Genomic DNA, 47,728 nt, shown 5'->3' on the forward strand with positions numbered 1-47,728 from the left:
TAGACGTCCTCAGCCCGAACGACGTCCGCAGGCTTCCGCCCGGTCGCGCCGTGGTGATCGTGGGGGAGGCGATGCCGACCATCGTCCGCCCTGAGGTCGTCTACAAGCGCAAGGACTTCAAGGCTTGGGCGAGGTCGGGAGAAGCGATCAGGCTTCCCCACACGTCCGCGCGTCCGCTGGTTGCCCCGAACCCGGGCTTGCTCATCACCGGCGGTCCTCGGGCCGACGAGCTCGCCGCCCGGCGTCGGTCCGAGGTACGTCCCGACCCGGTGACGCAGCCTCTACCGGTTCAGCGACCCCACCAGGCCACTGGGACCGGCCCGTTCCCGGCTGCGACGCCGACGCCTCCCGCGACTCCGGCCGACACCCCGGCGCGACCGCGCCGCCCGTGGGACCGCTCTCCCAAGGACGAGACGTCCTCGTGAGACCCGATCGGGGCCCGGGCGCGCGGTGCGCCCGGGCCCCTCGTACGTGCACCAGCAGCGCCGAAAAGGAGATCACCCCATGACCACCACCACCGGCAAGGGGCAGGCCCCACGCGACGACCTGGTGACTATGCTCGCGGTCGACGTCGGCGCGCTCGGTGCGCGGGTGGACGGCATGTCAGCCAAGGTCGGCGAGATCGAACGCCACGTCGGCGAGCTCGCAGCGATAGCCGCCGCGGTGAGCGAGCTTCGCGAACGGACAACGGCCATCGCCGAGACACTCACCCGGATGAACAAACGCAACACCGGGGGCGAGCCGCAAAAGACGTGGTCATGGACGGGGATGAGCCCCGAAGAACGGGCCGACCGACTCGACGAACTGCAGTCCTGGGTAGCCGAGGTACTGATCCCGCAGTACGGCGACTACCTTCGGGACCAGACTCTGAAACCGTGCTGGCCCCACCACCCGGCGGCCGTGAACGAGCTGAGCTGGCTCTACGTCGAGTGGTTCAACGCCTACCTTGCCGAAGAACGGCGTACCCGGGATGCAGCGGACTGGCACGATCGGTGGCTGCCCGGCGTGATCACCCGGTTCAAGACCGTCTTTCGAGGCTGCCCCCACGACCCCAACGAGTAGCACGGACAACGCGAAGGGCCTGAACCCAAGCAGGAGTCCGGGCCTTTCGCGTATCCGAGGCGCTACCAGTTGCCGTCCGCCGGCGGGAGACCTCGCTCGTCGACCGGGGCGACCGTGGTCCTTCCCAACAGCCATTGGATCGTCTGGTGCACGCCGTCGCCGTACCCTTGGGAGTGGCGGCGGCCTGGCCCAAGCTGGTGCCGCACGTCCTCCACGGGCGCGAGCTCGCGGCTGAGGTCATCTCCGGTCGGCAGGCCCGGTTGAGCGGGCGGGCGGTCGCTGACGGGCGCGCCCGGGCGGCGGCCGAGAACCCACTCACAGCAGGCAATCACGCCTTCGCACCAGCTCGTTTGCCACTCGATCGAGGCCACACGAGGGCCACGCCGAGCACGGTCGAGAACGGCCGTGACGTTGGCAGAGGTCCGAACGATACGACCGCGGCCGCCAACAAGGTGCCCGAGTCCTTCTCGATGAACGCCAGGTACGGGGATCGCGTCGTCGACTCCTAGCAGCCACTCAAGCGCTGCGGACACGCCCCAAGCTGTTCGCTGCGCGACCCCGTACTTACCTGGCTCCTCGGATGCTTTGATCTCTGCTTGGACCTCCTCACGAGTAGGTAGACCGACCGCGCGGCGTCGGGTGATCGGGGCTTCGGAACGCTTGCCGAGAACCCACAGAAACGCCTGGGAGTTCCCTGTGGGCGCGTACTCCGGGTGCTGCGCTTCCCACTCCCGGACTGCGCCGAAAACCGCTGAGACGTGCTCAGGTGGCCGCACGACAGCGGCGCCTTTGAGGTCGGTCATGGTCACCAAGGTAGGTCCGTCTCCGCCGGGGGTCATCGCTCCAGTACGTGATCGTGGTCGATCGAGCGGGCCCGCTCGTCTTCACGGCGGCGCTGGGGCTCCTGCCGCACGGCTTCGAGCCCTTCGATCTCGCGTAGTGGGATATCGCGCTCTTCACGCTCGGCCCGGTCGCGCTCCTGCTCGCGCTTCCGCTCTTCCTCCCGCTCAGCCGCGCGTTGAGCGGCCTTCGCCGCCTCAGCAGCGGCCGTGAGGTCTTCTGCGACCTGACGACCGTTGAGCTCGCCGATACCGAGATCAAGTTGGGTCTGCTCGCCACGGTCGGCCTGCTCGCGCTCCGCCTCGCCACGGTCGGCCTGCTCGCGCTCCGCCTCGCCACGGTCGGCCTGCTCGCGCTCCGCCTCTCGGATGTCTTCGAGTTCAAGCGCCAGTTGTCCGCGCACCTGCTCGACTCGCTCGACTTCCTCGGGCTCGATCTCCGCGCGGGCGGGCTCGTCGTGGAGAGCGGGCAGTTCGGCCTCGGGATGGCGGCGGCGAAGCTCCTGGTCAGCCTGTAGGGCGTCTTCCCGGGCCCGCTCCGTGGAGGAGTACCAACGGTCGCGGGCCTCGTCGATCGCCTCCAGGTCCGTACGACGGGCGTCGAGCGCCTCCGCCAGGGACTCACGGGCGCGGGCCTTGACCTCCAGTGCCTCGCGCTGGGCCTGGTCGCTTTCGACCTCGGCCCGTTGACGCGTCAGGATGGCCTCGGCGCGGGCGCGCTCGGCTGCGATGGTCGTATCCCGCAGGTCGTCGCCCACGTACGGGGGAGCCCAACGGGCGGCGCGGGCGTACTCCTCTCGCTGGACCCAAAGCTCGCCGTCGGTACGGCTTGCGGCCTCGCGCTCGGTCTCCGGGCGGCCGAGAGCGTCGAACGCGCTCCACCAGGCGGCGCGGGCCTCGGGCGTGTCCGGTGCGTGCCCGATCGCGGTGGACTCGTCGAGCCGGTCGTACTGCTCTCGGAATGCCTCCACCCGGCCCGCGCGGCGGGTCCAGTCCTCGCGGGCCACCGGGTCGACGGGCACCGGCCCGAGGTGCTCGATTGCCCACTCGGGTGCACGCTCGGCCACCCGCTCGCCGATTTCGGCCATGCGGGCGTCCATCGCGGCCGCGAGTTGCTCGGCGAAGCCGACATGCTCGGCTGCGCCTCGAGTTGGCGTCCGCTCGGCGAACGTGTCGGTCGACAGCGGAGCCGGTGCGTCGGTGCCGAGAAGCTTCTTGATCCGGTGGTGCAGGACCTTCGCGACGCTCTCGGCGGGGCTGCCCGGGTCGTCGATCTCGCGAGCGCCTACGGCCTGGCGGATGAGCTGGCCGACGTCGTGGCCGGCGAGCTCGGCGGATCGAACAAGACGATGGAAGGTGCCGCGCGGGCCGCGCTCGCTGTCGTCGGCATAGCGGGCGTACTGCTCGGCACTCAGCGCCTCGGCCACCGTCGCGTCACAGTCGCGGGCGCTGAGGTCGCGGGTCACGTCAGTCCACATGACCCCGAGGTGCGCAAGGTGCGTAGACCTGAGGTGCTCGTCCCGGATGGTCTCGATCGCGGTCAGCTCGGCCTCGTCCGCGACGATGGCCTCGGCCAGAACGGCGAACCGGTCACGCTGGGGCTGCTTCGCCTCCGCCGCTTCCTCAGCCGCCTTGGCCCGGGCCTCGGCGACTTCAGCGCGGGCCTGTTCCGGAGTGGGCACGGGCGCCGCCTCGCGGGCTGCTGCTCGCGCCGCTTCGGCGAGCTCGGCCGCCGCCACGGCTCCCGCCTGCAGGTCGGCTGCGGTCACGTCGGTGACGGCGTAGGCGTAGTTCCCTTCCACGCCTCGGGTCATCATGACGTAGAGCATGCTGCGGCCCACGCCGGGCGTGACCAGGCTGTGGCAGGTGTCGACCGTACGCCCTTGAGAAGCGTGCACCGTAGATGCGTAAGCAAGCTCTGCGTGGTCCTGAAGATAAGCCGCGTTCACCTCATACGGTGCGGACCACCGCTGTTGACCCGTGGCTGAGTCGCGACCGAGGTCCCGCCGGACGATGACACCGTCGGGGGTCAGAGCATCAACTACCAGAACGTCGCGGTTGGTGATCTTCCGGTCGTCGGCGTCTGTGATCCCCTTCTCGTTCCTCCTGGCCATGATCCGGTCTCCGACGCCCGCCACGGCGTCGTCAGAGAGGGGCAAGCCGTCAGCGGAGACCTTGCCAAGGGCGACCAGCTCAGCGCGGGCCCGCGCGGCGAGCTCGCGGGCCTGCTCCACAGTCGGCGCCAGCAGCAAAGAAGACTTGCCCTCCAGGTGGTCAGCGAGCCAGCGGCGGTACGCCTCTTCGGTCATCGCCTCGGCGTTGCCGTCCATCAAGCGGCCGTGCTTGTCGTACTCGGCAAGGCTGCTGACCTCGCCTCGCCGCATGGCGAGCGACGCCTTGCGCTCCCACTCGGCCGCCATCCGCTGAACCTTGGTGAGCTGGAAATATCCGTGCTCGCGGGCCATCATCGCCAGCGCTCCGGAGTCGCCCACTGCCGCGAGCTGCTCGGGGTCGCCAGTGAGCAGGAGCTTGGCGCCGGCGGCCGCCGTCATGCGCTGGATCTCGGCGAGCTGGCCGGAAGTGACCATGCTCGCCTCGTCGACCACCACCAGATCACCGGCGTTCAGACGGGTCCGTCCGGCCCGGGCCTCAGTGAGGAACGCCGCAACGTTCGCCGTGGTGTCGCACCCCTCTCCCTTGAGGACCTCGGCGGCGGCCTGAGCCACGGCAACGCCGATGACCTGGCCGCCGACCTTCTCGCGCCACGTTGCTGACAGCTCGCCCATGGCGCGGGACTTGCCCGCGCCGGCGGGGCCGACAAGGACGTCGACCCGGCGGCCCGAGGTCAGCACGCCGTACACTGCGGCGGCCTGGTCGTCCCGGAGACCGCCTGTCCACTGCGGGGCGGCGGCCGACGTGGGCTGTGCCGTACCGGCCTGCCCCTGCGTCGAACCCGGCGCGCTCTGCTCGCCCGCCTTGGCCGCGTCGGCGCCGGGCGTGGCCGAACCCGCGCGGCCACGCGCCGAACTCGCCCCGGACAGCAACCCCTCCAGGGTCACACTGTCGCCGCCCAACGCCGCGGCCGCCGCGCCGGGTTCCAACCTTGGCGCGTCTGTCTTCGCCCCCGCGCCGATCAGTTCCTCCTCGGCGGCGAGCTGCGTCCGGGTGGTGTACAGCCCGCGCTCGTGCGGCTCCCAGACGCTCCGCCCGTCCGCACGCTGGTACTCAGCGGGAGCCCGAACCAGATCCGGGGCGTTGACCTGGTGAATCCCGTACCCAGCTCCGGGAGCCAGGGCCTCGGCCGTCAGGTCCTCCAGCACGTCGCGCACCATGCGCGCGGGCAGACCACCGAGGGTGTCGGGAAGGTGCCGGTTGATCGCCGCCGTGAGCTGGTAGCGGGTCCACGTCGCCCCGGTGGCCTGCACTTCCGCCACGGCGGCCTGCAGTACCCGGCGGAACTCGTGCTCGGCGAGCTCGGCGACGCTGCGGGCCTGGGAAAGGTCGATACGCCCCTGTACAGCCTCGGGGATGTCGGCGAGAGCGCCCAGCTCAGCGGCCCGGCTCTGCGCCTCCCACCCGGCAAGGCTCACCTCGCGCGGTGCGGCCTCCTTGTTCTTCCGCATCCGGGTCTTGCTGTCGAGCGTGGCGTACTGGGCCATGTTGAACAGGGCCCGGCGGCTGGGAGCGTGGCCGTGCTTGGCCTCGTACTCGGCGGCTAGCGCTGCGACCTGGGCCGTTACCGTCGCCCGTCGCGAGCTGTACAGGTCGCGCTGCTCCTGTGAGATGCCAACGATCTCGCGGGCCTTGCCGTCCGGGCGGGTCGCGAACTTCACCCCGAAGTCGCGCGTGAGCTGCTCTTCCATCACGCGTTCGGCGATCGCGGCCGCCGCCGGGCGCGCCTTGCGCATGCCCCGGCTGTCGATCGTCCGCCACTCACCGTCCGGGCATTCCACCCGGTTAAGGATCGCGTTGTGGATGTGCAGCTGAGGATCACCGTTGCGCGAGGTGTGCTGGTCGAACGAGGCGATGACCCATTCCTTGGCCTCGACGAACTGCCCGGTGCTGTGGTCGGCGAGCTTGCGGCCGGTCACCGGATCACGCGGGATCGCCCCGTGGTACCCCGTACGGCTGTAACCCGCCTCTTCCTGCAAGTACTCCATCGCGGCCGCGCTACCAGCGCGAACAGCAGCCCAGACCTGCTCGGCGTAGCCCTCCATCCGCTCGGCCGTCGCCACGTCGCCGGCGGCCCGCGCCTTCATCGCGGCGGCCTGGAACCCGGCGTGCATCAGGCTCACGCTCTTCGCCGGACTGAACGTCGCGTCATGGAACAAGACCGCGCTGCGGGTGTCCTTGCTGGCCTCCAGGGTCAAAGCCTTGATCCGCTCCGGGGTGGCGTTCGGCTCGTTCTCCAGCTTCGCCGCCAGCACTTCCTCAGCGCTCTTGTAGCGGCGCGGAGCCTTCCCGAGCGTGCTCGCCCCGGACGGGTCCCGCGGGTCCTCCAGATGGGCGTAGATCGCCTTCATCACGTCCGGGTCGACGTTGCCCGTCAGCCCAAGCTTGGCGCACCCGTTCCCGGTCCACCGGCCCGGCGGCTCGCCGTGCTCACCACCCGCCGCCGACAGGTAGTAGTTCTCCGCCCCGGCCGCCGTGGCGGTCAGATAGCCCGGGTCGTACCCGGTCGACATGCTGAGCATCGGCGGCCTCCCTTCCGGCGATCTTGGAGCGAAGCGATCAAGATCAAGCAACCATCACATTGTAATGCCTCGGTGTGAAGATCTGTAGATGGTGGGGCAGAGAGGCGTGAAGGCGAGTTGGTGCGGAGCTGGGGTGGCAGAAAGAGGGGGAGCGAGGAGAGGAAGGCGGAGGGGCTGAAACGGGCAAGGGCTTCGGCGGAGACAGGCTCCGAAGATCGGGAAACCTGGGACCGCGCCGGGGCGCGGTGGAGATCGAAAACCGCCCGAGGCGCCCGGCGGTTTCCACGCCCGGGCCCTGGCTCGCGCCCCTCCGCAACGGGCCACGGCCGCGCCGGGGCACGCCCGCGTCTCTGCCCCCTCCATCTCTCCAACGTCATCGGTGATGACCTCCTGAGATGCCCGGACAGTGTCGCCGCCGCCGCGTACCGTCGAAACTCCAGGCCCCCCGACCTCCTGCGGAGTCGCGACATGAGCACGCCCCCGCACGACCTCCAGCCCCCGGCCTCCGCCCCCGCATCGCTCGGCGACCCACCGGCCCGTGCCGGGGCCTCCGCCCACGCCCAGTACCGGGCGGAGCTGGCCAAAGGCCGCCGCTCCAGGCTGCTGCTGCGCGTCCTCAAGGCGGCCCTACCCGGCCTGCTGGTCGGCTACCTGCTCGGCTGGAAGCTCGGCCTGGCCCTCGCGCTCATCGTCGCCCTCGTCGACCTGGGGCGCTTCTGGCGCTGGTCGAGCGTCTCCGCCTGGCGCAAGGGCGCCGCCGGCGAGCGCGCTACCGCCCGGCTTCTCGCTCCGCTGCAGGCCGAGGGCCACATCTGCCTGCACGATCGCGCCATCCCCGGCAGCTCCGCGAACATCGACCATCTCCTGGTCGGCCCTACCGGCGTCTGGATCATCGACAGCAAGAAGTGGCACCGCCGCACGCAGCTCCACGGGCGGGGCAAACAGCTTTGGATCGGGCGGCGGCCGGCCGATCGCCTGCTACGCGGCCTCGCCTACGAACGCTCCGCCGTCGCCCGGGTCGTCGACCGGGCCACCGGCAACATGGTCGGCGTCTGGCCTCTGGTCGCCGTGCACGGGGCCAAGGTTCCCGGGATCGGCCGCCCCCTCGTTCTCGACGGGATCACTCTCCTGAAGGCCGGTCAGCTCCGCCGATACATCCGCCAGACGAGCGAGTCACTCTCGCCCGACCAGGTGGCCGATCTGGCGCGCACCCTCGACCGCGCGTTCCCGCCCTACACCGAGTAGCCCGCCCGCCCGCGCCACCGCGGCGCACGCCTCGGCCAACCCGGCGCGACTCCGGCGCGGGCGGGCGCCACTCCCGCCGAACCTGCGGCCCGCCCCTCGCCAACCTGGCCCAGACGCACAAGAGCCCGGAGCCTCCCCGGCCCCGGGCTCTTCCACGCTCGCCCCACTACTTCAGGCGGTACAGCCTCCACTGGCCCCTACGGCTCGCGCTCCGTGTGTGCTGCGGGGGACTGCTGGGGGCCGGCGAGCTCGCGATCGAGCAGAGCGGCGCGGAGCTGCAAGAGCTCGCCCATCCGCTCGTCGACTGCGGCCACGGTGGCGAGTGGTCCGGTGTAGTGCTCGGGGTCCCATCCGGTCACTATGACCGATGCCTCGCCGGGGTCGGACCCGAGTACATACCCGGCCGCCTCCAGCGCGCGGCGCATCATCCAGGCGCCCGGTTGGCGGCCTATCAGGTGGCCTGCGACGACGACGCCGCCCCTGGTGAAAAGGGCTCTGTCGACCGTCCCGAGGCGCTCGGCGAGCGCGGCCGTACAGATCGCCTCGACCTCCTCGACGGCCTCGGCCGTCAGAGGAACTTGCCGTCTGTGCCGGTCAGCTTCAACGCGGGCCCACGCCTCGCGCTCGCGTCGTCTGCGGCTGGTGAACACTTGCGATACCTCCCCAGTTCGCGGGTGATGGAAAGGCGGGTGTCCGTCCCGCCCGGTGGTTACTGCATGGGACCGCCGGGGCCGGTGGTGATCCACCCGGGCGGCCGGTGCTTGCCGTACCGGTCGGCTCACCTGCGCTGCTCGTCGACCAGCTCGCCGTGTTCCCAGGTCCACTCGGTCACCCCACCGCCGCCCGGGTCGACCACCGCGACCTGCACGCGGTAGCACGGGCGAAGCGAGGGCGGCATCCCCGGATGGCTGCCGCGCGAATCGCGCTCGGCCCGGGCCTGGACCTGCGGCCAATAGCCGGGGGTGGTCTCGCCGTAGATGGTGAGCGGGTTCTCCACGATCCAGGTCATCCGGTAGGGGCGGTACAGGTGCCCCTCCGCCTCCCAGCGCAACATCTGCTCAGCCTCGGCAATGGCCGTTTCCTGCGCCTGGCGCCGGTGGCTCCGCAGCCACAGAGCATGCCTGACCAGCACGGCCAGCAGGAACGCGAGCGCGATCCCGGGCAGCGCCCACAACCAGGTGTCCATGATCCTTCCTCTCTTCGCGGGTGGTTTCGGGCGGGTGTCCGGCCCGCCCTGCTCTCACTGCTTGGAACGTGCGGGCTTGGCGAGCTCGGCCCGGGCGGCGTCAAGCTCGCTCTGCAGCCGCTCGATTCGGGCGGCCAGCGCCGCGCGCTCGCTGCGCTCCTGGTCGACCTGCTGCTCGGCGCGCACGGCCCGGCCCGTGATCGCCTCGACCTGCGAGGCGTGCGCCTCGGCGATCTCCTGGCGGCGGGTGTCGGCCTCGGCGCGCACCCGCTCCAACTCGGCGCGGGCGTCGTCGGCTGCCTGCTCGGCCCGCGTCACGCGCTGGCGGGCGTCGGCCACCTGCTCGGCCGCTTCGGCGCGCACCCGTTCCAGTTCGGCGCGGGCCTCGTCCCGGTCCCGCTCGGCCTGCGCCACCTCGGCCGCGCTCGTCGTCCGAACGCGCTCGACCTCGGCCGCCGCCTCGTCCTGTGCGGCCTGCACCTGGGCGGCCGCCCGCTGCTCAGCGGCGGCCACGGCCTCCTCCCGGTCCTCACGAGCGGCCCGCACCTCAGCGGCGGCGGCCTCCTGGACGGTCCGCGTCTCGGCCTCCAGCTCCACCCGGAGCCGGGCGAGCTCGTCGACCGCCTGTTCGGCCCGGGCCTCGGCTTCGGCCACCTGCCGCAAAGCCTCCTCCGCCGCCGCGTCGGCCTGCGCGCGCTCGGCCTGTGCCTGCCGTACCGACCCGGCCGCCACGTTCGCAGCCTGCTCGGCTTTGACCGCCCGGGCCTCGGCGGCCGCCACCGCCTCGGCCGCGCTGGCGTGCGCGGCGGTCACCTCGGCCTCGGCTGCGTCCGGGTCGCCGGCGGTGCGCAGCTCGGCCAACGCGCGCTCCATGGTGCTGCTCACCTGCTGGGCCAGCGTCTCCAGAGTGCGCGCGAGCTCGGCGCCGCGGGCCTGGCTCATGCTCACCGGCCGGTCGAAGTCCTCGGCCACCGGCTCGGCCGACTCGCCCCGCGCGGCCCGCTCCAAGCGCTTGCGCTCGCGGAACGCGGTCAGCGCGGTGTGCGTCGGGTCGTCGCAGTACTCCGGCGGTCGGCCCGGGCCGGTGCTGGGCTCGCGCTCGCGCTCGCACCCGGGGTAGCGGCACAGCGTCCGCTCGACGTCCTGGTCGGGGATCTCGGTCGTCATTCGTCCCTGCCCTGCCTCTCCGGTGTCCCTTACCAGCCCTCGCGCTGCAGTTGGTCGCTCGTACGGGCCAGTTCTTCGTCATCCAGTTGCGCCTGCTCCGCCGCCCGTTCAGCTCTCATGGCCGAGATCTCGCGCTCTGCCCGAGCATCCACCTCGGCCGCCTCCCGGCTCCCGCTTCTGTCGAAAATCCGCCTGAGCATGTCCTCTCCCCTCCATGGTGATCGCTTTCACTCCCGATTCTATTACATTCATATCGTTGCTGCAATGAATTAAATGAATGAAATGAAACGAATTTAACTCGCTCGGTGATCTTGGCGTTCGGTCTGGATCAGGCTGCGGCCGCTCGGCGCGCGGCGGCGGTGAGCTGGAGGTGAACGCGCGCGGCGCGGTGGTCGGCGCGGCCGCGGTGGTCGCGTGGGTAGCGGGCCCGGTTGGCGTAGGAGGGTGCGCCCGGCAGGATGAGGCGGCCTTGCCCGGGCACGGTTCGGCCGCGTGCGGTGCGCTTGCCTCGGGTCTTCATCCAGTCGAGCTCGGCAAGCCACCAGGCGTAGAGCTGGCGGTCGAGTGCGTAGGCGCGGTGGCGTCGCTCGCGGGTGCCGTGCGCCTCGATCCGCCGGGCCGCGTCGGTCAGGCTCGCGCGGGTGCGTCGCCACTCGGCCGGTCGGTGGCTCTCGGCGGCCAGGCCGTGCTTGTCCAGGATGGCGAGGTGCCGGCGGACGGTCCGGCCGGTGTAGCCGGTGGTCTGGGCGAGGTCCTTTACTTTGTACACTCCGCTGCTCAGCACAGCCAGCGTGCTGGCCACGTGCCGTCCCAACCCGGGTTGCTCAGGTCCGGGGTGCGTGAACAAGTCGTGAGAAACGATCTTCCGGCGTCGGCGGAGGTCAGCGCGGTGCTGATCGCGGAGGGTGAGGGTAGGTCGGAGGTCTCCCGTTGGGGGCGGGTTCCCTTGTGTCCCACCCTGAACAAGGGCCTCATCGCGAGAAGGGGGCTGGTGCTCGCTGGCGCTCGTGTTCGGCTGCGCGTCCTCCAAGACCTGGCGCAGCACCCGATAGCGGCTGGCGCGCTGGCCCTGGCCGGCCTCGACCAGGCACAGCCACTCATCCAGGCACAGTCGGTCCAGCGCGCGGGCGGCGGTGCTCTTGCCCATCCCGGTGGCCTCCGCCAGGCGCCTGCAGTCGATCTCTATCTCCGTGCTGACGGCGTCAAGGGCGAGCTCGCTCACGTACTCCAGCGCGCGGCGGTCCGAGGGGCCGGCCTGCGTGGTCCACCGGCGCGGCTCGGCGGCGATCGCCTCGCGCACCGTGACCACCACGGCGACGACCTCGGCCAGGCGCGCGGCCCACGCCTGCTCATCCTCGGCCTGGTGCTCGTCGTCGCCCCGGGAGACGCCCGGCCTGCGCACCGCGGCGGCGTACTCCACCGCCCGATCCCACTGGCGGGCCAGAAGGGCGGCCTGCTCCCCCGGGCTGCGCGGGCGGCTGCGCACCCCGCCCTGACGGCGCAGGTGGATCAGCCCTGGCATGTCCACGTCCGCCAGCAGCAGCAGCGCGGCCTCGGGCAACGACCAGCGAGCCAGCGCCAGCCGTACCAGGATCTTCCGCAACTGCGCGTGCCCGCGCTCGGCCGCCGGTGCCTCGGCGAGCAGGTCGGCCACGTCGCACGGACGGCGCCGCCCGGCCAGGCGAAGCCCGCGCGGCGTCTGCTCGATCGTACGCACGGCCTCGGCCTCGACCTCCTGCGGGTCCACCTCGGCGGCGTCGAGCAAGACGGCCAGGCGCTCGATGGCTTCGGCGTCGTTCGGCACCGACAGCACCCGGGCGGCGGCCTCGGGTGTGATCGGGGTCCACTGGTCCACGGGGGTGGAGTAGCCGCCGTGGCGGTGCGGTGCCCCCGGCGGCCGCACACAGCCGGTCGCCGCGTTGGTCAGGGGCGAGGTGTCCAGCGTCGGCAGCAGCCTCTTGGCCGCCCGCGCGATGGCGCGCACCACGGCGGCCGCCACCGGCTCGACGGGCACCCACACGTGCACCCCGCCGCCCGGCCCCGACTCGCACACCAGGTATCGCAGGTCCGCCTCGTACAGCAGGCCCGCGAGCTCGTCGGCGTCGCGGTCGACCGCCTCGCGCCCGTGCGTGCGGGCGTCCAGGTCGAACACCACGAACACGAACTCGTGCTTGCGGTTGGTCAGGTACCAGGCGTAGGGCCCGGCCGGCGGGGTGGCGCCGAGACGCGCCGTCCGGGTGTAGCTGTGCTCCCAACCCTTGCTTGCCGTGTACACGTCAAGACGCGCTCTTCCCCTCGGGGCCAAAGCGCGTAGAGCCGCGTGGAACGCGGCGGATTCATGCCCGGAATCGCCCTGCGTGCTTGCCTGCGCCGACACGCCCGCCACGCCCGAATCAGGACATGCTGGGCTAACCGAGCGACGATCAGGTATCGTCTGAACCGTCCTCAGTAGGTCTACCTGAGGGCAGCAAAAAGCCGCCCTTCCTCGGCAGAGGTGGGAGTGATCAGCCGATCAGCCCCGGTCAACCAGACCGGACAAGTCGGCGGGGGTGGCTACGCGCTAGGCGGCTCCGTTTCTGTTTCTCTGGACGGCGCGTCTGGCTAGGACCGCTCCTCCAGAGAGGTTCTGTTCTGTGCAGTTCTGTTCGGGTGTTTGGAAGACGTCCGCTGGCTAAGCGGGCGGTTACTGCAGAGAGATCAGTACTCGGTTGGCTGCCGAGAACGGCTGATCTCCCGACGACGTAGGACACGCCCCGGTTGGCATACCGGGGCCTACGTGTTTCTAGGCGCTGAGCGCCTGTTCCTCGTCGCTCGACTCCCTGGCTGGGGGTGCGAGCGGGTCGAGTTCGATCAACTGCTCCAGATAGAGGCTCAACGACAGGCCCCGGGCCCGCGCGGCCTGGTGGTAGCGCTGGTGGAGCTCTTCGGGTACCCGAGTCTGCAGGTTGATCGTCCCGCCTCCTCGGTATGGCCGTGTCGCCACTCCTGGTGCTGTTGCCATGCGGGAGATCATTGCGCAACCCGGGGTGCCCGTGCATGCACGTCTCCGGCGTGTCGCCGAAAAGTTGCCCTCCGTGCGAACCTGCGCACTCGCCCTCAAACATGCCGAGGGCGCGAACCGTACGGCCCGCGCCCTCGCGCCCCCGGGCTGGTCAGCCCTGCCTGATCACTCGTCGTCCTCCTCCGGTCCTTCGCTGTCGAGCTCGGGAGCCTTGAACCGTTTCTCACACAACCCGCAGATCAGCGGCCCGTCCTCCAGGGCCTTGGGGGTGAGCTGAATGCGCCGTGGCGGGGTGCATCCGCACTCAGCGGGAACGCGCCGGCCGCTACGTCGCCGCTTGGTCGTGCCCGTCCCAGGCGTGCTCACCGGGGATACCTCCCCGCCCTCCTCGCCGAGGTCGATTCCGGTGCCCGTGACGACCACGCTGTTCAGCAGCTCGTCCAGGTCCACGAGGTAAGCCAGAGCGGCCGCGTCCATCTCCTCAATCGTTGGCGCGTAAGCCGCCGCGGTGGCGTCCTCCAGCGTGCAGGCGGAGAACCCGATGCCGGTGTCGGGCTTGTCCGGCGGGGTCAGGCCAAGCTCACGAGCCAGGTCCACGAAACGCTTGTTGTGGTAGCGGCCCTCCCGGGAGGTGTCTTTGATCGTGCGGGCGTGAGCGAGAGCGTGCACCGCCTCGTGAAGGAGCGTTTGCAGGGTGCGGCGGCCGCCCTTCGCAAACAGCTCTCCGGCGATGAAGAGCTCAGGCTGGCGCCCGCTGCCGTCGGCCAGGACCCATCGCTCTGGCCAGTGATGGCCCCAGCGGTCACCACCGCGTTGCCCGGACGTCCCGGTGATCATCACGACGTCGGGCACCTGAGGATGGCGAGCCTGAATGTCGGTCCACGCCTTCTCCAAGGCTGCGATGATCTTTGAGCCGTGGTCCGTCACGCGCCCCTCCTTTTGACGTGTACATGGCAACTCTATCGGAGGGCGAGCCGTTGAGCAGGGATGTTCGTGCAAACGGCTCGCCCGGCGGGTCAGGTAGTGATCGTGTGGGAGCAGTCCAGGCAGACGAGGGTGTTCTCCTCTATGCCGGGCTCTACGTTGGCCGAGGCGCACTCGGGGCACCACAAGGCGTTCATCGGAGGTCCTCCAGGAGATCAGGCGGGGATGGCGGATGCGGCGGCCGCCGCGGTGGTGCGGGCCTCGGTCTCGGCGCACACCTTGTGGCACGGGCGGCCGTCGTCGTCGACCAGGAAGGCGGGGTTCCTGCAGATACGGCAGGGCCGGCGCTGACCGCCACCCCAGTGGGAGATGCCGTCATCGCCCGACCAGTCGAGCCCGTCGCCGGTGCTCCTGGCCTTGCTTGCGCTGGTGCGGGTCCGCCGTCGAGCCATCTCGCGCCCTCGTTCTTCCTGATCGACAAAGGGTCAGGTGCCGTGACGACCGGGGGCGGGTGGTCTGAGGGTGGCGATCTTCTCCCCCCATTCCCCCCTCCCGGTGGCAAGAGATCGGGGTCGCCGCAAAGCGACGAGGCGGTCAAGGGATCAAGAGCCAAGATGCTTGAGGCTGATCGCGTAGCGACCCGAAGGGATGCCCGAAGGGCAGTCAGGCTCGGGGATCTTGGGTCCCCTTGACCGGGGAGGAGTGGCGGCTATCCTCGATCGCCACCGTGAGGGGGGAAGGAAAACACGGGCCCGGCTTGCCGGGCTCCTCTGATGCTCTTCGGCTTTTCGCTCTTGCTCTTCACCGTGCTGCCCGTGACCCCGGGAGGGTCCTCTCTTGCACACTCACCCCTCCGCGAGCTGCGCGGGGATCGTCCCGGGGTCACGGGGGTCAGACTGGCGGGCCCGATCTCGGCCGTACCGCTGGGATGTGGGCGGCGTTCGGTTCGAGGTGGGGATGGGCCCGCCAGAGATCACATTCGACCTGTTGCATGGCGCGGGTCAGCTCGGCGACGTCGGCCGCCTCCACGCGCTCGCACCGGTCGGGGTTACGGCATTCGTAGGCGGTGAACGCCTGCCAGTACGGCCCCCACAGCACCAACCACCCCGGCGAGGTCGCCGTGAGCTGGGCGGCCTCGCCGTGGCGGTCGGTCCTGGTGTCCACCCCGGGCGGCGGCGTCGATCCGCCATGGTGAGGCGTCCCCGCCCGGGCCCTACGCCGGCGGGTGGTCATACGGGCTCCCCTGTACGCGGCTGCTCAGCCTCGGCGCCGCGCTCAGCGCGGGCCATGCGTGCCTTGTGGATCTCGGCGTAGTCGAGCGCGAGGCGGACCGCAGCGGCCTCGGGCACGTAGGCGAGCACTAGCAGGGGCGTTCCTCGGCTGCTCAGGCGCGGGCTCGTCCACCAGATCATCCGCCCGTCCGTCCACGCCACCAGGCCGCGAGACAGCGACACAGCCACCTCCGGCACGAACGGCACAACGAAGGCGGGCACGTCGAGCGCCTCCAGCGCGGCGCGCAACCGCTCGGCGGCCGCTGTCGGCGGCAGGCTTTCGACGGCGCAACGAATGTGATCGGTGCGAGGAGAGCTCACAGACTCATCAGATCGGCGGGCGGGGCGTACGGGGAGGGGAGAGACTGGGATACGAGCGGATATCCCCCCTGTCCAGCAGGCAATCGAGGTCTCATGGAAGATCAGGAACGCCCCGCCTGGGCGGCCCGGCTCCAGGCCGAACGTCGAGCCCGGCTCTGGGGCATTAAGACCATGGCCGCTCAGCTCGCGGCGGCCGCCGACGCGCGCACGCGCGCCACGCTCCCCCATCGGACCAGCCTCGCGCGCTACGTGCGCTGGTGGGAGAAGGGCGAGCACGCCCCCGGCGAGCTGTACCGGGCGCTGTACGCCCGCGCCTTCGGCATCGCCGAGAGCGAGCTGTTCGCCGTCGACCAACCGCACCCCGCTCCCCCGGCCTCGCCGCTGGTCGAGCTGCCGCCGGTCGGTGACGTGCTGGCCCGGGTCAGCACGCACGTCGGCCGCCGGGTCGGCGCCGACACCGTGGCGACGCTGGCGGCCCGGGTGCACGCCCTTCGCTTGGCGGACGACGTGCTCGCCGGCGGCGACCTCATCGGCCCCGCCTTCCGCGAGCTCGACGCCGCGGTGACGGTCTACCGACGCGGCGGCCACACCGAGCGGGTTGGGCGCGAGCTGCTCGCGCTCATCGGGGAGTTCGCCCAGATCGCGGGCTGGATCGCCAGCGATGCCGGGGACGTCGACCGCGCGGCCGCCACCTACCGCCTGGGTATCAGCGCGGCCCGCGAGGCGGGCGCCGTGCTGCTGGAGTCGAACATCGTCGGCTCCCTCGCCTACCAGATCACCAACGGCGGCGACCTGGCCGAGGGCATGCGCATGGCGCGGGCCTCCGTCGACGCAACGGCCTCGGTGCCCTCGGGGCGGGCCCGCGCGCTCGCCTTCGACCGGCTGGCCTGGGCCACGGCCCGGGCGGGCGACAGCCAAGCCAGCATGCGCGCGCTGGGCGACGCCTCGGCCGCGCTCGACCAGGCGACCGCCGACGAACCCGCAATCTTCTACTGGGTCGACGCCGGCGAGCTGCAGGTCATGGAGGCGCGGGTGTACACCGAACTGCGGCGGCCGCTGCGGGCGATCCCACTGCTGACCGACGTTCTCGGCCGATACGACGCCGCCCACACGCGCGAGCTCGCGCTGTACCTGTCGTGGCTGGCGGTCGCCCTGGTCGACGCGGGCGAGCCGGAAGAGGCGGCGGCCGCCGCACACCGGATGCTTGATCTGTCGGCCGACATGCCCAGCGAGCGCACCGCGGCGCGGGCCCGGGAGGTGGTTTCACGGCTGGCCGTGCATCGCGGGGTGCCTGAAGTGGCCGCGCTGCTCGACCGCCACCAGGCGGCGAGCTGACCGCGCCGGGGGTGCGGCGCAGCGCCGGGGCTCACTGGCCCTTGGCCTGCTCCTGCGCGCGCTCATGGGCGCGCTCGGTGACGAACGTTCCGCGTCCCTGCACCGCCTCGATCAGCCCGGCCTCGCGCAACAGGCCGAGTGCCTTGCGCACGCTGTCGCGGCCGAGGCCGTGCTCCTCCATGAGGACCTTCTCCGTGGGGATGGCCCGGCCTGACCGCAGCTGTCCAGAGGCGATCTGATCACGCAGGATCACCGCGAGCTGCCGATAGACCGGCATGGCGGCGTCGTGATCCACCTTCGCGGTCTCGCGCTCCTCGGTCATGACCATGGACCGTAGATGTCCGCCCACGAGGTCCTTCGCTCGCCTACGACCGCAAACAACTGCAGACATTTACCAACCACAGGGCTACGCTCGGGAAACGTGAACAGGCTTGCCGGTGATCTCCACTACGCGCACCCGTCCCCCAGGGCGGGCGCGCGGGCGATCGGATGGGGCGGGCCCGGTTGCGAGGTTCCGCGAGAGCGCTTGGTCGAGTGGACCTGTTCTTGCCTGCCGGTCCGCTATGAGCTCATCTCTGGTGCTGGGGCGATGTGGATTCGCCGTATCGAGGGCGACCAGGTGCGCGAGACGCACCGCACGGTGGCCGCGATCGTCCGCGAGATGTGGGCTGACCTGCTCGACGGCCGCGCCGCGTAAGGCGGGGGTCAGCCCGCCCAGACCACCTCATAAACCGAGACGGTGCGGCGGGGCCGGTCGACGTAGAACGCGGCGATGCCGAAGTCTCCGAACTCGACCTCCCGGTAGTTCGGATCGCCTCGCTGTCCGGCGCTGGAGTTCTTGAACGGGTCTTCGCCGACGCGGGCCAGGGCGTCGATGAGGGAGACGAACGCGTTCTCGGGCAGGCCGACAATGGCGGCTGATCCGGTCGCGTGGAAGATCACGCGATAGTTCACGCAGCGCCCCCGGCGCGCTCGGCGAGGACGTCGGCGAGCGTGCGGCCTGGGAACGGAGTCTCGACCTGGTCGGCCTCCAGCCACGGGCCCCCGGAGCCGGCGCGGGCCTCCTCGGCGCGCTGGTCGTGACCAGGGCGGGAGTACATGATCGCGCGCAGGTGCCAGCGCTTGAGAACCTGCTGCAGCTCGCGGTAGCGCCACGTCTCGTGCGCGGCCGCGACCATGGCGGCGCGGTAGTCGTTCAGGAACGCCTCGCGATGCTGCTGCGGCAACGTGCTCAGGATGTCGTCAGGGTCGTACCCGGGGCCGTGGGGCTCGGCTGGCTGAGCTGACACGGTGCGCCCTCCTGATCGTCTGGTCTGTGCTGATTCAGCCTACTGCTCCCGGGCTTCGACGTCAGGGGCCACGCGTCAGGGCCGAGGCGAGCGTCCAGGCGAAGCGCGACGTCGGCGGGCACCTGCTCGCGGCTGATCCAGCGGGCACCGCACAGGCACACCACGGCGGGGGCGGCTTGGTCGTCGTCGATCAGCGGTACGGCTACGTCGTGCGGGCACAGGGCGGGGTCGGTCATGAGGTGCGACCGTAGCCCCGGCGGGGCCCCGGAACTGGGCGGACGCCGGAATCGGCGGGTTCGTCCGGGGCCTTGGCACCCTTCGGGTCAGCCTGTCCCGAGAGCGGGCGGGCGCCGGCGGGATGGCCGCCGCGTCGGCGGAGTGGCTACCGGGTCGGCGTCGACCCGCTCAGCGTGCACCCGGTACGGCCCGGCGGCGGTCGCGGTGGAGACGTCGAACACGACGCGCACGCCGGGCCCGCGCCGGTTGGCCAGCTCGGCGACGTCCCCGAGCTGCAGCGCGGGGTGGCCACGCAAAGCCGCGAGGACCAGGGCGGCGACCTCGCGCACCCGGTCGGTGTCATCGCCCATGAGCCGGAGTTGCACCATCAGGCGAGCACCTCCCCGGCGTCCGCCCGGTCGAGAGCGCCGCCCTCCACAGTCACGTACGTGACGTGCCGGTCCTCCTGGTCCTCACGGGCGGGCACCGTGGCGGTCACCTCGCGCCGCCGCAGCCGCCCCGCCTCGGTCAGCGTCTCCAGGACGCTGGCGGTCCCCGAGGCCGACCCGTGAATGGTGAGCCGCACCGCATCCTTCAGGGACGGCAGCAGCGTGTTGTCTCGGGACGGGCTCAGCCCCGGGCGGCCGGCGTCTGGGGTGTCGGCCATCCGGCGAAGCAGCAGCCACAACCGGTCGGCCGTCCCCGGCGGCCAGGGCTCGCGCAGACGGCGCGTGGCGGGGTCCAGCTCCCCACGCCACTGCGCAACCCGGTCCCGAACCGTCCCCGGCCATCCGTCCCCGTGCCGCCGCTCCTCCTCTGGTGCGCTGAGCCGCACAGGGGAACCAAGAGCGGCCAGGCGGTCGGTCACCGGGGCGAGCGGGCGGTCGTCCCAGCCGATCAGGCGGCGGCCGTCGAGCACGGCCCGCAGCGCCTCAGCGCCTGCGGCCGCGGGCACCGCGTCGGCGGGTGCGCCGGACGTACGCGGCCCAGCGAGCCGTACGAGCACGTCGAGCAGCCGGGCCCCGGTGCGGTCCACCGCCTGTACCCGGGCGGCCAGCGGCGGCCGTGCCCGCCCGGCCGGAGTCGGTGGGGCCTCGTGCAGGTGCACCCAGACCACCGCCGTGGCGTCGTCGTCCAGGATGCCGCGCGCCCAGGTGGTCAGCACCGCGCGGCGTTCGCGGAGCTTGATCTGTTCGGCGACCAGGAGGGCGATGTGGTTGCAGGCCACGCACCGCGGCCTCTGCCCACGTACGGCGAGGCCCTGCTGACACTGGGCCCCGCAGTCGGCGCACACGCGCTGCGTGGCGGTCGCCCGCCGCTCGGCCGCCGCGAGTTGGCCAGCGGTGGCCCGGGTCGGCGGGCAGTCGGCCACCCCGTACAGCGGGATGTCCATGTCCTTGCCGCGCCAGTCCTGCCCGGCGACGTAGCCGGCCACCGGCCCGCCGACCTCGCGCGGCAGGTCCGCACCGGCGAGCTGGGTCTTGCTGGCTAGGTTCCAGGGCACCTCGGACCACCGCTGGTAGTAAACGGGGTCCGGCGGCGCGGGTGCGCCCTCCGGCTCGTACTCGACCATCTGGGCCTCCGTTCGGCTCTCGGGGATCGCGGTCCCCTGGGGGTGTTCTGTTGCTGCCGACCGTACGCCGCGTGACCGACAATCCGCAACTCGGCATATGGCCGCTGACCAGCAGCTTTCAAGTTTGCAAACTAATGTGACGCGGGCTCAGCCACGCGGGAGCGCCCGGGCGACGGCGGCCCGGAGAACGTCACCGGGGGTGATCACCTCGGCGGCCAGCGACTGGTAGCGCTCAAACAGCGCGCCATCGGCGGGCGTGATCGGCCCGGGGTTGGCGTCCCGCAGGCTGCGAATCTCGACGATCGCAGGCATGCTCACGTGCGCGCACGCCGCTTGCAGCCGCTCGGCGAGCTCGGCGGGCAGGCGCATGGGGATCACCTCCGGCCAGGCGCCGTCCTGGCTGCCTGGCCAGCGCCCGGAGTGCGGCGCGGTCGGCGGGGGCGGTGGCCACGGGTGGTCCCATCCCCTCTCCCTCAGCTCGGCCCGGACCGCGTGCGTCATCAGCACGTCGACCGAGTCGCACAGCTCGCCGCGCTGGCGCAGGCCATGCAGGTGCGAGCGGGCCTGGGCGCGCACCCGGGCGCGCTCGGCGGCCGGCGCGTCCGGCTCGACGGGGAAGAGGTCGGCCAGGATCGCGCGGCGCGTGGCCTTCTCAGCGGCCAGGCGCTCGGCCAGGCGGGCGCGGGTGCCGTAGGCGACGCGGGCCTGAACGGGTGTCACTGCTGCGGGCATGGATCCATCCTGACGGGCGGAAAGTAAGTTTGCAAACTTCAACACCCGGCTCCCGCCGGTGATGGCCCCTGCGCCTGGGCGGGCGGTCGCCGGGCCGGCGGCCGGATGGCCGCCGAGTGGCCCTGACCTCCCCGCCCGGGCTCTCCCGGTTCAGCCTGAGCCGTACATCTGGTGGCACGCGGCGTTGCGAATGGCGAACTCGGGTTTGTTCGGCGGGAACAGCTGATCACACTTCTTGTCCATGATCGTGCCGCCGCTACTGATCGTGCCTGTGCCGGTACTGCCGCCGGGCCGGTCGGAGTCTCCCCCGCTGCGGGGCTTGGTTGTCCTTTTCGGGCGAGGCTTCTCCTGCTGCTGTTCGGCCGCTGGCGGGTCGGGCTCGACCGACATGCGCCGGTCACCTTTGCGGACCTCACTTTCTCCGGCCCGCTCGCGCGGCTTGCGCGTGCTGTGCGGCGTGGGCGGCAGGGCAGTTGTTGGGGCAGGGCTGGCGCTCGGTGTTTTGTCGAGCAAGCTCGTCGTGGTCGGCGTCGGGGTGGCGAAGTACGGCGTCCTCGAGTCGAGCGGCGTCGGCGTGGTCTCGCGGGTTTCGACGTAGCGAAGCGTCGCGACCGGTGCGGGCGTCGGGCTCGCCTGCGCCTCGGTTGGAGCGTCTGGCCAGGCTGCCCAGACGGCCAGGCCCACGGCGGTCGCGAGGATACCGGCGGCCGGGGCGACTGCGCGCCAGTCGACGCGCGAGGTGTCAGGGCCGTACCAAACTGCGCCGTCTTCCTCGTCGTTGTCGGGAGGCGTCGGCGTGGAGTACCGCCGCGGGTACAGCGGCGCGGCCGGCCCGCTGTCGTCGACGGACCTCCCGGCGTCGTCGTGGGATTCCTCGTTGCTCGGGCCGGTGCCTGGGCTCGGCGGCGGGCCTGCGTCGGCAGGCTCGGGCGGCTGGCCCATGCCGTACGGCGCGCGGCGCCACGGCCGGTCTGCCGATGCCGAGAGGGTGGGGTCGTCGTGCTCACCGTGCATGGCGTCTCCCTCGGTCACTCCTGACATGCCCCAGCCTGGCCGAACCGATTCGGGTTCGGAGCGTTACGCGCTATGGCGAGGTGGTTCTGTGACCAGCGGAAACGGTCCAAACCTCCGGAAATGCGGACGGGTCGGCGCAGCCTCTCGGGCGGGCTCAGCGATCAGCTCGGCGGGCCGTACGACGAACGGCTAACCTGCGTTCGGCCGAGACGGCGCGGCCGCTGGCGGGAGGCTCGATCGGAGGAGAGCGCGGATGGATCGCGGAACGCTGCTGGCGGTGCTGGCGGCTACGCCCGCCCCCTCGGGCGGGCTCAACACGGCGGGCCTTGCCGCCTTCCTGCGCTCCTTCTTCGCTCCGCTGTTCCTCGCGGTCGTCTCGGTTGTGGCGCTGGTCTTCCTGTTCACGCGGGAGCTCACGCGCTTTGCTCAGTTCATGTTGCTCGCCATCGCTATTGGCGTGATCTTCTACGTGCCGAACATCATCGAGGTTCTGGCGAAGGGCGTTGCGGGTGCGCTCGGGGTCCGCTGACGGGGTGGGCAGGCGAGAGCCTTCGGCCCTCCGGGGCCCCTCCTCCACCGGTGGCCCGCCGGACTCCCGCCTTCCCCACGTCGGCGCGAGGTGATCACGCCGTTGTGGCGGAGCATACAGTAACCATTCGGACACCGCTGGTGATTTTCGGAGTCCCAAGCGCCCCACCTCCCAGGCTTGCATATTCATGCAATGGGGCTGCATAAACGGACCCCAAAGCGGCATAAATGGGACGTTCTTCCGCAGGGAACAAGGCATCCAAATCGACTCGGCGCATTTCCGCTGGTCAGAGCCTTGATCGCGAAATCCTAGACCGGACAGAATCAGTGCACTGTAGCGTTACTGATCAGTAGGGCACTGTCGGCGGTGTGGTCCCGGCGCTACTCGGCGGGGCGGGACGGCCTGAGCATGTCGACACGGCTCACGGTGATGAGCAGCCGATGCACGGGCGCCCCGCCGGTCTCAGTGAGATGGCGCTCAGCTGAGGGGCAGTGCTCGTCAGCGATGAAGTTGATGCCCAGCATCGTGGTGTAGGGGCGGGCGGCCATCCAGGCCCCGGCCGCGTGCAGCAGATCCGACTCTTCCCCGCCGGTGAACACCACCACGTCTTCTAGGCGTTCCTCCTGCTCGACGGGCCCGTGATACGTGGTCACCTGCTCCCGGTCACTGGGCAGGATCCGGCGGTTAGCGTCCTCATCTCGTGCCACGATCACCACAGTAACCCGCCCAATCGGGGCTGACGAGCGTCGGAATGAGCGTCCCGCCAGGGGGACCCGGTGCCGAATGCGTCCGTGATGGGCGGGGATGACCGGGTGTATGGGGCGTCACCCGCAGGAGGAGCCAGGCCGGGCAGGCTCCGCGCTGAACGTAGATCAGGCCCGCGCGCTGACCGTGCAGATCCGCGAGGCTATCGCCGCCGTGCAGCAGGCCGGGGCTGTGCTGGCTGAGCGGGTCCACCGAGCCCACGAGGGCCGGATCTGGCGCCCGCTGGGCTACCCCTCGTGGGGTGAGTACGCCGCCGCCGAGTTTGGTATAAGCCGGGCACAGGCGTACCGGCTGGTCGACATCGCCGCCACCGCCGGGAAGCTGGTGGAGGTGGCCACGGCCATGGCCGGCACGTCTCCCGTGGGAGACACTCTGGGCCTGTCCGGGCGAGCGTTGCGCGATGTCCGCGACCGGGTGGACCAGGTCGCGGCGGCGCTGGCACGCCTCGTTGGCCAGGTCCGTGCTGCCGACGAGCTGACGGGGGACGACGTCGCCGAGCTACTGCGCCGGGCCGTGGCCGAGGTGCGTGCTATGCCTCCGGAGCCGCCACCGCTGCCACCGGCGGCACCGGGTGAGTCCGCCCACGTTCGTGAGGGGCGGAGGATGATCGAGGAGCTGTACGCGGGTGCGGCCGAGCTCGGGCTGATGTGCCTGGAGATCGCTCCCGGTTATCTGTCGGACGCGGACGCCGTCATAGCGCTGGAGGTGTTCGCCGAGGAGGTCGGCCTGGACCTGGACGGCGTCCTGGCCCACCGGCGGTTCGCGCTAACGGGCGACCGCCGGTGTCTCCGGGGCGTTCTGTAGCGGGGCTGACCCGACAGAACTCAATGCAGCCAAGAATTGCGGTGCGTACGCTGCGATTGACGAAAGGGCTTCCCGCCCTCCCCTGCTCGATGGGAGACCCAGCGTGACGGCTCTAGATGTGGCACCCGAGGTCGCGGCGCTGGTACCTCAGGAGGACCTCGTCATCCTGGAACGTCAGGCGGCTACCACGTTCGAGTGCCTGAGATGCCGTCAGCCAGGGCGGCTCCCCGAAACACCGGCTGCGGTGATCCTTCGCCGTGATGGCGATGTCATGGTTGCGAACCTCGCGCATCGTTCCTGCAGCCGATCGCGAGTTCTGGAGACGCCGGGCCTTGCCCAGGCGGTGACGTCGCCGGCGGCGGGCTCGGAGGCAATCGCGATCGCGGCCATGCTGCCTGCTGGGGAAGCGGGTTTCTTCACTCCGGCTCTCCTGGTGGAGCTGGAGACGACCGTCTCGCACCGCGTCCCGGAGACCGGCGATCGCGTCGATCAGGTGTTGAGCTGGGCACTGGGCCACGGGCTGTGCCTGATGCCGTCGATGGACGTGTTGAGCGAGCCGGTACCGGGATGGGCGGTCGAGATACGGGGTGAACGTGGGTTGCGGGTCGAGTCTCCCGGCGACCCGCTGTACGACGGCGAGCTCACGGTCGTCGATGCCTGGCGGAACGCCGTAGCCCAGCTTAGGGCGTGCTACCTGCTCCTCGGCACGGGCTTGCACCTGCGCGAGGCGCCCACGCCGGAGGACGTTCTGAGGCGGCTGGACCATGCCGCCGAGACGGGTTGGCTTGCCGCCGGTCTCGTGGTCGTCCGGCTGAGCTGACCGGTCAGCCGCTCGCTAGCCGCGCCAATCTTCTCCACTGTGGCGGCGGTGTCGTCGCTGACGAGTAGCCGGGAGATCGGAGGCCTGGCGGCCATGGGCAACTCCTCGGGGCGGGGGTGGGCGCATGCGTGCTGTGCCGGCCGTGTTCGGCTCAGGTAGGCGTGTCGGGCGTCACTTCTCTTGAGTCGGGACATCGGTGGCGCTCACCGGGGCGTCGACCGCCGCCGGGGGCGGGTCGAGCGGGCGCAACATCCACAGCATGAGCGCGAACGCGGCGGGCCGCGCCAGGATCTCGGCCCACGACCCGCCCGCGTCCCAATGCACCACGGCGGCGAGAACGATCACGGCCCAGGTCGCCACCAGTAGACGGCCCGCGCTCTCGCCGCGCCGCCAGGAGTACGCCACCGGGAGCGCCAGCACGGCGGGGGACACTGCGAGCCAGAGCGTTGCCAGCCAGGCGACAAACGGGCCCTGCCCGAGTCCGCGCGGGGAGCTGGCCCACGTCAGGGTGTCGTGAAACGGAAGCGCGATGACGATCACCGCGCCGAGGATGGCGGCGGCCGCCTGGGCGACGACCAGCACGCGCCTGCTCCGGCGGGGCTCGGCTTGGGCGGCGTCGGTCACGAGGGGGCTCCTTCGTCGGCGAGACCTGAGCACGACGGTACGCCGCGGTGGGCGGGGCGGGCTAGCAACGTCGGCGGTCTCGGGCGGGGTCGAGTGCGACCCCAAATCCTTTTGCCGCCAGCATCAGGCTTCGTCGTCCCACAGGTCGTAGCCGTAGGGCTCGCCCCGGGCGGTAGCTTCGTTGGGCACCGTCAAGCGGCGACCCTTGAGGCGACCGGTGCCCGGGCTGCGGCGTCTGCGGCTCGGGAGTGTAGTTCAGCGATCGCGGGCGTGTGATGGCGGTTTGCCGCTGCCAGGAGGGTGTTGAGCCTGGATGCTACGAGAGCTGATTGCATGCCAGCGCTCTCCATGGCCTGGTGGCCGGCAGCGGCGGCCCGCTCAAGCTCGCCCTCGTCGAGCAGGGCAGCAGCCAGGCCAATCCGGTCCATCGTCTGTACCCGGTCGAACCCTGGCCCGCGCAGTCGTAGCGCGGCCTCGAAATGTGGGCTGGCGGGGTGCCCGCGGTGGCCGAGGTTGGTCAGATCGCGGGCGCTGACGGCCCTGGCGCCGGCGTGCTCGGCGGCGTCGAAGTAGGCGACCCAAGCGGGCTTGTCTGCGGCCTGGGCGAGCAGCTCGTCGGCGTGATCGAGATGTCGCGCGGCGTCGGCGGGCTGGCCTAGGCCCGCGTGGACGCGGCCGGTCTGAGAGTGCACGAGCGCCTGTACCGCGACTTGGCCGTCGCGTCGGGCGCGGGTCGCTGCGAGGTCGAGCAGGGCAAGCGCGTCGTGGAGATGACCGAGGTAGATCATCTGATGTGACATGCGGGTGACGATCTCCGCGCCCCGACCGGGGATGCCCGCTTCACCGGCGGCGTAAATGGCGTAGGACCAATACCGCTGCGCGGCGGCGTAGCGGCCGGCGTCGTGGCTGGTCCATCCGGCCAGCGCGGCGAGGTCGGCGGCGGCGGTGAAGACCCTGGCGCGGAGACTGGCGGGGACGCCGTCTTGGATACGGCGGGTGACCTCGGAGAGCTGGCCGATGATCGCGGTGCGGTACAGGGCGCCGCCGTGGGCGGATTCCAGGCGCGCAAAAGCTGCGGTGATCTCTTCGAGGGCTGCGACGGTGGCGGTGTCGAACCCGGCTTGGCGGCGGCTCAGTGGGCGGGCTGTGGTATCGAGCAGGTGCGCGGCGGCGGCGACCAGCGGGGTTCCGACGATGAGTTCAAGGACTTCACGGCGATCGAGCATCAGCAGGTCCATCTGAGTCCACCCGGCCAAGGTCTCTGCGGCCGGTTCTCGCAGTAGCGGTAGTTCGATCGTATCCAGTGGCAAGGGGACGGCCAGCAAGCCGAGATCGCGAGGTGTCAGCGGTCGGCGTAGCGCGTCGGAAAGGACCTCGGCGAGCAGCTCGGGCACCGGCGGGCGGGGCTGCTCCCCGCTCATCCACCGCCGTACCCGCGTGGTGTCGGGGTTGACCTGTGAGTGTCCCCGGCTCTTGGCGAGTGCTCTGACCCTGCGGCCGATCTCGCCCAGAGGCAGACCGGTGGCGTGGACCCACGCTTGCAGTTGAGGGTTCACGGTGTTCTTGGCCATCACATACCCCTCAGCAGCCGGTGACTCAGAGTGATATTTTCGCCAGTTTCCGCGACCTTCACGGTACTGGTTCACGCCCCGGCGCACAGCAGATCCTCAACGCATGGCCAAGCCGCTGGGCGCCCAGGATGATCTCCAACGCCCAGCTCAGTGGCCGCGCGAGCGGCGCGGCCCCGAGCGGAAGGACGCGCGTGATGGGACCGAAGGTGCTGTACCTGCTCAACATCTCCAACCCGGACCGGTTGTCGGCCGATTCGGGCTGGGTGGTGGCTGACGTCCTGCTCCCCGCCCTGACCAACGCGGGCGCCGTGGTGACACTGGGCTCCCCGGCACCGGTGCGTGACACGCGGGTGGGATTCTGGCCGATGCCGGTACCGGCGACCAAGTACCGGGCCCGGTTCGACGGGGACACCGGAGCCCTGGCCGACCTGATCCGGCGCACCACACCTGAGGTGGTGGTGGCCAACCAGATCGAGGCCGCGCCCCAGGTGCGCGCGGCGATGCTGGAAGCCCGATGCGGCGCGACCCTGGCCGGCTACTGCCACTACCTGCCGTTCGGCGTCGAAGAGGGACGGCCGCTGGTGGATCCGCTGATGGATGACGCGGGCCTGGGGCGGCCGGTGATGTGGACGTTTCTGGCGGGCATCGCCGCGCTGGATCGCGTCATGGTGCACTCGCCGATGGCCGCCGCGCTGCTGTCGGCCGCCACGCGCCATGCCGGTCTGGATCTGGGTGACCGGCTGCACGTGGTACCGCCGCCACGAGATCCGGCCCTGGTGGTTGGCGGACGTGTCACGCCGCCCACGGGTGAGTCGGCGGTGGCGGTCTACAACCACCGCTTGTACGCGCACTACGGCACCGAGCACTTCCTTCGCCTGGCCACCGAGTTGGCCTCGCCCGCGTTGCAGGTGACGGTGATGGACCTGTTCGGCAACCGCCGCGCCGCCCGCTCGGCTCTGGACACCAGCCCCGAGCGGTTCCGCGATGCGCTCGGGGCGCTACCCAACGTCCAGGTCGCCTCTGATGGAGGCGACCGAGACGCCTACCGCCGGGTCCTGGCCGGTGCGCATCTGGGGATCGCCCCCTACCGGGCCGCGTGCCCCTGGTCAATGTCGGTGATCGATTGCCAAGCCATGGGCCTGCCGGTGATCTCTCCTCGTCTGGGCTGGATGGCCGAGCACATCCACCCTGAGCTCCTCTTCGACAGCTCGGCCGAGGCCGTGAAGATCACGGATCAGCTCGTTACGGACCCGCTCTTCTACACCCGCCACAGCGAGTACGCCCGCGCCTGCACCGAGGTACTGAGCCCCGCCCTGATCGCCGCCCGCTACCTGGAGGCCGTGACGTGAGGGACGCGGTGCTGCTGTCCTTCGACGAGCCGCTGGCCGCCGTGCTGCACGAGCGCGCCGAACGGGTGCTGGGTCGGCCCGTCAAGCGCCTGCACGGAGTCCGGGGCATGCGCCGCGCCTACCACCTGTGCGCCCGCCTCGTCGACACTGAGACGTTCTTCCTGCTCGATGGTGACTTCGAGATCGATGAACGGTTCGATGCCGAGGCTGCGGCGCCGCTGGGCGCCGGAGTGGCCATACGCGTATGGCAGGCGGTCAACCCGGTCAACGGCCTGACCTACGGCTACGGCGGCCTGAAACTGATCCGCGCCGCGGCCTTGCTTGAACTGGGACAGGCCGTGGATGTGCTGGCGGCCCTGCCCGGCAAGGCGGAGTTCAGCCCCGCCGTCGCCGGCGTCACCCGCTTCAATCAGAGCCCGTTCCATGCGTGGAAGGCGGGGTTCCGGGAGTGCGCCATGCTGGCGCGCGGCTGTGAGTACGGCTCCTCCCCTGAAGGTGCCAGGATGCGGCTGAAGGCGTGGACCAGCGGCGGCCACGGCAACGGTAGAGGCGGCGAGTTCGCGGTCTGGGCCCAGCGCGGCGCGGTCGACGGCATCGCGTTCGCGGCACAGGCCGGCAGCGATCCCACGCATTTCGCCGGGCTCAACGATCCGCTCTGGCTACGCCACCGGTTCGAGGCGGTGGAACTGTGACGGCGGCGCCGTTGCTGCTGGTGGAACGCAACGCCCATCGCGTCGCCGGGCACCATCACGCCGCGCTGATCGCCCTGGCCCGGCAGGCGCGAGCCGAGGGACGACAGGTGGTGGTGGCCGCGCCCGGCGGCATCACCGCCGACACCGGACAGGCGGTAGAAGCCGCCGGCGCCGTGATCGTGACCGGTGCCGGGGGCGAGCCGGTCGGCGCGGTGCTGCTGGGCGCTGGGCTGCTGCTGTCCGGGCTGTCGCACGTCGCAGTACGCCTGACGGCATCACGGCGATGGCCGCGGCCGATCCGCCGATGGCCGCACCAGCTCATGTTGGCCTCGCGGTGCCTGGCCGAGGCTGCGGCACTGCGCGCCGGGGCCGGAGCATGCGTGCGCGCCCGGCCGGTGGCGTTGGTGCTGACTGCCGCCGAAGGGCTGCACACCCTGACCGGCGCGTTGTCGGGGGTCGCCCACCTGAGGTTCGTCCACGAGGTCGACACCACCGAGGACGGCCTGTTGCGTCTGCTGGGCGCCGCCGCTCGTCGGCACAGCCCCGCCGTGATAGCGCTGTGCCCGACCGCATCCGTGCAGGCCGAGATCCGTGCCCGGTTCCCGTACCTGGACACCCGCATCGTCGCCTTCGCGCTGGCCGACCCCGACGCCTACATCTGCGACGCCGAACGCGCCGCCGCCCGGTCACAGCTCGGTGTCGCAGACGGCGAGCGGGTGCTGTGCCTGGTCGGCGGCTGGTGGGCGCACAAGGACATCGCCACCGTCGAACGCGCCCTGACGCTGGCGACACGGCCGCTGCACCTGCTCGCCGCCGGATCACCCATGAACACCACCGTGTTGCAGCGCATCAACGCCCTGCCTCACGTCATGCTGCACGTCCAGCACCGGGAACTGCCGGCGGCGCACCTGCGCGCGGTCTACGCGGCCTCCGACGCCGCGATCGTCGCCCGCACCCCCACCGCTGGCAAGGAAAGCGGCCTGGTCGCCGACGCCGCCAACCACGGCGTTGCCCTCCTGGTCTCCACTCCCGATGCCGACCTGGCCGCCCGCCTGCGCGGCCGGCCATGGGCGCGGGTGCTGCGGGTCGGCGACGCCGCCGAGTTGGCCGCCGCGCTGGACGGCCCGCTTCCGGCCCGGCCACAGCCGGGAGCGGCGGTCGAGCTCGGCCTGATGAGTCCTGCCGCGGCTCTGGCCCGGTTCGCGGCCATCGCCCACGACATCACCGAGAGGACGCGATGATCCCTGTCATGCCCCCGCTCGTCGCCGTGATCGGCCCGGTCGAGCCCGAACTCCTGGCCGCCTTCACCGCGCACTACCAGCGCTTGGGCATCACCGCCTTCCACCTGGCCTTCCACTTTCCCGACCATGTGCCGTCCTCGGTCAAAACTCCACTGCTGAAGGCCGCCGCCGCGTTGAACGGCCCGCCGCCGATCCTCAGTGAAGGCCCCTGGCACGAGCACCTGCACGCCCAGCTCCGCGACGAGCTGCGCGCCGCCGCCGGGAACGGCTGGCATCTGATCGCCGACTCCGATGAGTTCCACGCCTACCCGGCGCCGCTCCCCGAGATGATCGCTGCCGCCCAAGCCGCAGGCACCCTCACCGTCGGTGGCGTGCTGCTCGACCGCGTCACCGCGGACGGCTCGCTGGCCACCTGGGACCCTGCGATCGGTCTGGACGTCTCCTATCCGCTCGGCGGGTTTCTCACCGGACTGTTGCTGGGCGGCGACCCGCGCAAGATCGTGCTGGCTGACTCTCGCGTCGATCTTGCACTCGGCTCCCACCGCAGCCCCGGCCATAAACCGGTCAACACGCCGGTCCCGGTCCACCACTTCAAATGGCGGCGCGGCATCGAGCAGGACTTGCAGCGGCGCATCACCCTGCACACCGCTGGCACCTGGCGTGAGATCGGCCCGGCGATCCGCACCGAGGCCGCCCGCCTCCTGGAGCACCTTCAGGCCCACGGGGAACGCATCCACACCGCCGGACCGATTCCCTTCTACCCGGTCGACCTCGCCACGACGCCGCCGTGGTGGCCGCACGCGTGCGCTGACCTGCTGGACCGGTGGCGCCCGCCCGGGTCAGGACCGTCTTGAACGGCAGACGCGTGCGCCCGCGCTCACCATCCGGACGGGGCTTCGGCGCCCTCGTCCTCGCCCGGGGGCTCGAACCGGGCGTAAAAGTCGTTCAATGCCTCCGGCGTCACCGTCAAGGCGTCGGCGTCCTCGCGCAGATTGCGTTCGGCCAGGCGCCGCAGCAGCTCGCGACGAGGCACGTCGAAGTACACCAGCCGCCACCGGCCCCCCGCCTGCTCGACCAGCTTCTTCCACTCCTCACGGTCACGCCGCAGCCACAGCCCATGGTCAACAACGACGTCCCTCCCGGCCTCCACCAGCTCAACCAGGCGCTCACGAACCTCCGCGACCGCCGGCGCCTCCCGGGCGAAGTACTCCTGCTCGGGGTAGTCCACGCCATAGCGGCCGTGATGCTGGTAGACGAGCTCATCCACCGACAGCCGCAGCGCCCCGGCCGGCTCCAAAACCTGCCGAGCATAGGTGGTCTTGCCCGAACCGGTCAGCCCGACCAGCAAGTACACCACCGGCCGGACATCACCGGCTCTCGGCCTGCGCATCTGTGCCACAACCTGCCCTCTCGTCGATCCCTCGGCCTGACGCTGCGCTGTCTTGTGCCCAGCTTGCCAGTGTCCGGCCCTGGTGCCGCGCGTGCACAGCCCCCACCTGAACGGAGCTCTATCGTGATCTCAACTCCCATGCTCAGCGCTCTACGCGCCTACGTCCGGCATGCTCCCGGCCGCCTGGGCAAAGCGGCACTGGTAGAGCGGACGCTGGATCGGGTCCTTGAGCAGCGCCCCGTCACCATCACTGCCCGGACCCGGTTCGGCGCCGTCTTCCCCCTCACCACCAGCGATCTCATCCAGCGCTACGTGTACCTGTTCGGAGTCTGGGAACCTCACCTGACCGCGTGGCTGTGCCACCGGTTGCGCCCTGGCGATACCTTCATCGACGTCGGCGCGAACATCGGCTACTTCACCGTGCTCGCCTCCCGCCTGGTCGGCCCCGCCGGACACGTCGTCGCCGTCGAAGCTTGCCCACAGTTCCACCAGGCGCTGACCCAGAACCTGAGCGCCAACGGGTGCGGCAACGTCCGCAGCGTCAACACCGCCGTCTACGACACCGCCACGCGCCTGACCCTCTACCTTGAGGACGCGGCCAACCTCGGGGCCACCACCATCATCCGCCCCCACACCGCGCAATCATCCTTCGCGATCCAAGCGCGAACGCTGCCACAGATCCTCACCGACACCGAACTCACTCAGGCCCGCCTGATCAAGATCGACGTAGAGGGAGCCGAAGGCGCGGCCGTACGCGGACTGACCCCACTACTCGACCGGCTCCGGCCCGACGCCGAACTCATCATCGAGGTCACCCCCCGACGGCTGGCCAAGCTCGGACACAGCATCAACGACATCCTTCAGCCCCTACTCGCCCACGGCTTCCACCTCTACCGCCTGGCCAACGACTACACCGCCTCCAGTTACCCCGCCGCTCTGCGCAGACCAGCCGTACCCACACGCTGGCATCAGCCGATCCTCGAAATGAGCGACCTGGTCTTCTCGCGCATCGACGCCGACTCACTGACCTGAGATGCCAGCGGCCGACTAGCTGACCACGTCGGTCGAACTCGGTCTGGCTCTCGAACTGCTGCGGCTGGAGCTAGCCAACTGGCCGCCAGGTGCCTCGGCCATGCAGGTGGTCATGGCCGAGACCACCGCCATCGACACTGGCCGGGCGGAACTCTGCCTCCGATTCCGGCCCCATCTCCGAGGCAGCCGGCGCGGGCACCCGCCCGCGCACCGCAGTCGATCACAGACGCCCTGGCCGCAGTCCGCGGCTGGGGCCCAAGGAAGGGACGCGTGATGGTTCAGGCAAGGTGCGTGCGCGAGGAGACGAGGGTCTTCTCGGGCGGCGTCTGGGAGGACCGGTACGGCTACGCCAGGGCGGTGGTGGCAGGGCCGAGGGTGGTGGTCTCCGGGTGCACGGCCACGGTCGACGGTGAGGTACAGCATGAGGGCGACGCCTACCTGCAAGCCATGACGGCCTTCGGCATCGCGCTCGACGCGGTCGAGGCGGCTGGCCTGACCAGGGAGGACGTGGTCATGGTGCGCTACTACGTGGTGGATGACAGCCACTACGACGCGGTCGGCGCGGCGCTTTCGGAGGTGCTCGGGCATGTCAGGCCGGCGTGTACGGGCGTCCAGGTGGCGGGGCTGATCGACAAGCGGATGCTGATCGAGATCGAGATCGAGGCGTTTCAGGCATGACAGACACAGCATCGACGACATCCTTCAGCCCTTGCTCGCACACGGTTTCCACCTCTACCGCCTGCCGAACGACTACACCGCCTCCAGCTACCCCGCCGCCCTGCACAGACCGGTTATGCCCGCACGCTGGCGCCAGCCGATCACGGAGATGAGCGATCTGGTCTTCTCCCGCATGGACGCCGACACACTGACCTAGCAATCTACGTACGGCGTCGGCGGTCTTGGGTGGGATCGAGCGCGACCCCGAACCCCTTGCGGCTGTTGAGCACCTCGACCACGTCACCGGTGCGGTAGTAACGGCGCGCTCCCCGATCCTCGTGGGCGGCGCGTTCGTCGATCGCCGCGCGGTACTGCGTGACGCTCTTGCCGTCGACGCCCAACAGCTTGGCGATCGCGCCGAGGGTGCGCATTGCGTCGGGGTCGCCGGGCACCTGGTAGCGGGCGGGCGCGTGCGCCGCCTCCCACTCGGTCAGGAAGGTGTCGAGCTCGCTCTCCTCGTACTCCTCGTACGGCGTGCCCTTCCCCGTGCGCGGTCTGGTGCCCTTCGGCGCGGGGAACCCGGGCGCGGCCGCGAGGTGGTTGCGGACCGCCGTCTCTGCGCGGCCGACCTTCGCCGCCCACTCCCCCAACGTCACCAACGCCATGGGGCCCATTGTCCCGGAGCCGGCGGCCGCGCTGTACGGCGCGGGCTCGGCGAGCACGTCGAGCCAGATGTCCCCGTGGCACTCCTCCCCCGGGCGGCACCAGCACGCCAGGTCGAGCCCGGCGAGCTCGCGCCGGGCCTGCTCGACCAACTCGGGGTGCTCGGCCAGATGGCACCGGAAGAGCCGCAACGCCTCGGCGCGGCCGTGCTGCTTCACGGCGAACGGGTTGCGGAACGGGCTGCCCTTCAGCCCCGGGCAGGCCCGGCCGATGTAGGCCGCGCCTGCGGGAACGCGGCCGTGGTAGAGGTCTCCCTCGACCCGCACGCGGCGGGGCCTCACGCTGCCCACTCCTCAACGGTACGCACCGGGCGCCGCGTGGCGGCCTCGGCGATGATCTCGGCCATTGACAGGTCCTGGCGGAACCGGTGACCGGTCGCGGCCTCGGCCTCCGCGTAGAGCGCCGCCAACTCCGGTTGGAGCTGCGCGGCCAGGATCAGCGCTGACCGCGAGGCCAGGACGCAGAAAACGCAGCTCAGGCGGGGCATTCCCAGGAGGTACGCCATGTGCGGCCTGGTGCCCGCCTGCCCGATGCGTTCCCAGACCTGCGCGGTGGTCCAGCCGTGGATCGGGAGCCAGGTGTCGACGTGCCGCAGGGAGTTGGACGCCCCGTGGCCGGTCTTGAGGCGCTTGGGCACCTTGCCGCCTGCGGCAAGGATGGCGGCGGCCGCCACTGTCCGGGTCCGGCACTGCTCACAGGAACAGGTCTTGCTCCCGTCGTGCGAGAAGGCGAGCAGGCGACGGCGGGCGGGCGACTCCTGGGCCCGCATGCCCATCACGTTCAGCAGCCGCACGCGGCCGCTGATCCCCTCCTCTCGGACCTCGCGCACCAGACGAGTCATCAGGGTACGGACGGGCCCGCGCTTGAAGTCGCTGGTGCACCAACGGTTCTGCGAATCGGGGAACATTCCGCGTTCCTTGATCCGCTCCAAGAGGTTGCTGCCGTTGCGCCGCACGACCTCGAACCGCAGGTTGTAGTGAGCCGCGTGCTCGGCGGCCAGCTCGCGCACGCCCGGCCACTCCATCGGGCCGAGGTCGGCATGCACGGCCACGAGGCGGTCAGCGACGGCGGCCGCCTTCGCCGCCTTCACCACGGCGTCGAGCGCGGCTTGAGAGTCCTTTCCGGCCGAAATGTTGATCAGAATGCGGTGATAGCTCGCCAGGTCCGGCGGTGCGTCCAAGAGGTCGAGTTCGGGCAGGTCGAGCGTGAGCTGATCCATGATGGGGCCTCGTTCGCGGGTGGTCTCGGCTGTCCGGGCCGAGGCGGTTACTCGAGTACGTGGGTACGGCGGGAGAGGGCCGCGTCCACGGCGGCGGCGGGGCTCGATGCCCCGCCGCCGTCGCGCAGGCGCCGCGGCGGCGCCGGCGGGCTCGCCCGCGGGGGCTTAGAAGGGGTTGGCTTCCGCGATTTCCTCGCGGGAGGCGTTGCGAAGGGCCGCGTCCAGCACGGCGCGGGCTCGTGCCGCCGCCTTCGGGTCGCTGGTCGGGGCGTCGCGCTCCTGCTCGGCTTTCCGGATCTTCTCTACCTGAGACTTGCGCAGCATCTCCGTGGTGTCCTTTCGATCTTTGCGGGTGGTGCGGGGGCGGGTGTCCGACCCAACCCCTTTCTATTCAACAGTCTACCCGATTTAATGGTGATGCAAACCGAGAACTAGGGCGTGAGCTGGGGATTTCTTCTAGGCCCGGTGCCTCCCATCGTTGAGCTCTTGGATCACAGAACGTCGGGGGAGTGTCGTGACGATCAACGTGGCGACGGTCTGGCCGGTCGATGAGTCCACGATCGTCCACTCGCCGATCGTCGTCTCGGCCAGGCGGTCGAGGGCCGTCTCAGCGTCGGCGAATGTCCCGGCCTTGGCCACCGCCGTTCCTTCCTTGGCGCGGATCTCGAACATCTCGTCTCTCCTTCGAAAGGGTGGAGCCTTGGCCGTCATGATGCTTGGTTGCGGCGCTGGAGCGCTCACCGAATGGCGTTCTGTGGATACGGGCCGGGGCTGCCTGTGCGCCCCGGCCCGTCCGCCCCTCATCGCTGATACTTGCCGGGCCACACGGTCTCGACGGCGGCGGCTGCCGCCTGCCACATCTGCACTTGGACGTCGAATGCTGCCCGGTCGTCGCAGATGACCGTCACGCCCCCGACTTGCACGGCCAGCTCGCCGCATCGGCTGGTGGAATAAGGGTGCGCGCGTCCGTAGGTCTCGGTGGCGTTCTGCAGGCCGGTCAGACAAACCGAGGTGTGCGAGGTGATCCGGCGGAGCACTCGATACTGCTCGGCGCGCCGCCCGTTAAAGATCGTCTCGGCCTGCCTTGTGGCGGCGCGCCAGATGCCCGCCATGCTCAGCGCGGCGTGCGCGTCCTGCACGATCACCAGCAGACCGGGCATCAGGACGTGGATGCGGCCGTCCTGCGGCTCCGGGAGGACCTTGGTCTCGTACTCGCCAGCGAGGCGGATCGTCACGGTGGTGAGGTAGTGCAGGTACTCGAAGGGCGATCGTGCCGACATTCAGGACGCTCCCTAGCTTTCGCGGGTGGTGGTACGGGGTGGGTGTCCGGCCCAACCCCTTTCTATTCAACAGTCTACCCGATTATGGTCCGGCGAAACTAGGAGCCGTCGGCATGAGCTGGGATTTCTTCGGGGATTGCGGACCTCGTTGCTACGCTGGGGCCGTGTCCTACCTTCGCGGGTGGACCACTGGCGGCCGGTGTTGTCCGACCGTCGTCCGGCTGGGCGGCGGGTTCACTGGCCGCCTTCTTGCGTCACGAGGTGCGGGGGCCCGGCGCACGGGCCGGGCCCCCGCGAGGGTCTACCTCGGCCAGCGCTCGATGTCCTCGCCGGTGATGGCCTCGACCAGCGCCGAGATGATGATTTCGGCTACCGGGGGAGTCACCGCGTTGCCGTACTGCCTGACCCGCTGCCTCTTGTTGCCTACGACCACGTACCCGCGTCGGAACGCCATCGCCGCGCCGATCTCGCCCGGTTCGAGCATCCTGAACTCCACGTCGGCGATGTCCAGCTCGGCGACGCCCTGGGCCAGGCCGTAGCGGTCGCGCGTGGAGAGGGTGCCAATCGGGTCGGTGGTGCGGCGGGCCTGGCCGGTGCCGTAGTAGGGCACGAGCAGGGCGTTCCACACGTCGGCCGGTACGCCCTGCGGCGGGGTCACGAGGCCGTGATGATTGCCGCTGGCGGTGACGGTGGCCAGGGCGTCGGTGACGGCGCGGGCGTCGCTGCTGCCGCCGCGCAGCTCGGCGACGAACGGCAGGAACGCGAGCGCGGTCTCCGCGCGGGCGGTCTGGGTTCGCAAGGGCAGGCTCGCGGGCGCGGCCTCCTTGCCGTCGCGCCCCTCCATCGGGATCATCAGCGGCGGCACGACCAGGGCGTGATTGGAGCCGTCCGCCACCACCGTGGCGAGCGGCTCGTCCAGGCCGATGGTGCGCGGCCGGTCCGAGCGGAGCAGGGCGAGGAACGGGGCGGGGATGGCCACGCCGTCGTTCTCCCGGGTCGTCCTGGTGGCCATGGGCTCGCTGACCGGGGTGGCCTCGTCGCGCCAGGTGCCCCCGGCGGGCACCATGAGCGGCGGGCAGGCCAGGGCCTTGGTCGCCGTGGTGGTCTGGGCGGTCAGCGGGGCGTCCACTGGCCAGGTGCGGACTCCGGGCCTGCGCTCGAAGGTGTGCCCGGCGGCCTCCAGGGTGATCGGGCGGGCGTAGCGCTGGAGACCGGCCTCGATGCGGGCCATGGTCTTGTCGGCCAGCGGCCGGTCGCGGTCGCCGATGCGCTTCCCGGGGATCGTCCAGTCGATCGCGGCGGCCGCCGGGAGAACGGGCGGCTCCACAACGGAGTTGCGGCAGGCGATGCGGGGGCACTTGTAGACGTACTGCTGCCGGTAGCGGCCCATGTCGGCCTTGGGGTCCTTGAAGACCTGAACCGCCTGGATCCACTCCTCGCAGGTCTCGCAGTAGGCCAGCGGTCGCAGCCACTTCGACCAGTCCGGGTCCCGGCCGAGGGCCTTATCCCAGTAAGCCACGTACAGCCGGTCGCGGCTCTGCGGGGCGGCGGGCGTGCGGGCGGGCTGGGCGTGCATGCTGTTGATGGCGATGACGCGGGTGTGGTAGCCGAGGGCGCGGATCTCGCCGACCCAGCGGTCCCACTGGTCCCAGGCCCGGACGTCGACGACGTTCTCGACGACTCCGGCGCGCACGCGGCCGCCTCGGGCGATGACGCCCCGCAGGTACATCGGCACCTCTTCCATCAGGGCCCGGCTGCGCTCGGCTTCCTCGTCGCGCTCGGGGCCGAAGAGCTCGCACTGCAGGGTGTTGTCAAAGTCGCGCTTCTTGCCCCGGGCGCTCGACCACTGGGGGCACTCGGGGCTGGCCCAGAACAGATCGGCGACCGGCCAGCGCTCGACCGGGGCGGTGCGGATGTCGCCGAGGTAATGGTCGACGTCGGGGAAATTCACGGAGTGGCTCTCGATCGCCTTCTCCCAGTGGTTGGCGGCCCGGGTGACCTGTACGCCGGGTACCGCGTCGGCCCCCTGGCTGCTGCCTCCTGCGCCGCAGAACCAATCCATCAGGCTGAGCATGTGTGTCCTTTCGATCTTTCGCGGGTGGTGCGGGGGCGGGTGTCCGGCCCGCCCCATTCTATTCAACAGTCTACCCGATTTAAGTGTGAGAGAAACCCCAGAATCGGGGCTCGACCAGGTGTTTTACCTTTCGGTCAGGTGCTGGGCCTGGCCGGGGGCGTGCTCGTCGGACCGGTCGCCCTTGGCCGTGACCAGGGGCCTGAGGGCGCGCATGAGGTCGTCGGCGGTGCTGACCGCGTCGTGGGCCCGCTCCATGAGTTGCCTGTCGGCGGTGGCCCGGATGTCGTACGGCAGTGACCCGTCAGTGGCTACGCCGTCCATCTTGTCGTAGGCGTCGAGCTGTCCCGCGAGGCGGTCGAGCGTGTACCGGACGCTGCGGGCTCGGTGGCCTGCGCCGTTGATCTCTTGCATGAGTTCGGCGTCGTCCTCCTCGGCGTAGCGGCTGTACGCCTCAGCCACGGCCTGTCCGGAGTCGAGGGCGCGCGCGTCGAGGGCGTGGCACAGGTCGCTGATCAGGTCGCGGGCCACTAGCGCGAAGTCTGTGCCGTCCTGGGCACTGGCCCCGTTGTAGTGGCTGCGGGTGTAGATGGCCACGGCCTCGGCGGCCCGCGTCGCGCGCTCGGCGTTCTCCATGGTGTTCCTCCTCGTTCGCGGGTTGAGGCGAGTGTCCGGCCCGCCTCTTTCTATTCAATAGTCTACCCGATTAAAGCTGTGTTACTCCTGAATCATGGCTCTGACCTGGGATTTTGCCTTCCGCGCGGTGAGAGCGCTCGCGCTCCCACAGAGTCCGGGGCCTGAGTGGTCATCCCGTCGCCTGATGCCTTGCACTACCGCAGGTTCTGAGGGGGTGCCAAACCCTTGCCCGAAGGGTCGGCCGTAGGCCGAGGTTTGGCGGCCCCTCAGGTTCTGTGGTAGCCCCTTGGGGTCAGGTGGCGGGATGACCACGACCCCGGACGGCACCACCTACGGCCTTGCAGGTCCGCCCTTGCCCCGGTTATCTCGGAGCCTGCCTCCCCGGCGAGGGGTGGGGGAGCTGGGGGCAACGCCCCCGCATCAGCCCGTAGGGCTGACTGCTTGGACGTTAGGGTGGCCCCTCATGACCCCGTTCGTGTTCGTCATGCTGGTAGCCCTGGTGGCGATCGCAGGTCTGATCGTGGCCGCTATCGTGATCATGATCCTTCGCCGCTTCAGGCGGGGGCCGGCTCGGGACCCTCACGTCTACGAGGTGAGTGTCACGCCGCGCTCCTCGGCAGGCGAGGCGGGCCCGACTACGAGCCATATCGCGGGCACGTGGCGGAAGGTCTCCAGGATGGCCGCCCGTATCTCGCGGTGGCCGGACGTGGAGCTGGTGACCGTGCTGGCCTACCTCCCTTCTGAGGACCGGACGGCGGTTTGGGCCTGGCGGGGCGGCACACTGCGGGGCGGGAAGCGTTCATGATGCCGACCTCTTAGGGGGCGCGGTGGCGCAGGAACTAGGATGCGCTCTGTGTCGGCGTCCGATCCTCCGGTGGTCCGGCTTGTCCCGGACGGGGCGGGATACCTGCTGAAGCGGCGCTCGTGGGCTGACGGGCGCGAGGAATTGCTGGTGTCGTGGATGGAGCTCACTCCGGGGCCGCGCGGTGGGCTCGTCCCCCGCGAGGAGTGGATGCCGCGCGATCGGGTGTACCTCCTGGCTGGGGTGGACTACAGCGCAGTGGAGCACCTACGGCATGCGATGAGCTCGGCCGGCGCGGAGCGTCAGGGCGCGGCGGTGCCAGCGGTCCCCCCGGGCTGGCCAGCGCACATTCCTCCTCCAGGGGCGCCGAAGTGGGAGGCGGAGGCAGAGGCATGGCTGCTGGATTGCCTGCCTGCGGACTTTCGAGCGCATGAGGTGGTGCGCGACCCGTATGTGCTGACCTGGATGGCGGAGCGTCACGTGGGTTACGCTCTGACCGCGTTGCGGGCGGGTTATCGCGGCGCGGCGGTGGATTTCAAGGCGCGCTTGGCACCGCACGTCATCGCCGAAGTGCTGGACACCTATCGCACTGAGGGGCGCCGGCTGACCGCTGCTGCGGCGGCTATCAAGGTGGTCGGCGCGGCTCTGCAGCGCGCACGCCGCCGGTAGAGGGGCGTTCACACAAGGATGGCGATAGTCACCGGTATGAGGTTGCGCCCGTATGTGGACACGTGGGATGACTGGGCCGTACAGACCAAGAGGAAGGGAGATCGCCGGTGAGTGCCCTGAGGCTCGCCGTTTATAGCGAGAAGGGGGGAGTCGGCAAGACGAGCATCACCAACGGACTAGCGGCAGTGGCTGCGGCCGAGGGGCTCAAGGTGCTGGTCGGCGACCTGGACCCCCGCGCGACGGCCAGCAAGGAGCTGGGCGTGCCGATCCGAGAGAACGGCGATACCGACGTCTTCACGGTGAACGACCTGCTCGCCATCGAGCTGGGCGACGACGACCCGGTAGACCCTCGCGAGGCCATCGGCGACATCGTGCACCCGGCTGGTGAGGCATGGCCGGAGAACGTCAAGGTGCTCCCTGCGGAGCGGAAGCTGCAAAACCGCGAGGCCGACCAGGCGCCGATTGAGATGCGGCTCGGCTTGGGGCTGTCGGCACTGGCCGATGATGTGGATCTTATTCTGTTCGACATGCCGCCGCGGGCGGCCGGCAAGCTCGTCATCGCCGGACTGTGCGCCCTGGGGGACAAGGGCGGCGTCCTGGTCCCAACCACGTTGACCACCGACGGGCTTGACGGGGTGGCCCAAGCATTCCGGACGGTCAAGCTGATGCGTCAGGGCGCCGCGCCGGACCTCCAGATCTCGGGCATCGTGCGCAGCGACGTGCCAAAGGATCGGGATCTGAGAGCGATCAACCGCGAGATGGACGCTCTCCTGTTCGAGCGTGAGGACGCGACGCTCGGCCCCTGGAAGGACTACGTACTCGGCGACCCGCTGCCGGTCGGTACGTCGAACGGCGAGGACGACGTTCCCGCGCGATACCTGGTGCGGCACTATGCCATCCGGGAAGAGGCGCGATGGGCACGCGTGCCGATCACCGCCGCTCCAGGCCGCGAGGCGCGTCGCCTGGTTGGCATCTACCGTGACATTCTGGATCACCAGTGGCAGCAGCATGGAAAGGGCCGCTTGTGAGCAGGCTTATCAGCCAGGGACGGAAGCTGGAGAAGGCCAAGGAAGACGATCCGGCGGCCCCGCCGGTCAGCAGTTCGCCCGTACCTGAGAGCCGCGTTCCGCGTGCTCGGGCGGAGGTAGGCGCGGAGGTAATCGAGCGTCTGGCCCGCACGATGCCGCGTCCCTCGGAGGAGGTGACCGAGAACCTTCCTGCCACGCTTGATGAGCGTGAGCAGCGCGACCTGGCGCTGTGCGAGGCCGCGCTGGACCATCTGCGGGTCGCGTTCTGGATCGCCGGCCGTGCCCTGGAGGTCATCCAGAAGGCGCGCCTGTACCGCGAGACGCACGCGACGTTCGAGGAGTACTGCGCGGAGCGGTGGGGGATGTCCCGCCAGCACGCGTACCGGTTGATCCGCGAGTGGTCCCTAGCGGAGCGCTTGATGATCTTGTCTCCAATTGGAGACAAGATCAAAATCGGGGAGAGCCACGTGCGCGAACTCCTCCCTGTGAAGGACACCCACAGCGAGGAAGCCGCCGAGGTGGTGTTCCGCACCGTGGCGGAGTCCGACGTAAAGGTCACGGCAGAACTGCTGCGCCAGGTCGTCGGCGTGCTCCCCGATGGCGAGTTCGACCGGGAGGCCGCTGTCGCGGAGATCCGGGCGTTCCTGGCCCGAGGCGGGGAGACGGTTGACGACGAAGAGGCGCCGGCGGCCGCCCCGTCTCGCTGGAGTGCTCGGGCTACGCGGGTGCGTGCCACGCTGGAGCAGCTGGCTGTGCGGCCATCGCGGAAGAGCACGGTCCAGGCCGAGGAGGTTCGGCGGTTCGTCACCGAGAGCCGCGCGCTGCTCGATCAGATCGAGCAGACGCTCCTTGCTGACGACTGACATCTAGAACAAGGCCTTGCTCCCCGCGGGGGGCCGACGTCGCGCCGGGGGAGCTGCCAGCATCGCGGCGCATCTCCGCTGAAGCCCAAAGAGGCCCCGCACGTTCAACGTGCGGGGCCTCTACTGTTGGTGCGCGCCGGAGGCTAGACGCCGGGCCGGGCGGCTCCGTTGTAAGCCGCCTTGATCCATCCCTGGGCGACGTGGTCAACCCGTACGGGCTTGCCTCGGCCGGGAGCGTGGACCATTCGCCCCCGTCCGACGTACATGGCGACGTGCCCGAGCCGGAAAAGGAAGATCAGGTCACCGGGCGCGAGGTCGCGCCACGACACTTTGCGCAGGTGGCGATACTGATCAGAGGCGACGCGCGGCAGCCGGACTCCAGCCCTGCCCCACGCGTACCGCATGAGGCCGGAGCAGTCGAAAGCTCCTGGTCCGGCGGCACCGCGGCGGTAGGGATCGCCGACTTGTTCCAGGGCGATAGAGACCGCCTTGGCGGCGCGCTGGGCCTGCGCCATGGCTGCCGCGCGAGCGGCGGGGGCGTGGGCGGCAGCGACGCCGGCGACGGTCAGAACGGTCAGGGCGGTTGCGCGTGTGCGCGCGAGGTAGTCGCTGGTGCTCATTGGCGGCCACCTCGCCGACCATTTCCGGCCTGCCGAACAGTGCCCTTCGTCGGGGCCTCGTGCTTGGCGGCCTCCTTCACCTGGTTCTGGTATCCCTGGGCGGCTTGCCGAGTCAGCTTCGACTGAGCGGCGTCGTACGAGGCGTCAAAGGTCGGCTTCTTCATACCGGCGCCCCCAGCGTGATGAGCAACGTGGCGACGAAGAGCCACAAGAGGTGCCAGGACTGGTCCAGGTGGAAGGCTCCCGTCCCGGTGCTGGGGTTATCGTCGCGCCCCTCGCGGGGCATGCCGAACCGGTAGTAACCGGCCTTGCCGAGACGCTCGGCCAGCGCCGCCAGCGTGTATCGGCGGTCTGCCCAGTAGTGCGAGGCAGCGTCCACGACCAGGGCGACCACGACGAGCCAGAGGGAGAGGGGGAGGTGCGTCGCGATAGCGGCGACCGCGAGCGTGATCACCTTGGTTGCGGTCAGCGTGGCCACATGGGCGAGACAGTGGAGCTGCCCCGCGCGGCTGCGCTCGCCCTTGCCGCACGCCTGGGCGTGCGTCTGAACCCATTGGTCGCCGAGGTGGTGCCCCACGTACAGGGCGATGAACACCACGGCGAACACTACGGCGGCGTTCATCGCGCCTCCTGCATGGTGATTGTGGCGCACTCGGTGCAGTGCTCCCGATGCTCGGCGACCTCCTGCTGAGTGCCGTTCACCAGGATCACGCCGACGACGGCGCAGCGTACGACGTTGGCGGCGAAGGTACCCGCGACCTGGGCCCCGCGCTTCATCGGCTGTCCTCGGACTCGTCGGTCTCCTGCTGCGGGGCCGAGGTCTGCAGGACCCCGGGCCGCGAGTAGAGAGGCTTTCCCGGGCCGGTGTTCGCGCCGGCGGGCCACTGCGAGCCACGGTTTGCTGGCATGCTGGAACTCCTCGAAAGAGGGCCCCGGGGTGAACGTTCTTGGTCGGATGAGCACCTCGGGGCTTTGCTGTGTCGCGGAGCGGTATCAGCGCTCTAGCGACCTAATGCCTTCACGATTGCATGCTCAGTCTTGAAGTTCAAGAGTCTTGAAGTTATGATCTCGCTGTGATCTCATACAAGGGACGCACCAGAAACGCGCTCAATTGCGCCGGTATGAAGGAGATGAGGTGTCGTGCTTCACTTCGAGAGTCCGCAAGTCTTGATTCCCAAGACTCCCGAGCTTGGCTCGGGGGCTCTCAGACCTATGGAGAACTGCATGACGCCAGAAGGGCAGGGGTCCACCCTGCGGCCGAAGTACGTGCCACTCGGCGGCGACGCCTGGACGCGCTTGGACGAGCTCGCCAGAGAACTGCAGGACGCCAAGTCACGCCGAGGCGGAGAGCGCATCACCGCCAACACCCTGATCAGGGTGGGCGTGGCTGTCGTTCTCTCGTTCGGCGATTCCCTCGCTGGCGACACAGAGGAGGACCTGCGAAGAGGGCTCTTGGAGCTCCTGGGGAGGCCACAACCACCCGCCGAAAGCTCGGCAGATTCCTAGCACTTCAAACCATCAAAGCCCGGACGACGACGCCACATCTTGGCGGATCGAACGTCGCCGCCCGGGGCGGACACCAGAAAGGCAGAACCTTCTGATGTTGAAAAGAATCCTACGGCGACGTGGGGCAGAGGAGAGCTACCCCGGCGTCGTCAACGGCCACGGCCTCGACTCGGCCCGCCTGTCAATCGGCCCTGACGGCGTCCGCGAGACGCGCGTCTATCGCACGGGGCCGGCCAAGGGCGCCCCGGGGGAACGCCTGTCGGGGAGGCTGCTCGGCTTCGCGGGCGTACTCATCTTCGGCGCCCTGGTCGGGTCCGGCTTCGTGGGTTACGAGGCACAGCGGCTGTTCGCGCTCCTGCACAATCACACGGGCGGCCAGGTCACCGCGGCGGACGAGGTCCGCGCGGTCATCGTCGCTGCCCTTCCCGATGTCGGCTGGGTCGCTATGGCGCTGGTCGCTCTGGTGGCCGCGCTGCGCGGTCAGTCGAGCCTCCGGGCCCGCATCGGCGTCCTGGTCTTCTTCGGCCTCTCGCTGGGCGCTCAGGTCCTCTACGCGCCCCACAGCATCGAGGGCATGCTCGTAGCAGTCATCGCGCCGGTCACCATGGCTTGGATGCTGGAAACCTTCATTGTGGAGGTACGGCGACGCGTCGCCGCTCAGCGCGACCTCGACATCGACGAAACCCCCGTCCTCTCGATGGTGCTCGCCGTTCTCGGCCGCGTGATCCGGGCCCCCTTCGGTGTGCCGCTCTGGCTCCTCCGGCTCGGCCTGGACCGCAAGGGCACATGGGCAGGGGCGCGGGAATGGGTGCTCGACGTCGCCCCGATCGCACCCGGCCGGACGCTGGCCAGCATCCGCGCGGCCGAGGCCGAGGCGATCGCGAGCTCGGCGACGCTCACCGCTGAGCAGGTGCGCGAGGCGGCCCGCGAACAGGTCGAAGCGCTGCAGGAAGCCCACGCGCGGGAGCTGCGGGAGATCGAAGAAGCCCGCGCCATCGAGGCGGCCACCCGGCTGGAGGAGAGCCAGCAGGAACGTGAGGAGCACGCCCGGCTGATCAAGCAACTCCAGGCCGAAGGACGGGCCGCGCTGGCTCGCACGGAGAGCGAGGCTCAGAGCACCATCGAGGGCTACGCCGGACGCCTCCAGGACGCCGAACACCAGCTCAGGGGCCTGTCAGAGCGCCTGCGGCGGGCCGAGGCCGACAGCGACCGCCTGCGCCAGGTCGAGAACCTGCTGCAGGAGCGCACAAGCGAGCTCAGAGCCGTGCGCGCAGAACTGAAGCTCGTCACTGAACAGGCCAGCCCGCGCGTACGCCTCGCCGCCCTCTACGAGCGGCTGCGGCTCAGCGGTGACAGCCGCTTCGGCGACCGCGGGGCGGTCCCGGAACTGGCGCGAGCCTGGTACCTGGACATCGGCGTTCAAAGCGAGGGCACAGCGCGCAAGTACCTGCACGAGTACCTTGATGACCTTGGGGTTCCTGGGGCCTCGATGCAGGAAGGGGCGATGTCGTCATGAAGTTCGACATGATCCACTGGGGGCCGATCGCGTCGGCGACCTCGGCCGCCCCCGAAATCCCGGTCAAGTTCATCATTCTCCTCGTCGCAATCCTGCTGGGCGCACTGGCTCTGCGCCTGCTGTGGGACTGGATGCGCCGTGGCCACGAGACGCCCCGCGCGGGCCTGTGGCGACGCCTGCGCATGCGCCGTCACCCTGGCGCGGGCTTCGCGGGCCGGTGGGAGCTGTGGCGCCGCTACGGCCTCGGCCGCGCCCGCAAGATCGCCCGACACGCACGGCCGTCGCTGGGCACTCTCGACCTGTACGGCTACGGCAAGTGGCGCAACTACGCCACATTTTTGGGCTGGGCTCAGGGCTGGCTCCACCGCTGGCGCGTCTACGCCACGCATTCGGACATCGTCCTCGTCATCGCCGCGCCCCAGAAAGGCAAGTCGGTGGCGGCCGCCGGGCGCATCATCGACGCGCCGGGCCCGGTCGTGGTGACCAGCATCCGGGGCGACCTGATCGCCAACACAGCAGGATTGCGGCAGAGAGTCGGAAACCTGCACGTCTTCAACCCCGAGGGCGTGGGGGAGTGGGGGACCACCTTCCGATGGAACCCCGTGGCCGGCTGCCAGGACCCCGCAACGGCCATCCGCCGCGCCGGACACATGGTGGAAGCGGTCGAGACGCGCGGCCTATCTGACTCCAACTTTTGGGAGTCGCAGGCTGTGATGGTCCTCAGCTCCTACATGCATGCGGCGGGCCTGGTCGGCGGAAATCTCCGGCACGTGTGGAAGTGGATCACCGAGGATGACCCGACGCCGGTCGAGATCTGCACCAGAGCCGTCGGGGCGGCGCAGTTCGCGGCGAACGAGATCCGCGACTACCTCGCTCTGCACGACCGGACCCGCGACTCAGTCGAGCGCACCATCCGGCAAGTCCTCCGCTTCATGCTGTCGCCCGAGATCGTCGAGACGCTCACTCCCGGCCGTGGTGACGAGTTCGTCATCGCTGACTTCCTGCGCTCGCGCGACACGCTGTACCTGGTGGCGTCGGCTGAGGCGGCGAGCCCGGTTCCGCCGCTGCTGTGTGCGCTGCTGGCCGAGATCAAGCACGAGGCGCTCATCGTCGGGTCGAACTCGGCTGCGAAGCGGCTCGACCCACCGCTGACGATGGAGCTCGACGAGGTGGCCAACGTGACGCCCATCCCGGTTGCCGCATGGGCCTCCTACGCCGCCGGGTCGGGTATCCGGATGGCGCTGTACTCCCAGAGCTGGGCGCAGCTCGCCGGGCGCTGGGGCGACCGAGGGGCCGAGACGATCTGGCAGACCGCCACGGCCAAGGTCATCATGGGCGGCTCTAGTGAGCCTGAGCTGCTGCAGCGCGTCGCCGCGCTGTGCGGGAAGGTCTATGTGACCGTCCGCCAGCACCGCGAGCGCGACGGGACGAAGACGCCCGTGCAGGACTGGG

The 47,728-nt window shown here is 70.3% G+C and carries 55 protein-coding genes; 22 read left to right on the forward strand and 33 right to left on the reverse strand.

Annotation, left to right across the window (positions count from 1 at the left end):
• On the forward strand, positions 1-425 hold a 425-nt coding region (locus ABD830_RS19130), incomplete at its 5' end, for a hypothetical protein (RefSeq protein WP_425567107.1).
• A gap of 79 nt (positions 426-504) precedes the next feature.
• The gene (locus ABD830_RS19135) at positions 505-1,062 is read left to right on the forward strand and encodes a hypothetical protein (protein ID WP_344988890.1); all 558 of its coding nucleotides are present in this window, start codon (positions 505-507) and stop codon (positions 1,060-1,062) included.
• 835 nt (positions 1,063-1,897) lie between these two features.
• On the opposite strand, the gene mobF is transcribed toward ABD830_RS19135, so the two are convergent.
• Positions 1,898-6,595, reverse strand: coding sequence for a MobF family relaxase (gene mobF, locus ABD830_RS19140; RefSeq protein ID WP_344988892.1), 4,698 nt, complete (start codon positions 6,593-6,595; stop codon positions 1,898-1,900).
• Positions 6,596-7,063: 468 nt separating this feature from the next.
• On the opposite strand from mobF, the gene ABD830_RS19145 reads away from it, so the two are divergent.
• The gene (locus ABD830_RS19145; RefSeq protein ID WP_344988894.1) at positions 7,064-7,840 is read left to right on the forward strand and encodes a nuclease-related domain-containing protein; all 777 of its coding nucleotides are present in this window, start codon (positions 7,064-7,066) and stop codon (positions 7,838-7,840) included.
• Positions 7,841-8,037: 197 nt separating this feature from the next.
• On the opposite strand, the gene ABD830_RS19150 is transcribed toward ABD830_RS19145, so the two are convergent.
• From ABD830_RS19150 to ABD830_RS19195, 10 genes are all read right to left on the reverse strand, one after another.
• Complete coding sequence (locus tag ABD830_RS19150; protein WP_344988896.1) at positions 8,038-8,490, reverse strand: hypothetical protein; 453 nt, start codon at positions 8,488-8,490, stop codon at positions 8,038-8,040.
• A gap of 128 nt (positions 8,491-8,618) precedes the next feature.
• Entirely contained in the window at positions 8,619-9,026 is a 408-nt protein-coding gene (locus ABD830_RS19155; RefSeq protein WP_344988898.1) for a hypothetical protein, read from the reverse strand.
• A gap of 54 nt (positions 9,027-9,080) precedes the next feature.
• Positions 9,081-10,193, reverse strand: a complete 1,113-nt coding sequence (locus tag ABD830_RS19160) for a coiled-coil domain-containing protein (RefSeq protein ID WP_344988900.1) — start codon at positions 10,191-10,193, stop codon at positions 9,081-9,083.
• 29 nt (positions 10,194-10,222) lie between these two features.
• Positions 10,223-10,393: a hypothetical protein gene (locus tag ABD830_RS19165; RefSeq protein ID WP_344988902.1), complete on the reverse strand. Its 171-nt coding sequence runs from the start codon at positions 10,391-10,393 to the stop codon at positions 10,223-10,225.
• Between the two features lie 128 nt (positions 10,394-10,521).
• Complete coding sequence (locus ABD830_RS19170) at positions 10,522-12,468, reverse strand: helix-turn-helix domain-containing protein (protein WP_344988903.1); 1,947 nt, start codon at positions 12,466-12,468, stop codon at positions 10,522-10,524.
• 507 nt (positions 12,469-12,975) lie between these two features.
• The gene (locus tag ABD830_RS19175; RefSeq protein WP_344988905.1) at positions 12,976-13,194 is read right to left on the reverse strand and encodes a hypothetical protein; all 219 of its coding nucleotides are present in this window, start codon (positions 13,192-13,194) and stop codon (positions 12,976-12,978) included.
• A gap of 165 nt (positions 13,195-13,359) precedes the next feature.
• Positions 13,360-14,121, reverse strand: coding sequence for a hypothetical protein (locus ABD830_RS19180; RefSeq protein WP_344988906.1), 762 nt, complete (start codon positions 14,119-14,121; stop codon positions 13,360-13,362).
• Positions 14,122-14,333: 212 nt separating this feature from the next.
• Positions 14,334-14,570, reverse strand: a complete 237-nt coding sequence (locus tag ABD830_RS19185) for a hypothetical protein (protein ID WP_344988908.1) — start codon at positions 14,568-14,570, stop codon at positions 14,334-14,336.
• A gap of 439 nt (positions 14,571-15,009) precedes the next feature.
• Positions 15,010-15,351, reverse strand: coding sequence for a hypothetical protein (locus ABD830_RS19190; protein ID WP_344988910.1), 342 nt, complete (start codon positions 15,349-15,351; stop codon positions 15,010-15,012).
• Positions 15,348-15,710 carry a hypothetical protein gene (locus ABD830_RS19195; RefSeq protein ID WP_344988912.1) on the reverse strand — a complete coding sequence of 121 codons (363 nt, stop codon included), beginning with the start codon at positions 15,708-15,710 and terminating at the stop codon, positions 15,348-15,350. Before ABD830_RS19195 ends, ABD830_RS19190 begins: the two co-directional genes overlap by 4 nt.
• Before the next feature lie 93 nt (positions 15,711-15,803).
• On the opposite strand from ABD830_RS19195, the gene ABD830_RS19200 reads away from it, so the two are divergent.
• Positions 15,804-17,045, forward strand: a complete 1,242-nt coding sequence (locus ABD830_RS19200) for an NsdA family TPR-like regulatory protein (protein WP_344988914.1) — start codon at positions 15,804-15,806, stop codon at positions 17,043-17,045.
• A gap of 31 nt (positions 17,046-17,076) precedes the next feature.
• Here the strand turns inward: ABD830_RS19200 and ABD830_RS19205 are convergent, their stop codons facing one another.
• The 3 genes from ABD830_RS19205 to ABD830_RS19215 form a co-directional block, all read right to left on the reverse strand.
• Positions 17,077-17,367 carry a GntR family transcriptional regulator gene (locus ABD830_RS19205; RefSeq protein WP_344988916.1) on the reverse strand — a complete coding sequence of 97 codons (291 nt, stop codon included), beginning with the start codon at positions 17,365-17,367 and terminating at the stop codon, positions 17,077-17,079.
• Between the two features lie 383 nt (positions 17,368-17,750).
• Positions 17,751-17,999, reverse strand: a complete 249-nt coding sequence (locus ABD830_RS19210; RefSeq protein ID WP_344988918.1) for a hypothetical protein — start codon at positions 17,997-17,999, stop codon at positions 17,751-17,753.
• The gene (locus ABD830_RS19215; RefSeq protein ID WP_344988920.1) at positions 17,996-18,334 is read right to left on the reverse strand and encodes a DUF6247 family protein; all 339 of its coding nucleotides are present in this window, start codon (positions 18,332-18,334) and stop codon (positions 17,996-17,998) included. The genes ABD830_RS19210 and ABD830_RS19215 overlap by 4 nt, the downstream gene beginning before the upstream one ends.
• 26 nt (positions 18,335-18,360) lie before the next feature.
• On the opposite strand from ABD830_RS19215, the gene ABD830_RS19220 reads away from it, so the two are divergent.
• The gene (locus tag ABD830_RS19220; protein ID WP_344988923.1) at positions 18,361-18,585 is read left to right on the forward strand and encodes a hypothetical protein; all 225 of its coding nucleotides are present in this window, start codon (positions 18,361-18,363) and stop codon (positions 18,583-18,585) included.
• A gap of 72 nt (positions 18,586-18,657) precedes the next feature.
• Here ABD830_RS19220 and ABD830_RS19225 read toward each other — a convergent pair whose 3' ends face one another.
• From ABD830_RS19225 to ABD830_RS19240, 4 genes are all read right to left on the reverse strand, one after another.
• Positions 18,658-18,939, reverse strand: a complete 282-nt coding sequence (locus ABD830_RS19225) for a hypothetical protein (protein WP_344988925.1) — start codon at positions 18,937-18,939, stop codon at positions 18,658-18,660.
• On the reverse strand, positions 18,939-20,123 hold the full coding sequence (locus ABD830_RS19230) for a hypothetical protein (RefSeq protein ID WP_344988927.1): 1,185 nt from the start codon (positions 20,121-20,123) through the stop codon (positions 18,939-18,941). Before ABD830_RS19230 ends, ABD830_RS19225 begins: the two co-directional genes overlap by 1 nt.
• A gap of 147 nt (positions 20,124-20,270) precedes the next feature.
• The gene (locus ABD830_RS19235) at positions 20,271-20,855 is read right to left on the reverse strand and encodes a hypothetical protein (protein WP_344988929.1); all 585 of its coding nucleotides are present in this window, start codon (positions 20,853-20,855) and stop codon (positions 20,271-20,273) included.
• 150 nt (positions 20,856-21,005) lie between these two features.
• Positions 21,006-21,869, reverse strand: a complete 864-nt coding sequence (locus ABD830_RS19240; RefSeq protein ID WP_344988931.1) for a hypothetical protein — start codon at positions 21,867-21,869, stop codon at positions 21,006-21,008.
• Positions 21,870-22,122: 253 nt separating this feature from the next.
• Here ABD830_RS19240 and ABD830_RS19245 point away from each other — a divergent pair, with 253 nt between their 5' ends.
• Positions 22,123-22,398 (forward strand): hypothetical protein, encoded by a 276-nt coding sequence (locus ABD830_RS19245; RefSeq protein WP_344988933.1) that lies wholly within the window; start codon positions 22,123-22,125, stop codon positions 22,396-22,398.
• Between the two features lie 380 nt (positions 22,399-22,778).
• On the opposite strand, the gene ABD830_RS19250 is transcribed toward ABD830_RS19245, so the two are convergent.
• Positions 22,779-23,105: a hypothetical protein gene (locus ABD830_RS19250; protein WP_344988934.1), complete on the reverse strand. Its 327-nt coding sequence runs from the start codon at positions 23,103-23,105 to the stop codon at positions 22,779-22,781.
• Between the two features lie 109 nt (positions 23,106-23,214).
• On the opposite strand from ABD830_RS19250, the gene ABD830_RS19255 reads away from it, so the two are divergent.
• Positions 23,215-23,967, forward strand: a complete 753-nt coding sequence (locus ABD830_RS19255) for a hypothetical protein (RefSeq protein WP_344988935.1) — start codon at positions 23,215-23,217, stop codon at positions 23,965-23,967.
• Positions 23,968-24,070: 103 nt separating this feature from the next.
• Positions 24,071-24,787, forward strand: coding sequence for a hypothetical protein (locus tag ABD830_RS19260; protein WP_344988936.1), 717 nt, complete (start codon positions 24,071-24,073; stop codon positions 24,785-24,787).
• 171 nt (positions 24,788-24,958) lie between these two features.
• Here ABD830_RS19260 and ABD830_RS19265 read toward each other — a convergent pair whose 3' ends face one another.
• Both ABD830_RS19265 and ABD830_RS19270 read right to left on the reverse strand, forming a co-directional pair.
• Positions 24,959-25,411, reverse strand: coding sequence for a hypothetical protein (locus ABD830_RS19265; RefSeq protein WP_344988937.1), 453 nt, complete (start codon positions 25,409-25,411; stop codon positions 24,959-24,961).
• 191 nt (positions 25,412-25,602) lie between these two features.
• Positions 25,603-26,982, reverse strand: coding sequence for an NsdA family TPR-like regulatory protein (locus ABD830_RS19270; protein ID WP_344988939.1), 1,380 nt, complete (start codon positions 26,980-26,982; stop codon positions 25,603-25,605).
• Between the two features lie 194 nt (positions 26,983-27,176).
• Here ABD830_RS19270 and ABD830_RS19275 point away from each other — a divergent pair, with 194 nt between their 5' ends.
• Genes ABD830_RS19275 through ABD830_RS19290 form a run of 4 tightly spaced genes read left to right on the forward strand, consistent with a single transcriptional unit; the run spans position 27,177 to position 31,118 of the window.
• Positions 27,177-28,331 (forward strand): glycosyltransferase family protein, encoded by a 1,155-nt coding sequence (locus ABD830_RS19275; protein ID WP_344988940.1) that lies wholly within the window; start codon positions 27,177-27,179, stop codon positions 28,329-28,331.
• On the forward strand, positions 28,328-29,023 hold the full coding sequence (locus ABD830_RS19280; protein WP_344988941.1) for a hypothetical protein: 696 nt from the start codon (positions 28,328-28,330) through the stop codon (positions 29,021-29,023). The genes ABD830_RS19275 and ABD830_RS19280 overlap by 4 nt, the downstream gene beginning before the upstream one ends.
• Entirely contained in the window at positions 29,020-30,264 is a 1,245-nt protein-coding gene (locus tag ABD830_RS19285) for a glycosyltransferase family protein (protein WP_344988942.1), read from the forward strand. Before ABD830_RS19280 ends, ABD830_RS19285 begins: the two co-directional genes overlap by 4 nt.
• A gap of 8 nt (positions 30,265-30,272) precedes the next feature.
• Entirely contained in the window at positions 30,273-31,118 is an 846-nt protein-coding gene (locus ABD830_RS19290) for a hypothetical protein (RefSeq protein WP_344988944.1), read from the forward strand.
• 23 nt (positions 31,119-31,141) lie between these two features.
• Here the strand turns inward: ABD830_RS19290 and ABD830_RS19295 are convergent, their stop codons facing one another.
• Positions 31,142-31,654, reverse strand: a complete 513-nt coding sequence (locus ABD830_RS19295; protein WP_344988946.1) for a P-loop nucleotide/nucleoside kinase family protein — start codon at positions 31,652-31,654, stop codon at positions 31,142-31,144.
• 123 nt (positions 31,655-31,777) lie between these two features.
• Here ABD830_RS19295 and ABD830_RS19300 point away from each other — a divergent pair, with 123 nt between their 5' ends.
• The 3 genes from ABD830_RS19300 to ABD830_RS19310 all read left to right on the forward strand — a co-directional run bounded on the left by ABD830_RS19300 (position 31,778) and on the right by ABD830_RS19310 (position 33,560).
• Positions 31,778-32,686: an FkbM family methyltransferase gene (locus ABD830_RS19300; protein WP_344988947.1), complete on the forward strand. Its 909-nt coding sequence runs from the start codon at positions 31,778-31,780 to the stop codon at positions 32,684-32,686.
• A 273-nt stretch (positions 32,687-32,959) separates the two neighbouring features.
• Complete coding sequence (locus ABD830_RS19305) at positions 32,960-33,364, forward strand: Rid family hydrolase (protein WP_344988987.1); 405 nt, start codon at positions 32,960-32,962, stop codon at positions 33,362-33,364.
• 31 nt (positions 33,365-33,395) lie between these two features.
• A complete protein-coding gene (locus tag ABD830_RS19310) occupies positions 33,396-33,560 on the forward strand; it encodes a hypothetical protein (protein ID WP_344988949.1) in 165 nt (54 codons plus the stop codon).
• Positions 33,561-33,564: 4 nt separating this feature from the next.
• Here ABD830_RS19310 and ABD830_RS19315 read toward each other — a convergent pair whose 3' ends face one another.
• From ABD830_RS19315 to ABD830_RS19345, 7 genes are all read right to left on the reverse strand, one after another.
• The gene (locus tag ABD830_RS19315) at positions 33,565-34,347 is read right to left on the reverse strand and encodes a DUF4326 domain-containing protein (protein ID WP_344988951.1); all 783 of its coding nucleotides are present in this window, start codon (positions 34,345-34,347) and stop codon (positions 33,565-33,567) included.
• Positions 34,344-35,285 carry a phosphoadenosine phosphosulfate reductase domain-containing protein gene (locus ABD830_RS19320; RefSeq protein ID WP_344988953.1) on the reverse strand — a complete coding sequence of 314 codons (942 nt, stop codon included), beginning with the start codon at positions 35,283-35,285 and terminating at the stop codon, positions 34,344-34,346. Before ABD830_RS19320 ends, ABD830_RS19315 begins: the two co-directional genes overlap by 4 nt.
• Before the next feature lie 165 nt (positions 35,286-35,450).
• Positions 35,451-35,609: a hypothetical protein gene (locus ABD830_RS19325; protein ID WP_344988955.1), complete on the reverse strand. Its 159-nt coding sequence runs from the start codon at positions 35,607-35,609 to the stop codon at positions 35,451-35,453.
• Between the two features lie 132 nt (positions 35,610-35,741).
• Complete coding sequence (locus ABD830_RS19330; protein WP_344988957.1) at positions 35,742-35,957, reverse strand: hypothetical protein; 216 nt, start codon at positions 35,955-35,957, stop codon at positions 35,742-35,744.
• A gap of 128 nt (positions 35,958-36,085) precedes the next feature.
• Positions 36,086-36,565, reverse strand: a complete 480-nt coding sequence (locus ABD830_RS19335) for a hypothetical protein (RefSeq protein WP_344988959.1) — start codon at positions 36,563-36,565, stop codon at positions 36,086-36,088.
• 301 nt (positions 36,566-36,866) lie between these two features.
• The gene (locus ABD830_RS19340; protein ID WP_344988961.1) at positions 36,867-38,639 is read right to left on the reverse strand and encodes a DNA cytosine methyltransferase; all 1,773 of its coding nucleotides are present in this window, start codon (positions 38,637-38,639) and stop codon (positions 36,867-36,869) included.
• 123 nt (positions 38,640-38,762) lie between these two features.
• Positions 38,763-39,272, reverse strand: coding sequence for a hypothetical protein (locus tag ABD830_RS19345; RefSeq protein WP_344988963.1), 510 nt, complete (start codon positions 39,270-39,272; stop codon positions 38,763-38,765).
• 463 nt (positions 39,273-39,735) lie between these two features.
• On the opposite strand from ABD830_RS19345, the gene ABD830_RS19350 reads away from it, so the two are divergent.
• The 4 genes from ABD830_RS19350 to ABD830_RS19365 all read left to right on the forward strand — a co-directional run bounded on the left by ABD830_RS19350 (position 39,736) and on the right by ABD830_RS19365 (position 42,634).
• Positions 39,736-40,077: a hypothetical protein gene (locus ABD830_RS19350; protein ID WP_344988965.1), complete on the forward strand. Its 342-nt coding sequence runs from the start codon at positions 39,736-39,738 to the stop codon at positions 40,075-40,077.
• 48 nt (positions 40,078-40,125) lie between these two features.
• On the forward strand, positions 40,126-40,743 hold the full coding sequence (locus ABD830_RS19355) for a hypothetical protein (RefSeq protein ID WP_344988967.1): 618 nt from the start codon (positions 40,126-40,128) through the stop codon (positions 40,741-40,743).
• Positions 40,744-40,850: 107 nt separating this feature from the next.
• A complete protein-coding gene (locus tag ABD830_RS19360) occupies positions 40,851-41,771 on the forward strand; it encodes a ParA family protein (RefSeq protein WP_344988969.1) in 921 nt (306 codons plus the stop codon).
• The gene (locus tag ABD830_RS19365; protein WP_344988971.1) at positions 41,741-42,634 is read left to right on the forward strand and encodes a hypothetical protein; all 894 of its coding nucleotides are present in this window, start codon (positions 41,741-41,743) and stop codon (positions 42,632-42,634) included. Before ABD830_RS19360 ends, ABD830_RS19365 begins: the two co-directional genes overlap by 31 nt.
• 143 nt (positions 42,635-42,777) lie before the next feature.
• Here ABD830_RS19365 and ABD830_RS19370 read toward each other — a convergent pair whose 3' ends face one another.
• From ABD830_RS19370 to ABD830_RS19385, 4 genes are all read right to left on the reverse strand, one after another.
• A complete protein-coding gene (locus tag ABD830_RS19370) occupies positions 42,778-43,254 on the reverse strand; it encodes a C40 family peptidase (protein WP_344988973.1) in 477 nt (158 codons plus the stop codon).
• Between the two features lie 160 nt (positions 43,255-43,414).
• A complete protein-coding gene (locus ABD830_RS19375; protein ID WP_344988975.1) occupies positions 43,415-43,876 on the reverse strand; it encodes a DUF3307 domain-containing protein in 462 nt (153 codons plus the stop codon).
• The gene (locus ABD830_RS19380) at positions 43,873-44,031 is read right to left on the reverse strand and encodes a hypothetical protein (protein WP_344988977.1); all 159 of its coding nucleotides are present in this window, start codon (positions 44,029-44,031) and stop codon (positions 43,873-43,875) included. Before ABD830_RS19380 ends, ABD830_RS19375 begins: the two co-directional genes overlap by 4 nt.
• Positions 44,028-44,162 carry a hypothetical protein gene (locus ABD830_RS19385; RefSeq protein ID WP_344988979.1) on the reverse strand — a complete coding sequence of 45 codons (135 nt, stop codon included), beginning with the start codon at positions 44,160-44,162 and terminating at the stop codon, positions 44,028-44,030. The genes ABD830_RS19380 and ABD830_RS19385 overlap by 4 nt, the downstream gene beginning before the upstream one ends.
• Positions 44,163-44,394: 232 nt before the next feature.
• Here ABD830_RS19385 and ABD830_RS19390 point away from each other — a divergent pair, with 232 nt between their 5' ends.
• The 3 genes from ABD830_RS19390 to ABD830_RS19400 all read left to right on the forward strand — a co-directional run.
• Entirely contained in the window at positions 44,395-44,760 is a 366-nt protein-coding gene (locus tag ABD830_RS19390) for a hypothetical protein (protein WP_344988981.1), read from the forward strand.
• A 94-nt stretch (positions 44,761-44,854) separates the two neighbouring features.
• The gene (locus tag ABD830_RS19395; RefSeq protein WP_344988983.1) at positions 44,855-46,276 is read left to right on the forward strand and encodes a hypothetical protein; all 1,422 of its coding nucleotides are present in this window, start codon (positions 44,855-44,857) and stop codon (positions 46,274-46,276) included.
• Positions 46,273-47,728: type IV secretory system conjugative DNA transfer family protein (locus ABD830_RS19400; protein WP_344988985.1), on the forward strand; the 1,456-nt coding region annotated here is incomplete at its 3' end. The genes ABD830_RS19395 and ABD830_RS19400, both read left to right, overlap by 4 nt.

Origin of the sequence: Nonomuraea helvata, assembly GCF_039535785.1 — a bacterium.
In the GTDB taxonomy this organism is placed as follows: Bacteria; Actinomycetota; Actinomycetes; order Streptosporangiales; family Streptosporangiaceae; genus Nonomuraea; species Nonomuraea helvata.

What these genes read in the sequence shown, in the direction of transcription:
- ABD830_RS19205 (WP_344988916.1), bottom strand. Translation starts at nt 17,367, where the DNA reads ATGACCGAGGAGCGCGAGACCGCGAAGGTGGATCACGACGCCGCCATG.
- mobF (WP_344988892.1), bottom strand. Translation starts at nt 6,595, where the DNA reads ATGCTCAGCATGTCGACCGGGTACGACCCGGGCTATCTGACCGCCACG.
- ABD830_RS19290 (WP_344988944.1), top strand. Translation starts at nt 30,273, where the DNA reads ATGCCCCCGCTCGTCGCCGTGATCGGCCCGGTCGAGCCCGAACTCCTG.
- ABD830_RS19175 (WP_344988905.1), bottom strand. Translation starts at nt 13,194, where the DNA reads ATGGCAACAGCACCAGGAGTGGCGACACGGCCATACCGAGGAGGCGGG.
- ABD830_RS19295 (WP_344988946.1), bottom strand. Translation starts at nt 31,654, where the DNA reads ATGCGCAGGCCGAGAGCCGGTGATGTCCGGCCGGTGGTGTACTTGCTG.
- ABD830_RS19165 (WP_344988902.1), bottom strand. Translation starts at nt 10,393, where the DNA reads ATGCTCAGGCGGATTTTCGACAGAAGCGGGAGCCGGGAGGCGGCCGAG.
- ABD830_RS19190 (WP_344988910.1), bottom strand. Translation starts at nt 15,351, where the DNA reads ATGACCACCCGCCGGCGTAGGGCCCGGGCGGGGACGCCTCACCATGGC.
- ABD830_RS19235 (WP_344988929.1), bottom strand. Translation starts at nt 20,855, where the DNA reads ATGCCCGCAGCAGTGACACCCGTTCAGGCCCGCGTCGCCTACGGCACC.
- ABD830_RS19275 (WP_344988940.1), top strand. Translation starts at nt 27,177, where the DNA reads ATGGGACCGAAGGTGCTGTACCTGCTCAACATCTCCAACCCGGACCGG.
- ABD830_RS19155 (WP_344988898.1), bottom strand. Translation starts at nt 9,026, where the DNA reads ATGGACACCTGGTTGTGGGCGCTGCCCGGGATCGCGCTCGCGTTCCTG.
- ABD830_RS19230 (WP_344988927.1), bottom strand. Translation starts at nt 20,123, where the DNA reads ATGGTCGAGTACGAGCCGGAGGGCGCACCCGCGCCGCCGGACCCCGTT.
- ABD830_RS19370 (WP_344988973.1), bottom strand. Translation starts at nt 43,254, where the DNA reads ATGAGCACCAGCGACTACCTCGCGCGCACACGCGCAACCGCCCTGACC.
- ABD830_RS19245 (WP_344988933.1), top strand. Translation starts at nt 22,123, where the DNA reads ATGGATCGCGGAACGCTGCTGGCGGTGCTGGCGGCTACGCCCGCCCCC.
- ABD830_RS19340 (WP_344988961.1), bottom strand. Translation starts at nt 38,639, where the DNA reads ATGCTCAGCCTGATGGATTGGTTCTGCGGCGCAGGAGGCAGCAGCCAG.
- ABD830_RS19270 (WP_344988939.1), bottom strand. Translation starts at nt 26,982, where the DNA reads ATGGCCAAGAACACCGTGAACCCTCAACTGCAAGCGTGGGTCCACGCC.
- ABD830_RS19350 (WP_344988965.1), top strand. Translation starts at nt 39,736, where the DNA reads ATGACCCCGTTCGTGTTCGTCATGCTGGTAGCCCTGGTGGCGATCGCA.
- ABD830_RS19240 (WP_344988931.1), bottom strand. Translation starts at nt 21,869, where the DNA reads ATGCACGGTGAGCACGACGACCCCACCCTCTCGGCATCGGCAGACCGG.
- ABD830_RS19185 (WP_344988908.1), bottom strand. Translation starts at nt 14,570, where the DNA reads ATGGCTCGACGGCGGACCCGCACCAGCGCAAGCAAGGCCAGGAGCACC.
- ABD830_RS19385 (WP_344988979.1), bottom strand. Translation starts at nt 44,162, where the DNA reads ATGCCAGCAAACCGTGGCTCGCAGTGGCCCGCCGGCGCGAACACCGGC.
- ABD830_RS19320 (WP_344988953.1), bottom strand. Translation starts at nt 35,285, where the DNA reads ATGGATCAGCTCACGCTCGACCTGCCCGAACTCGACCTCTTGGACGCA.
- ABD830_RS19200 (WP_344988914.1), top strand. Translation starts at nt 15,804, where the DNA reads ATGGAAGATCAGGAACGCCCCGCCTGGGCGGCCCGGCTCCAGGCCGAA.
- ABD830_RS19305 (WP_344988987.1), top strand. Translation starts at nt 32,960, where the DNA reads ATGGTTCAGGCAAGGTGCGTGCGCGAGGAGACGAGGGTCTTCTCGGGC.
- ABD830_RS19135 (WP_344988890.1), top strand. Translation starts at nt 505, where the DNA reads ATGACCACCACCACCGGCAAGGGGCAGGCCCCACGCGACGACCTGGTG.
- ABD830_RS19160 (WP_344988900.1), bottom strand. Translation starts at nt 10,193, where the DNA reads ATGACGACCGAGATCCCCGACCAGGACGTCGAGCGGACGCTGTGCCGC.
- ABD830_RS19330 (WP_344988957.1), bottom strand. Translation starts at nt 35,957, where the DNA reads ATGTTCGAGATCCGCGCCAAGGAAGGAACGGCGGTGGCCAAGGCCGGG.
- ABD830_RS19345 (WP_344988963.1), bottom strand. Translation starts at nt 39,272, where the DNA reads ATGGAGAACGCCGAGCGCGCGACGCGGGCCGCCGAGGCCGTGGCCATC.
- ABD830_RS19225 (WP_344988925.1), bottom strand. Translation starts at nt 18,939, where the DNA reads ATGGTGCAACTCCGGCTCATGGGCGATGACACCGACCGGGTGCGCGAG.
- ABD830_RS19380 (WP_344988977.1), bottom strand. Translation starts at nt 44,031, where the DNA reads ATGAAGCGCGGGGCCCAGGTCGCGGGTACCTTCGCCGCCAACGTCGTA.
- ABD830_RS19395 (WP_344988983.1), top strand. Translation starts at nt 44,855, where the DNA reads ATGTTGAAAAGAATCCTACGGCGACGTGGGGCAGAGGAGAGCTACCCC.
- ABD830_RS19145 (WP_344988894.1), top strand. Translation starts at nt 7,064, where the DNA reads ATGAGCACGCCCCCGCACGACCTCCAGCCCCCGGCCTCCGCCCCCGCA.
- ABD830_RS19255 (WP_344988935.1), top strand. Translation starts at nt 23,215, where the DNA reads ATGGGGCGTCACCCGCAGGAGGAGCCAGGCCGGGCAGGCTCCGCGCTG.
- ABD830_RS19335 (WP_344988959.1), bottom strand. Translation starts at nt 36,565, where the DNA reads ATGTCGGCACGATCGCCCTTCGAGTACCTGCACTACCTCACCACCGTG.
- ABD830_RS19375 (WP_344988975.1), bottom strand. Translation starts at nt 43,876, where the DNA reads ATGAACGCCGCCGTAGTGTTCGCCGTGGTGTTCATCGCCCTGTACGTG.
- ABD830_RS19325 (WP_344988955.1), bottom strand. Translation starts at nt 35,609, where the DNA reads ATGCTGCGCAAGTCTCAGGTAGAGAAGATCCGGAAAGCCGAGCAGGAG.